The following is a 55,308-nucleotide window of genomic DNA, read 5'->3' as shown; positions in this document are numbered from 1 at the left end:
GCGCTGGCGCGACAGCGTCCAGTCGGGACGGTTCGCGATCATGCTGAACAGGCGCTGCTTGCCCCACGACGGGTAGAACGCGGTCGCGTCGACACCTTCGAGTGCCGTCTCGCGCAGCGTCTTGCCGCCGTCGCGCGGCGTCACGTCCATGCCGGCGAACCACTGCGACGTCGCGCGGTAGATGATCGGCGTCTTGTGGCGCCAGCAATGCATGTAGCTGTGCGTGTACTTCTCGCTGCGCAGCAGCGAGCCGGCCGCGTTCAGCGCGTCGACGATCTTCGGGTTCGCGTCCCAGATCGACAGGCCGCCGAACAGCGGCAGCGATTCGATGTAGCGGCCGTCGCCCATCACCGGGTTGATGAAGTCGGAATCGGTCATCCCGTGCGCCTTGCACGACTGGAAGTCCTCGATACCGTACGCAGGCGACGAGTGCACGACGCCGGTACCGGTGTCGGTCGTCACGTAGTCGCCGAGATAGACGGGCGCGGTGCGCTGGTAGCCGGGGTGGGCCGATGCGAGCGGGTGGTGGAAGCGCAGGTTCGCGAGCTTCACGCCGGGCGCGGTCGCGACGACGCGGCCGGTCAGCTTGAAGTCGGTCATGCAGGCTTCGACGCGCTCTTGCGCGATGATCAGCAGCCCGCGCTCGGTATCGACCAGCGCGTAGATGATTTCCGGATGGAGGTTCAGCGCCTGGTTGGCGGGAATCGTCCACGGCGTGGTGGTCCAGATCACGATGCCGCCGTCGGCGCGCGGCAGCGCCGGCAGGCCGAACGCGTGCGCGGTCTTTTCCGGTTCCGCGAACGCGAACATCACGTCGATCGTCGGGTCGGTGCGGTCCTTGTACTCGACTTCCGCTTCCGCGAGCGCCGAGCCGCAGTCGAAGCACCAGTTGACCGGCTTCAGCCCGCGGTACACATAGCCCTTCTCGATGATCTTGCCGAGCGCGCGGATTTCTTCCGCCTCGTTCACGAAGTTCATCGTCTTGTACGGATTCGCCCAGTCGCCGAGCACGCCCAGGCGCTTGAAGCCGACCTTCTGCTTCTCGATCTGCTCGGTCGCGTACGCACGCGCCTTGCTCATCACTTCGGCCGCCGGCAGCGACTTGCCGAACTGCTTCTCGATCTGGATCTCGATCGGCATCCCGTGGCAATCCCAGCCCGGCACGTACGGCGCGTCGAAGCCGGCCATGTTGCGCGACTTGACGACGATGTCCTTCAGGATCTTGTTGACCGCGTGGCCGAGGTGGATGTCGCCGTTCGCATACGGCGGGCCGTCGTGCAGGATGAACTTCGGCCGGCCCTTGCTGGCCGCGCGGATCTTGTCGTAGATGCCGCGCTCCTCCCACTCCTTGACCCACTGCGGCTCGCGCTTGGGCAGGTCGCCGCGCATCGGGAACGGCGTGTCGAGCAGGTTGACCGGATACTTGGCCTGCGGTTTCGAATCGGCTTTCTTGTTGCTCATGATGGGATCGCTATCTAAATCGGGGACGCTCGGGCGTCGTGAATCGGGTAGGCGCGCGACAGGGCGGCGCGAGGGGTGCGGCGCGCGGCGCCGCCGTCCGGATCAGCTAATTCGGTCGGTGGCCGACGTCGCGAAGCCCGTCGCGCGGCTGCCCGGCGCGCGGTCGCGCTCGATGAAGTACGCGCGCGCGTTCGCGACGTCCAGCGCGATCGCGCGCGACAGCGCCTCGAGATCGTCGAACTTCGCCTCGTCGCGCAGCTTCTTCAGGAATTCGACGCGGATCAGCTTGCCGTATGCATCGCCGTGCCAGTCGAGCAGGTGGACTTCGAGCAGCACGCGGCCCGAATCGTCGACGGTCGGGCGCAGCCCGAGGCTCGCGACGCCCGGCAGCGGCTCGGGGCCGAGGCCGTGCACCTGCACGACGAAGATGCCCGCGAGCGCCGGCCGCTTGTGCGCGATCGGCAGGTTCAGCGTGGGGAAGCCGAGGTCGCGGCCGAGCTTGAGCCCGTGCGCGACGTGGCCGCTGATCGCGTAGCCGTGGCCGAGCGCCTGCGCGGCCGCGTCCAGATCGCCCGCGGCGAGCGCCGCGCGCACGCCGGAGCTGGAAATGCGCGTGCCGTCGCTGCCGGCCACCGTGCCCATCTGCTCGACCTCGAAGCCGTGCTGTTCGCCGGCCGCCTTCAGCGTGTCGAAGGTGCCCGCGCGCTTCGCGCCGTAGCAGAAATCGTCACCGACCATCATCCAGCGCGCGTGCAGCCCGTTCACCAGCGTGCGCTCGACGAACGCCTGCGGCGACTGGCTCGCGAAGGTGTGGTTGAAGTGCTCGACGACGACGCGGTCGACCCCGTGGTCGCGCAACGCTTCCAGCTTGTCGCGCAGCATCGCGATGCGCGGCGGCGCGCCGGCCGGGTTGAAGAATTCGCGCGGGTGCGGCTCGAACGTCATCACGCACACGGGCAGGCCGCGCGCGTCCGCTGCCGCGCGCACGCGCGCGAGCAGGGCCTGGTGGCCGCGATGGACACCGTCGAAGTTGCCGATCGTCAGCGCGCACGGGGCGCGGCTCTCGGCGTTGGGCAGGCCGCGGAAGACTTTCACGATAGCGGATGCAGCGTCGGGGGAATGGGCGGTGGGATGCCGCAAAGCAGAAGATTATAAACGTTCGGGCGGCCCGACGGCCGAGAAGGCGGGAAACGCGAGGGCGAATGGTAAAATTCGCGGATGAAAAAACTCGTGATCCTGATTTCCGGTCGCGGCAGCAACATGGAGGCCATCGTTCGCGCGTGCGCGCAGGAACGCTGGCCGGCCGAGATTGCCGCCGTGATCGCCAACCGGCCGGATGCGGCCGGGCTCGCTTTTGCCGCGTCGCACGGGGTGGCGACGGCGGTGGTCGACCACCGGTCGTTCGACGGCCGCGACAGCTTCGACGCGGCGCTTGCCGCCGAGATCGACCGTTTCGCGCCCGATCTCGTCGTGCTTGCCGGCTTCATGCGCATCCTCACGCCCGCATTCGTCAGACGATACGAAGGCCGGCTGCTGAACATCCATCCGTCGCTGCTGCCGAGCTTCAAGGGCATCCACACGCATCAGCAGGCGCTGGATGCCGGCGTCGCGCTGCATGGCGCGAGCGTGCATTTCGTCATTCCCGAGCTCGACAGCGGCGCGATCGTCGCGCAGGGCGCGGTGCCCGTGCGCGCCGGCGACGACGCGGCCGCGCTCGCGCGGCGCGTGCTGACGGTCGAGCATGTGCTGTATCCGCGCGCGGTGCGCTGGTTCGTCGAGGGGCGGTTGCGCCTCGAGAACGGCCGTGCAGTGGTGGCGCCCGAAGAGGCGCGCTGGATTTTCGCGGATCAACCGCATACCGAAACGAGTGAGGGCGTATGAAGCTGCACGGATTCCTGATCGGCCAGACCGAGACTTTGCTGGCCGAGGTGCTGAAGTTCGCCGGCCCCGCCGACGCGACGACAAGCCGGTTCTTCCGCGCACACCCGAAGCTCGGGCATGCCGAGCGCGGCGTGATCGCCGAGGCCGTGTTCGCGGTGCTGCGCCGGAAGATGGAGTTCTCGCATCTGGCCGAGAGCGGCACCGGCACGCCCGCGCGGCGCCTCACGCTGCTCGGCCTGATGCAGACGATGGGGCGCAATGCGCTGAAGCCGTTCCTGTCCGACACCGAGTCCGCGTGGCTCGAGCACGTGTCTAAGATCGATCCGGCGAGCCTGCCCGTGCGGATTCGCACGAACCTGCCCGACTGGATTCACCAGGCGCTGTCGGCCCGTTTCGACGCCGACGAGCTCGCGCAGCTCGCCGCCGCGCTGAACTACCCGGCGCCGCTCGACCTGCGCGCCAACACGCAGAAGGCGAGCCGCGACCAGGTGATCGAAGCGCTGCGCGTGAGCGGCATCGACGCGGGCGCGACACCGTTCGCGCCGTTCGGCGTGCGCGTGGTCGGCAAGCCGGCGCTGACGCGTCTGAAGCTGTTCGAGGAAGGCGCGATCGAGGTGCAGGACGAAGGCAGCCAGCTGCTGTGCTCGCTGGTCGCGCCGCGGCGCGGCGAGATGGTCGTCGATTTCTGCGCGGGCGCGGGCGGCAAGACGCTCGCGCTCGGCGCGATGATGCGCTCGACCGGGCGCCTCTATGCGTTCGACATCTCGGAGAAGCGCCTTGCGAAGCTGAAGCCGCGCCTCGCGCGCAGCGGGCTGTCGAACGTGAACCCGGTGCTGATCGACAGCGAGCACGACGCGAAGATCAAGCGGCTCGCCGGCAAGATCGACCGCGTGCTGGTCGACGCGCCGTGCAGCGGCCTCGGCACGCTGCGCCGCAATCCGGACCTGAAGTGGCGCCAGACGCGTACGGCGATCGACGAGCTGACGCCGAAGCAGGCGTCGATCCTCGCGAGCGCCGCGCGGCTCGTGAAGAAGGGCGGCCGGCTCGTCTACGCGACCTGCAGCGTGCTCGATGCCGAGAACGAACGCATCGTCGAGCAATTTCTCGCCGATCACCCCGAGTTCGTGCTGGTGCCGGCGCAGCAGGTGCTGGCCGACCAGCGCATCGAGCTCGAGACGGGCGACTACCTGTCGCTGTGGCCGCACCGTCATGCGACCGACGGCTTCTTCGCCGCGGTGCTCGAACGCCGCGCCGCGCCGTAACGACTGCCCGGACGGACGATGGAGAATCTGCAGAGCCGCCTGCTGTCGCACCGGCTGGCATCGGTGATTCGCGATTTCCACCAGCCGGTGATGATCTGGCAGGCGGCGATCCTCGTCGGTGCGCTGTGCTTCGCCTGGGTGGCCGCGCGCTTCGTGCACGGCCGCATCGATGCACGGCGGCGGGCGGCCGGGCGCGCGCCGGGCGCGGGCGCGCAGAGCCTGAAGCGTGCGCTGTTTCCGCTGTTCGGCAGCGTGTTCGTCGGCGGCGCGCAGCTCGCGTTCGAACCGTTCATGTCGACGTCGCTGCTGTCGCTCGCGCTCGTGCCGCTGTTCGGCATCGGACTGATCTACGTGCTGTTCTTCTTCGCGCGGCGCGCGTTCGCACGCGACGGCCATACGCACGCGTGGCTGTCGATCGTCGAGAAGATCGTGTCGACCGTCGTGTGGGCCGCGATGGTGATGACCGTGCTCGGCATCCAGCGCGACGTGCTTGGCTGGCTCGACAGCGTGCAGTTCCGGGTCGCGACCGCGCACCTCACGCTGCTGTCGGTGATCTCCGGCGCGCTGTGGGTTTGCGTGACGCTGATGGTCGCGATGTGGCTCGGCTCGGTGCTCGAGGATCGCCTGTCGCGCGCAAGCACGCTCGACGCGAACCTCAAGGTCGTGCTGTCGCGGGTCGGCCGCGCGCTGCTCGTGTTCGCGGCGATCCTGATCGGGCTGTCGCTCGTCGGCATCGACGTGACGGTGCTCGGTGTGTTCGGCGGCGCGGTGGGCGTCGGCCTGGGTTTCGGGCTGCAGAAGATCGCGAGCAACTACGTATCGGGCTTCATCATCCTGCTCGACCGCTCGTTGCGGCTCGGCGATGCGATCAGCGTCGGCGGGCTGCAGGGCGTCGTCACGCAGATCCGCACGCGCTACACGGTCGTGCGCGGCCTCGACGGCAACGAGACGCTGATTCCGAACGAGAAGCTGATCACCGACGTCGTGCAGAACCAGTCGTCGTACCTGACGCGCGGCTATGCGAAGGTCGCGGTGCAGGTCGCGTACACGAGCGACGTCGAGCGGGCGCTCGCGTTGCTCGCCGACGCCGCGATGGACGTGCCGCGCGTGCTGGCCGACCCCGCGCCGACCCCGTACCTCGTGAGCTTCGGCGCGGACGGGATCGATCTGGAGCTCGGTTTCTGGATCGAGGATTCGGCGAAAGGCACGTCGGGCGTGCGCTCGAGCGTGAACCGCAACATCTGGCGGCTGTTCAGCGAGCACGGGATCTCGATTCCGTTCCCGCAGCGCGAAGTGCGCGTGGTTGGGCTCCCGGACGGCTTTCCCGCGGCGGGCGCGGCGGCTGGGCTCGAGCCGGCGGCGGCCAACGGTGCGCGGGACGGGCACGCGCCGGCGGCGTAGCGGACGCGGGCGGTCAATCGTACCGATTCCGTGGTCGAAACCGGATCGCGGGCCTTTCCCAGTCCGCGCATGGACCGCGCGGATTGCGTCAGGGCAAGAAAATATTCATTTTTTACAAAGACTTGGAACGGTTGAAGTAAAATTCCGGTCTACACGCGGTATGCTTTCATTCTTCTGACGCCAGCGTGGCGTCGCTCTCATCACGGGTAACTGCCTTGTTGAATTCCCTGCTCGATTTTCTTTCCCACGGGCTCCTGCATTTTTCGTGGTGGCAGGTCGCGTTGTTCGCGCTCGCCGTCACGCACGTCACGATCATCGGCGTGACCGTCTACCTGCACCGCTGCCAGGCGCACCGCGCGCTGGAGCTGCATCCGATCGCGAGCCACTTCTTCCGCTTCTGGCTGTGGATGACCACCGGCATGCTGACCGGCCAGTGGGCCGCGATTCACCGCAAGCACCACGCGAAGTGCGAGACCGAGGAAGATCCGCACAGCCCGCAGACGCGCGGCATCTGGAAGGTGTTCCTCGAGGGCGCCGAGCTGTACCGCGCGGAAGCGAAGAACGAAGAGACGATGCGCAAGTTCAGCCACGGCACGCCGAACGACTGGCTCGAGCGCAACGTCTACTCGAAGTACCCGATTCTCGGCATCAGCATGATGATGGTGATCGACGTCGCGCTGTTCGGCGTGCTCGGCCTGACCGTGTGGGCCGTGCAGATGGTCTGGATTCCGTTCTGGGCCGCGGGCGTCGTGAACGGCTTCGGTCACTTCTGGGGCTATCGCAACTTCAACTCGGCCGATGCGAGCACGAACCTGTTCCCGTGGGGCATCGTGATTGGCGGCGAGGAACTGCACAACAACCACCACACGTTCGCGACGTCGGCGAAGCTGTCGAACAAGTGGTACGAGTTCGACATCGGCTGGATGTACATCCGCATCATGTCGGCATTCGGTCTCGCGAAGGTGAAGAAGGTCGCGCCGACGCCGCGCCTGAACAAGCCGAAGACGGTGCTCGATCAGGAAACGCTGCAGGCCGTGCTGTCGAACCGCTACGAAGTGATGGCGCGCTACGGCAAGGCCGTGAAGCGCGCGTACCGTCAGGAGCTCGCGCACCTGAAGGAGCTCGGGTCGAGCGAGAAGTACCAGCTGATGCGCAGCGCGCGCAAGTGGTTCCACAAGGACGCCGACGGCCTCGACGAGCCGCAGAAGAAGCTGCTGCCGGAAATCTTCGCGAACAGCCAGAAGCTGCATACGTACTTCCAGCTGCGCCAGGATCTGGCCGCGATCTGGGATCGTTCGACCGCGTCGCGCGAACAGCTTCTCGCGCAATTGCAGGATTGGTGCCATCGCGCAGAACAAAGCGGCATCAAGGCGCTGCAGGAATTCGCGACACGCCTGCGTCGCTACGCCTGATTCGAAATCGATTAGAATCTCAGGACGTCACAAACCCCGCGTTGGCGGGGTTTTTTCATTTGGGCCGCCGGTTTTCGACGGATCGGCGGCGCCGGGATTGGTATGAGGCTTGGGGCCGGCGTCGGTGCTGAAGCACTCACTCCGGCCGACCGCGTAGCATGGGGCATGAGTAAGCGCTGAAGCGCTAACTCCTGCCGACAGGAGATATGGAGATGCAATCGACGATCAAACCCGTCGAGTACGACCGGCCCGTCGCAGCAGGGACCGTGTGCGGCGTCGGACAGGCGTGGGCCAAGGTGCCCGAGGCGCCGTCCGCCGAGGAGCGCGCTGCGCTGAAGGCACGCATCAAGGCGTTGCTCGCCCGTGAAAAGGCCGTGCTCGTCGCCCACTACTACGTGGATGCCGAGCTGCAGGAACTGGCCGACGAAACGGGCGGCTGTGTGGCCGATTCGCTCGAAATGGCCCGCTTCGGCCGCGACCACGACGCGCAGACGCTCGTCGTCGCCGGCGTGCGCTTCATGGGCGAAACCGCGAAGATCCTGAGCCCGAACAAACGGATCCTGATGCCCGATCTCGACGCGACCTGTTCGCTCGACCTCGGCTGCCCGGTCGACGAATTCTCGGCGTTCTGCGATGCGCATCCGGACCGCACCGTCGTCGTCTACGCGAACACCAGCGCGGCCGTGAAGGCGCGTGCGGACTGGATGGTCACGTCGTCGATCGGCCTCGAGATCGTCGCCGACCTGCATGCGCGCGGCGAAAAGATCATCTGGGCGCCGGACCGCCATCTGGGCAGCTATATCCAGAAGAAGACCGGTGCCGACATGCTGCTGTGGCAGGGCTCGTGCCTCGTCCACGACGAATTCAAGGGCATCGAGCTCGACCTGTTGCGCGCCGAATATCCGGACGCGAAGGTGCTCGTGCATCCCGAATCGCCGGAAAACGTCGTGGCGCAGGCCGATGTCGTCGGTTCGACCACGCAACTGATCGACGCGGCCGTCAAGTTCGACGCGAAGCGCTTCATCGTCGCGACCGATCTCGGCATCCTGCACAAGATGCAGCTTGCCGCGCCCGGCAAGACCTTCATCGCCGCGCCGACGGCCGGCAACAGCGCGACGTGCAAGAGCTGCGCGCACTGCCCGTGGATGGCGATGAACGGCCTCGCGAACCTCGCCGACGTGCTCGAGCGCGGGCACAACGAGATTTTCGTCGATCCGGCGATCGGCGAGCGCGCGCGTTTGCCGATCGACCGGATGCTCGAATTCGCGGCTGCGCACAAGAAGCGCGTGCAGGCGAGCGGCGACCTGCAGCGCGACCAGCAGCTGTTCGCGAACGTGGGGGCGGCATGAGCAACGCCGTATCCCCGCTGTTCGACGCCGTCCGCGCCCAATACGGTGCGGCATTCGACGACGCGATCGCGCGCAACGTGGCCGATGCGATCGCCGAAGACGTCGGCCCCGGCGACCAGACCGGGCGGCTCGTGCCGGCTGGCGAGCGCCGCCGCGCGCGGATCATCGTGCGCGAGGAAGCGGTGCTGTGCGGCGTGCCGTGGTTCGAGGGCGTGATCGCCCGGATCGATCCGTCGATCGTCGTGCAATGGCGCTATCGCGAAGGCGACCGGATGACGCCGGATTCGACCGTATGCGAACTCGAAGGGCCGGCGCGCGCGCTGCTGACGGCCGAGCGCAACGGGCTGAACTTCCTGCAGTTGCTGTCGGGTGTGGCGACCGCGACGCGCCGTTACGTCGATCGCGTCGAAGGCACGCGCGCGAAGATCCTCGACACGCGCAAGACGCTGCCGGGGCTGCGGCTCGCGCAGAAGTACGCGGTGCGCGTGGGCGGCGGCGAGAACCAGCGTCTCGCGCTGTACGACGGCATCCTGATCAAGGAGAATCACATCGCGGCGGCAGGCGGTGTCGGCGAGGCGCTCGATGCGGCGTTCGCGCTGGAGTCGGGCGTGCCGGTGCAGGTCGAAGTCGAGACGCTCGCGCAGCTCGACACGGCACTCGCGCATCGCGCGCAGTCGGTGCTGCTCGACAACTTCACGCTCGACATGATGCGCGAAGCGGTGCGCGTGACCGCGGGCAAGGCCGTGCTCGAAGTCTCGGGCGGCGTCAATTTCGATACGGTGCGCGCGTTCGCGGAGACGGGCGTCGATCGCATCTCGATCGGCGCGCTGACGAAGGACGTGCGGGCGACGGATTATTCGATGCGGATCGTCGACTGACCGAACGGCGTTCGTCAGACAAAAAGCCGTTGGCGCGCAAACGCCAACGGCTTTTTTCTCGGGCTGCGGTCGCCGCCGGGAAGGGCGGCGCGCCGCTCAGCGGCGCGAGCGCGGCGTGAGCACGCTCGGCAGCGCTTTCGGCAGCGTATGTGGCCAGTCGCGGCTGTAGTGCAGTCCGCGGCTTTCGCGGCGCGAGTACGCGCTCTTCACGATCAGCGTGGCCACGTCGACGAGGTTGCGCAGTTCGAGCAGATCGCGCGTCACGCGGAAATTCGCGTAGTACTCGTGGATCTCGTCGCGCAGCAGCGACAGCCGGTGCTTCGCGCGCTCGAGGCGCTTGTCGGTGCGCACGATGCCGACGTAGTTCCACATCAGGCGGCGCAGTTCGTCCCAGTTGTGGGCCACGACGACTTCCTCGTCCGCATCCGACACGCGGCTTTCGTCCCATGCGGGCAGTGCGGTGGGCGTTTGGGCGTCGAAGCCGACCGCTTCGATCGCCTCGGCCGCCGCCCGGCCGATCACGAGGCATTCGAGCAGCGAGTTGCTCGCGAGCCGGTTCGCGCCGTGCAGCCCCGTGTACGACGTTTCGCCGACCGCATACAGGCCGGCGAGATCCGTGCGCCCCGTGAGATCGGTGACGACGCCGCCACACGTATAGTGCGCGGCCGGCACGACGGGGATCGGCTGTTTCGCGATGTCGATGCCGAATTCGAGGCAGCGCGCATGAATCGTCGGGAAATGTTCGCGCAGGAACGCTTCCGGCTGATGGCTGATGTCGAGATACACGCAGTCGATCCCGCGCTTCTTGATCTCGAAATCGATCGCGCGTGCGACGATGTCGCGCGGCGCGAGCTCGGCGCGCGGATCGTGCGCGGGCATGAAGCGCGTGCCGTCGGGCAGCTTCAGCAGGCCGCCTTCGCCGCGCACGGCTTCCGAAATCAGGAACGACTTCGCGTACGGATGGAACAGGCAGGTCGGGTGGAACTGGATGAATTCCATGTTCGACACGCGGCAGCCTGCCCGCCATGCCATCGCGATGCCGTCGCCGGTCGCGGTGTCGGGGTTGGTCGTGTACAGGTAGACCTTGCCGGCGCCGCCGGTGGCGAGCACCGTATGCGGCGCCTCGATCGTGATCGTGCGGTCGTTGTCGACGTCGAGCGCATACAGGCCGTGACAGCGGCGGCCGGGCAGGCCGAGCCGGTCCGACGTGATCAGGTCGATCGCGTGGTGGTTTTCGAAGAACGTGATGTTCGGATGCTGGCGCGCGCGCTCCGACAGCGTCGCGAGCACCGCATGGCCGGTCGCATCGGCCGCATGGATGATCCGGCGGTGACTGTGGCCGCCTTCGCGCGTCAGGTGAAAGCCGAGTTCGGCCGCGTCGTCCTTCGTGAACGGCACGCCTTGCGAGATCAGCCATTCGATTGCTTCGCGGCCGTGCTCGACGATGTAGCGCGTCGCGCCTTCATCGCACAGCCCGCCACCGGCGACCAGCGTGTCGTCGACGTGGTTCTCGATGCTGTCCGCCGAGTCGAGGACCGCCGCGATGCCGCCCTGCGCGTGATCGCTTGCCCCCTCCATCATCGAACGTTTCGCGATCAGCGCGACACGTCGCGTGCTGGCCAGGTTGAGTGCGACCGACAGCCCTGCCAGGCCGCTGCCGACGATCGCCACGTCGAATTTCATGCTGCATCTCCATCGTTACGCTTTTTGATGTTGCGTTCCGCCGGTCGTCGCCGCGGAAAGGGAAGAGCATACCGCGTCGGGCGCGAGCGCGCGCGCCAAAACAAAAAGCCCCGCGGGTGCGGGGCTTTTCGGTCGCCGTCAGGCTGGCAGAAACCGGAGATTACTTGATCTTGGTTTCTTTGTATTCCACATGCTTGCGGACGACGGGATCGAACTTCTTGATCGCCATCTTTTCCGGCATGTTGCGCTTGTTCTTCGTGGTCGTGTAGAAGTGACCCGTACCAGCGGTCGACTCAAGCTTGATCTTGTCGCGGGCGCCTTTTGCCATGATTCTGCTCCTTGGGCTTAGGCTTCGCCGCGTGCGCGCAGGTCAGCGAGCACGGAATCGATGCCGTTCTTGTCGATCAGGCGCAGGCCGGCGTTCGAGACGCGCAGACGCACCCAGCGGTTTTCGCTCTCAACCCAGAACCGGCGGTTTTGCAGGTTCGGGAGGAAGCGACGCTTCGTCTTGTTGTTGGCGTGGGAAACGTTGTTGCCGCTCATCGGCGCTTTCCCAGTTACTTGGCATACGCGTGCCATGAGAGCACTCCTAATACGCTAAATTCGGGGTTCGATCGCCGGTGAAGGTTCCATCGCACCGCCACGTGATCCATGGCTGCACTCAGAACGCCGTAGCCCTTGCAGACAAGGCCCTTCGATGGCTAGAACTGGTTGGAAAAAAGACAGACGGCGATTCTAGCAGAAAAAGTTCAGAAAAATCAAACCTAATTTCGCTTCGCCGTTGCGGCGCCCTGGGATGGGCCGCCGCGCCACAGTCTACAGCCAACCGGCCCGCGCGAACGAGAAAGTATCGCTGACGCCGACGACGACGTGATCGAGCAGCCGCACGTCGACGAGCTCGAGCGCGTCCTTCAGCACGCGGGTCAGGCGGCGGTCTTCCGCGCTCGGCTGCACCGCGCCCGACGGATGGTTGTGCGCGACGATCAGCGCCGCGGCGTTCTGTTTCATCGCCTGGCGCACGATCTCGCGCGGGTAGACGGCCATGCGCGTGAGCGAGCCGCGCGCGATTTCCTCGATGTCGATCATGCGGTTGCGGGCGTCCAGGTAGACCGCGACGAACACTTCGTGCGGGAGCGTGCCGATCTTCATGCGCAGGCAATCCTCGACGGCGCCGGGCGAATCGATCTGCATGCCGTCCCGTGCCTTCTCCTCCAGCATGCGTCGTGCGATCTCGGTGACCGCGACCAGCCGCGCGGAGCGCGCGGGGCCGATGCCGGGGTGCGCCTCGAAATCGTCGGCGCCCGCTTCGAGCAAGCCGCGCAGCGACTTGTATTGACCGATCAGTTCGCGGGCGATGACGAAGACGTCGTGACCGGGCTTGCCGGTGCCGAGCAGCAGCGCGATCAGCTCGTCGTCGGTCAGCGCGGCCGGCCCGCGCTCCAGCAGCCGTTCGCGCGGCCGCTCGGGCCGCCAGTCGGCCGGGCGGCGCTTGCGCCGGTGGATCGGGATGACGCGGGCAGGCGAATCGGCCGGCGCGTCGGCGGTGTCGCGGCATTCGGCCGACGGCAGGATGAGGCAGGGTGACGGCATGGTCTGAACTCCATTGGCGGCGGGCGGCGTGCGCAACGTCGTCGCACTTTCCGCCTTGCACGCTCAGGTGACTTACAATATTGGCTTTGCGCCGGGCCATTCGGCCGTAGCGGGCGCCGACCGAACGAGTAATTCATGAGCCTCATCGATCTATCCGAAGTGAAGCCCGGTTCCCACGTCACGTTGCATTACCGGCTCGCACTGGCCGACGGCGCCGATATCGTCAACACCTTCTCGGACAAGCCGGCCACGCTGTTGCTGGGCGCGGGGCAACTGGCGCCGTCGCTGGAACAGATTCTGCTCGGGCTCCGGGTCGGCGACCACTCGACTTTTCAGCTAGCCCCCGAGCAGGGGTTCGGTCCCCGCAATCCCGACATGCTCCAGCGCGTGACGCTGTCGACGCTGCGCGAGAACGGGATGGTCGGCGACGATTTCACGCCGGGTGAACTCATCGAGTTCAACGCACCGGATGGCGGTCGCTATGCGGGGGTGCTGAAGGAAGTCGGCGAGACGTCGGCGCTGTTCGACTTCAACCATCCGCTCGCGGGCCAGGCGCTCACGTTCGAAGTGAAAATCATCGGAATCCTGTAATCATGAGTACCACCGATACGCTGTCCGGGCAGACCGTCGCCGCCGACGCCGAAATCCTGCTGGCCCAGCCGCGCGGTTTCTGCGCGGGCGTCGATCGCGCAATCGAGATCGTCGAGCGCGCCATCGCGATGCACGGCGCGCCGATCTACGTGCGTCACGAAATCGTCCACAACAAGTACGTGGTCGAGGATCTGAAGAAGAAGGGCGCGATCTTCGTCGAGGAACTCGAGGAAGTGCCGGCCGGCAACACCGTGATCTTCAGTGCGCACGGCGTGTCGAAAGCCGTGCGCGACGAGGCCGACGTGCGCGGCCTGCGCATTTACGACGCAACCTGTCCGCTCGTCACGAAGGTGCACGTCGAAGTGGCGAAGATGCGCCAGGACGGCGTCGACATCGTCATGATCGGGCACAAGGGCCATCCCGAAGTCGAAGGCACGATGGGCCAGGTCGAGCGCGGCATGCACCTCGTCGAAAGCGTCGAGGACGTGCAGAAGCTCGAGCTCGCCGATCCCGAGCGCATCGCGCTCGTCACGCAGACGACGCTGTCCGTCGACGATGCGGCCGAGATCATCGGCGCGCTGAAGGCGAAGTATCCGAAGATCCGCGAGCCGAAGAAGCAGGACATCTGCTACGCGACGCAGAACCGCCAGGACGCGGTCAAGTTCATGGCGCCGCAATGCGATGTCGTGATCGTGGTCGGCAGCCCGAACAGCTCGAATTCGAGCCGGCTGCGCGAAGTGGCCGAAAAGCGCGGCGTGGCCGCGTACATGGTCGATGCGCCGGACCAGATCGATCCGGCATGGGTCGCCGGCAAGCGCCGTATCGGCGTGACGGCCGGCGCGTCGGCCCCCGAGGTGCTCGCCCAGGCCGTGATCGCGCGGCTGCGCGAACTCGGCGTGCGCAACGTCCGCGCCCTCGACGGCATCGAGGAAAACGTGTCGTTTCCGCTGCCGCGCGGGTTGAACCTGCCGCCCGCCGCCTGATTGCCGCATCGCACCCTGCGGAACACCGAAGCGCGCCCTCGCGGCGCGCTTTTTTTGTGCCTCGAAATTCACATCGCAACCATTATTCCCAGTGATGGTGCAACCAGGTTGCTCCCGGCTCGCGCAATCGTGTCTCAAAATTGGTTGCAATGCAGGAAAACCCCATCGAATCAGGAATATTGGCGGCCTATAAATGGAGTTACAATGCGCCCGTTTTCAAGCCGGAATGGCTTTGAAACGGGTTTTGGCAAGGCGCGGGAGACCATTCAATGCATGTGAAGTTGGCTTACGCCGTGTCCGTCGCCGCACCGGTTGCAATGCTTGCCGGCTGCAGCAAAAAGAGCGACGACGGGGCGGGCAGGGCGGCTGCGGGGTTCGCGGCACCATCGGCCAGCGGCGTGCGCGCCGCCGGCACCCGACGGGCGGCGCCATCGGCGCGCCGTATCACGCAACTGGGCAGGGACAAGGAAAACGGGGCACGTTTGACGATCGAGGAAATCAACGCGCTTGGACCGGCGACCGGTCCGGCAGCGGGCATGCCGGCGGCATCGCGGCAAGCCGCCGGTCGACGGGTGCCGCACGATCGCGGTGTTGCCGGCAGCGTGCCGAGGCCACAGTCCCCCCTTCAATTCGATTCGACGAAACAGCGCGCCGCCGCGACCGACCGTGTCGTGGCGCGCAGTCTGGTTCGTACGATGGATTCCGATGCAGTCCTGACGACAGTCGGGCGCGGCCGTCGCAACGCCTTGACGGGCGATGCGGCGCGGAATCCGATCCGTCCTGGCGCGATGCTTGCATGGCACCGGACGGGCCAAGGCACGGATGCCGGGAAACCGGACGACGGCCGTCTCGGCATGCTGCCCCACGACTTCAAGGAGGCCACGAACACCGTCCTCGATGTCGTGACGATTTAGCGACGGGACTCATGACGGCACCGGAACAGTGCGGTGCCGTTTTTGTATCCGCTCCGGCGGCAGGTCCGGCCGTACAGGCCGGGCGGCGCGCGCCGGGACGATCCACCCTTACCGGTATCGACTAGTACCCGCAGTGTCGCCGAGAAGGCGCGATTCCTCGCTTACCCGCGGGGCGCAACGTCCTCCGGCAGCACGGGCCAAGGAGCTTTAAATGGATATTTTCGTCCAGCAGGTTCTCAACGGGCTGGTGCTCGGCAGTGTGTACGCCATCATCGCGTTGGGATACACGATGGTGTACGGCATTCTCGGCATCATCAACTTCGCGCACGGCGACGTGCTGATGATCGGCGCGATGGTCGCGCTGTCGGCCATCACCGTGCTGCAGAACCACTTTCCCGGACTCGGCAACGTCGCGACGCTGACGATCGGCCTGGGCATCGCCGCGGTCGTCTGTGCGTTCGTCGGCTTCACGATCGAGCGCGTCGCGTACCGGCCGCTGCGCCGCGCGCCGCGCCTCGCGCCGCTGATCACAGCGATCGGCGTGTCGATCCTGCTGCAGACGGCTGCGATGATCATCTGGTCGCGCAACCCGCTGCCGTTCCCGCAATTGCTGCCGACCGACCCGATCAACGTGATCAAGGCCACCGACACGACGCCCGGCGCCGTGATCTCGGTCACCGAAATCGTGATCATCGCGGTCGCGTTCCTCGTGATGGGCGGCCTGCTGCTGCTCGTGCACAAGACCAAGCTCGGCCGCGCGATGCGCGCGATCGCCGAAAGCCCGAATACGGCGAGCCTGATGGGCGTGAACCCGAACTTCGTGATCTCCGCGACGTTTATGATCGGCTCGGCGCTCGCCGCGCTGGCCGGCGTGATGATCGCGTCCGAATACGGCAACGTGCACTTCTACATGGGCTTCATCCCCGGCATGAAGGCGTTCACGGCCGCGGTGCTCGGCGGGATCGGCAACCTCGGCGGCGCGATGGTCGGCGGCGTGCTGCTCGGCCTGATCGAGCAGCTCGGGGCCGGCTACATCGGCAACCTCACGGGCGGCGTATTCGGCAGTAACTACCAGGACGTGTTCGCCTTCGTCGTGCTGATCATCGTGCTGGTGTTCCGTCCGTCGGGCTTGCTGGGCGAACGTGTCGCGGACCGCGCGTAACGGAAGGGGAGCAAACAACATGACATCCATTCAACCGATCGAATCGTCGACGTCGCTCGTCGAAGAGCGCAACACCGCCAAGACCGTCGTCATCGGCCTTCTGACCGCGGTCCTCGTGATCGCCGCGCCCATCGTGATCGGCTCGGCCGGCGGCAACTACTGGGTCCGCGTGCTCGACTTCGCGATGCTGTACGTGATGCTCGCGCTGGGCCTGAACGTGGTGGTCGGCTTCGCCGGCCTGCTCGACCTCGGCTACATCGCGTTCTACGCGGTGGGCGCGTACACGGCGGCGCTCCTGAGCTCGCCGCACCTGACCTCGCAGTTCGAGTGGATCGCGGCGCTCGCGCCGAACGGGCTGCACGTGCCGTTCCTGATCATCGTGCCGATCGCGATGGCGCTCGCGGCGACCTTCGGGATCCTGCTCGGCGCGCCGACGCTGCGCCTGCGCGGCGACTACCTGGCGATCGTCACGCTGGGCTTCGGTGAAATCGTCCGAATCTTCATGAACAACCTCGACCGTCCGGTGAACATCACCAACGGCCCGAAGGGGATCACGGGCATCGATCCGGTGCACGTCGGCGGCTTCAACCTGTCGCAGACGCATACGCTGTTCGGCTTCCAGCTGCCGTCGGTGTACATGTACTACTACCTGTTCGTGCTCTGCTCGCTGCTGGTGATCTGGGTGTGTACGCGTCTGCAGCACTCGCGTATCGGCCGCGCGTGGGCCGCGATCCGCGAAGACGAGATCGCCGCGAAGGCAATGGGCATCAACACCCGTAACGTGAAGCTGCTCGCGTTCGCGATGGGTGCGTCGTTCGGCGGCCTGTCGGGCTCGATGTTCGGCGCGTTCCAGGGCTTCGTGTCGCCCGAGTCGTTCACGTTCTGGGAATCGATCGTCGTGCTCGCGTGCGTGGTGCTCGGCGGCATGGGCCACATCCCGGGCGTGATCCTGGGTGCGGTGCTGCTCGCGATCTTCCCGGAATTCCTGCGTTCGACGATGAGCCCGCTGCAGCATGCGCTGTTCGGTCATGACATCGTCGATACGGAAGTGATTCGTCAGGCGCTGTACGGCCTCGCGATGGTGATCATCATGCTGTATCGCTCGGAAGGCCTGTGGCCCGCGCCGAAGCATGAGGACAAGATCGCGAAACTGGCGAAGCGCAACAGCAAGAAGCCGGTGCGCGCCTAACCTACGGACAAGGGGATAAACACATGAGCGACAAGCAAATCCGACTGTCCGTCTCGGGCGTGAACAAGCGCTTCGGCGGGCTGCAGGCATTGTCCGACGTCGGCCTGCAGATCAAGGAAGGCGAGATCTACGGTCTGATCGGCCCGAACGGCGCCGGCAAGACCACGTTCTTCAACGTGATCACGGGCCTCTACACGCCGGACTCCGGCGACTTCAAGCTGGACGGCACGAACTACACGCCGACGGCCGTGCACCAGGTGGCCAAGGCCGGCATCGCGCGTACGTTCCAGAACATCCGCCTGTTCGGCGGGATGACCGCGCTCGAGAACGTGATGGTGGGCCGCCACGTGCGCACCAAGCACGGGCTGCTCGGCGCGGTGTTCCAGACGCCGGCCGAACGCCAGGAAGAGCGCGAGATCAAGGAGCGCGCGATCGAGCTGCTCGACTACGTCGGCGTGCTGCAGTACGCCGACTACACGTCGCGCAACCTGTCGTACGGTCACCAGCGTCGGCTGGAAATCGCCCGCGCATTGGCGACCGACCCGAAACTGCTCGCGCTCGACGAGCCGGCAGCCGGGATGAACGCGACCGAGAAGGTCGAACTCACGCGCCTGCTCGACAAGATCCGTTCGGACGGCCGCACGATCCTGCTGATCGAGCACGACGTGAAGCTCGTGATGGGGCTGTGCAACCGGATGACGGTGCTCGATTACGGCAAGGTGATCGCCGAGGGTCTGCCGCAGGACGTGCAGAAGAATCCGAAGGTGATTGAGGCATATCTCGGCGCAGGGGTGCACTGATGGCAGCGGCAATGTTGAAAATCAAGGGCTTGCAGGTCAACTACGGCGGCATCCAGGCCGTCAAGGGCGTTGACATGGAAGTCCGCCAGGGCGAGCTCGTGACGCTGATCGGCGCGAACGGCGCCGGCAAGACCACGACGATGAAGGCGATCACCGGCCTGAAGCCGTATTCGGCGGGCGACATCGAGTACGACGGCAAGTCGATCAAGGGCGTGCCGTCGCACGAGCTGCTCAAGCGCGGCCTCGCGATGGTGCCGGAAGGCCGCGGGATCTTCGCGCGGATGTCGATCATCGAGAACATGCAGATGGGCGCGTACCTGCGCAACGACAACGACCAGATCAAGAAGGACGTCGACCGGATGTTCGGCTTCTTCCCGCGCCTGAAGGAACGGGCGACGCAGCTCGCGGGCACGCTGTCGGGCGGCGAGCAGCAGATGCTGGCGATGTCGCGCGCGATTCTGTCGAAGCCGAAGCTGCTGCTGCTCGACGAGCCGTCGATGGGGTTGTCGCCGATCATGGTCGAGAAGATCTTCGAAGTGGTGCGCGAGATCTCGAAGGAAGGCATCACGGTGCTGCTGGTCGAGCAGAACGCACGCCTCGCGCTGCAGGCAGCCGACCGCGGCTACGTGATGGATTCGGGCACGGTCACGATGGAAGGCGACGCGAAGCAGATGCTCGACGATCCGAAGGTGCGCGCCGCGTATCTGGGCGAGTAAGCGATCGAACGAACGAGTCCGGTTGCGCACGTCGCACCCGGGCTGTCGAAAAACCGTCACGGGAAACCGTGACGGTTTTTTTTCGTATGGGGCGATTCGCGTCGAACTCCGCGCGCGCAGGCGGCTCCATTCGATTGTTGCGCCGCGCGTGCGGCTGGCGTGCCGGTCGCCCGCAGCCGGTCGCCCGCGGGCGGGGCCCGCAAACCGACACACGGGCCACGTAGCATCGATCCCCCATCGGCACCTGGAGAACACGCATGAGTCTGGACTACGGTTTCGTGAAGGCGAAGGTGAAGTCGGTGGCGAAGCTGAAGGGTTCGCCGCACGGCAGCGAGATCCAGTATCACGTTCACCTGACGCTGGCGCTGCCGGCGGGAGACTGGGACGTCGCGATCAACGTTGGCACCAACGACGCGGACGACTTGCTGAACTACAAGCTCGTCTACGATTTCCATCATCCGGTCACGCAGACGCTGGCCGCCGCGGCCGAAGGCTACACGGACCTGACCGGGCAAACGGCATTGCCCGCGCTCGACTATCTGCGCAGCGACGTCCTGAACGACACGGGGGCATGGCGCGCGAGTGCGGTGATGGACGGCACCGAGCATCCGGAGCCGATCCCGTCGCTGCTGCGGCTCGTGAACGCCGCGCAGTCGCAGGGTCTCGACGTCGTCGTGTTCGGCCGCACCTATGCGCAAGGCAACGGCATCCACGACACGCACATGAATCAGGGCTCGACGGGCCCGAACTACCTGCATCGCGCGGGCGACGACCACAACGATCACAACGACGTGTGGCAGGACGGCGCGCTGCTCGTGCGCGTGAGCGACACGCAGTGGGCCGCGTATTTCGCGGCGTTCGAGCAGCAGGCCGTGCCGACCGACGCGCTCGGCAATCCGCTGCCGGGCGCCGGGCCGATCACGCGCTGAGCCGAATGGCGGCCGGCGGCGCTTTACGCGACCGGCAGCGTCTTGCCGAACGAGATGCGTTCCTCGACGCGATAGCCGAGCGCCGCGTAGAAGCGGCATGCATCGTCGTTGCCGGGCAGCACCTGCAGGTTGATCTTCATGCAGCCGCGCGCGGCGAGCGCGCGTTCCGCATGCGCGATCAGCGCGCGGCCGACGCCGAGCCGGCGCGCGCCGTTCGCGACGCCGAACGAGTAGAGCCAGCCGCGATGTCCGTCGAAACCGGCCATCAGCGTGCCGACGACGCGCGTGCCGCTGGTCGCGACGAAGAACAGTTCCGGTTGCGTCGCGAGCTTCAGCTCGATCGATCGCAGCGGATCGCGGTGCGGCGGCGCACCGGCTTCGTCGTACTGCGGGAACGCGTCGCGCCAAACCGCGAGCACGGCATCGGTGTCGGCGCGTTCGAACGGGCGGATCGCGACAGCATCGGCGGCGGCATCCATCGCGGCGGTCTCCTTACAGCGTGTCGAGGATCGACCGCAGCATCGCCATCATCTGGTCGATTTCCTCGGTCGTGACGTTCAGCGCAGGCATGAAGCGCAGCAGGTTCGGCCGTGCGGCGTTCAGCAGCAGGCCGTCCGGCTGCATGTCGCGCGCCTTCTCGACGATCTGCGGGCCGATGTCCTTGCCGAGCAGCAGCGCGCGCAGCAGGCCTTCGCCGCGTTCGCCCTCGAAACCGCGTTCCTCCGACAGCTCGAGCAGCTTGCGCTTCAGATACTCGCTGCGCGCACGCACGCCTTCGAGGAAGCCGGGTGCGACGAGCTGCGAGATCACCGAATAGCCGACCGCCGTCATCAGCGGGTTGCCGTTGTACGTGCCGCCCTGGTCGCCGGCTTCGAACACCGCGACATCGGCCTTCGACAGCAGCGCGCCGAGCGGTGCGCCGCCGCCGATGCCCTTCGCGAGCGTCATCACGTCCGGCTCGATGCCGGACAGCTCGTACGCGAACAGCGTGCCCGCGCGGCCGCAACCGCTCTGCACTTCGTCGACGATCAGCAGCAGGTCGTGCTGCTTCGTCAGCGCGCGCAGCGCCTGCATGAATTCACGCGTGGCCGGGATCACGCCGCCTTCGCCCTGGATCGGCTCGAGCATCACGGCGACGGTCTTGTCGGTGATCAGCTTCTCGACCGACTCGATGTTGTTCAGCTCGGCCTTCGGGAAGCCCGGCACCTGCGGCGCGTAGATCGTGTCCCAGCCCGGCTTGCCGCTGGCCGACATCGTCGCGAGCGTGCGGCCGTGGAAGCTGTGGTCGAACGTGATGATCTCGTACGCGCCGTTCTTGAACTTGCGGCCCCACTTGCGCGCGAGCTTGATCGCGCCTTCGTTCGCCTCGGCGCCGCTGTTCGTGAAGAACACCTTGTCGAACACGCTGTGCTGCGTGAGCAGGCCCGCGAGCTTCGCCATCGGCTCGTTGTAGAACGCGGGCGACGGGTTCAGCAGCTTGTCGGCCTGCGTCTTCAGCGCTTCGACGATGCCGTCGTTGCAGTGGCCGAGGCTGTTGACGGCCCAGCCCTGGATGAAGTCCAGATAGCGCTTGCCCGTGTGATCGTAGAGCCACGAACCCTTGCCGTGCGTAAACACGATGTCGGGGCGGTTCGTGATGTACATCAGCGAGTCGATCGGATAATCGTTCAGGGGCATGGCAGCAGACTCCAGCGGGCGTTGAAAGGGAAACGGGCAATAAAAAAGCCACGGAAGGCCGTGGCTGGTGGGTCGAACAGCTTGTGCGTAACCGGTGAAGCGGAGGAGGGTTACGCGCGAGTCCGTGACGAGCCGGCGGCATCCGGGCGGAGCGGCGAGCGGCGACGTCGGAGAGCGGACAGGAAGCGGTTCATGTGCGCAAGCATAAGGCATCCCGCGCCCCACTGTAAACCGCCGCGATGCCACGGATGTGACACGGCGGCGCGCAGCGGGGCGCGCGGGCGCGCCCGCCGCTCAGACCGGGTGCGCGAGGTCGGCGGCGCTCGTGAACGAGTCCGCGTAGAACTCGTCGGCCGGCAGCGCGTGGTGCTGCGTGAAGTCGCGCTGCGCGGATTCGACCATCACCGGCGCGCCGCACGCGTAGACCTGATGGCCGGACAGATCGGGCAGGTCCTCGATCACCGCACGGTGGACGAAGCCCGTGCGGCCCGTCCACTGATCGGCGTCGTCCGGCTCGGAGAGCACCGGCACGTACTTGAAGTTCGGGATCTCGCGCGCCCATTGCTCGGCGAGTTCGGCGAGATAGATGTCCTTCTTGCGGCGCGCGCCCCAGTAGAGCGTCATCGGACGCGTGATGCCCGAGTGCTTCACGTGCTCGATGATCGCCTTGATCGGCGCGAAGCCGGTGCCCGACGCGAGCAGCACGATCGGCTTGTCGGAATCCTCGCGCAGGAAGAACGTGCCGAGCGGGCCTTCGAAGCGCAGGATGTCGCGCTCCTTCATCGCGCCGAATACGTGGTCGGTGAACTTGCCGCCCGGCATGTGGCGGATGTGCAGCTCGATCGGGCCTTCCTCGTGCGGCGCGTTCGCCATCGAATAGCTGCGGCGCGAGCCGTCCTTCAGGATGAACTCGACGTACTGGCCCGCGAGGTACTGCAGGCGTTCGTTCGCCGGCAACTGCAGCTTCACGACCATCACGTCGTCCGCCTTGCGTTCGAGCGCCGCGATCCGGCACGGCAGCTTCTTTACCTGTACGCCGTCGACGCCGGCGATTTCGCGCACGTCGATCTCGAGATCGCATTGCGCGGTCGAGCAGCACAGCAGCGCGAGGCCGCGCGTGCGTTCGTCGTTGGACAGCGCCGACGCGGCGTGCGGGCCCTGTTCGATCTGGCCCGACACGATCTGGCCCTTGCAGGAGCCGCACGCGCCGTTCTTGCAGCCGTACGGCAGATGGACGTTCTGGCGCAGCGCGGCCGCCAGCACGGTTTCATCCGACTCGACCTGGAATTGCCGGCCGCTTTGCTTGAGAGTGACGTTGAATGCCATAGAACCAAACTAGAACAAAATGGGGGGACCGTGCATGTCGCGCACGGCAGCTACAATGCAAAACCGTTGCGCGTCGCGCAACGGCGGCTACTGATCTCGCAACCCACATGATCGCGACACGAATCCTGCGCCGGCCGCGCGTACTGATCGTCGGCTGCGGCGACGTCGGCATGCGCTGCGTCGCGCAATGGCGTGACGCGCGCCCCGACCTGCGCATCCTCGCGCTGACGAGCCACCCGGCTCGCCGCGACGAACTGCGCGCCGCGGGCGCGACACCGATCGTCGGCGACCTCGATCGCCGGGCGACGCTCGGCCGTCTCGCCGGCCTTGCCCGCACCATCCTGCATCTCGCGCCGCCGCCATCCGACGGCCGCGACGACCGGCGCACGCGTGCACTGATCGCCGCAACGTCCATGCCCGCGCGTCGGCCGGCGGTACCGCCGGCATCGGCGGTTGGCCGGCTCCGAACGCTGCGCAGCGCGGCGCGACAGGCCGGCGCGTCCGTTCGGGCAGCGCGTATTGTACCCGAGGGTCTTCGCGCGCCGAGGCTGGTCTACGCCAGCACGACGGGCGTCTACGGCGACTGCGGCGGCGCGCGCATCGACGAGACGCACCCGCTGCGCCCCGCGAACCCGCGCGCGTTCCGGCGCGTGTCGGCCGAGCGCCAACTGCGTGCGGCGACGGTGCGCGGCGTGCTGTCCGCGCGCATCGTGCGCATTCCCGGCATCTATGCGGCGAACCGTCTGCCGGTCGCGCGGCTCGAGCGCGGCACGCCGGCGCTCGAACCGGCCGACGACGTCTACACGAACCACATCCACGCGGACGATCTCGCGGCGATCCTGCGCCGTGCGGCCGAGCGCGGCAAGCCGGCGCGCGCCGTGCACGCGTCGGACGATACCGAACTGCGGATGGGAGAGTATTTCGACCGGGTCGCGCAGGCGCTCGGCCTGCCGAAGCCGCCGCGCGTCAGCCGCGCGGACGCGGAGCGCGTGCTCGAACCGACGCTGCTGTCGTTCATGCGCGAGTCGCGGCGCCTGTCCAACGCACGGCTCAAGGCCGAATTGTGCGTGACCTTGCGCTATCCGACCGTAGACGATTTCCTTCAAACGCTCGCGCCGGGCGGCGCGTCAGGTGAGCGCCGGTAACGCCTCGATCAGCAGGAAGCACAGCAGCGCACCGATCAGCGCGCCGATCAGGTTCGGATGATATTTGTGCTTCAGATGCATCGTGGCCAGCAGGCCGCCGATCACGATGACGCCGATGACCGCGAATGCGATCATCACGGACGACAGTTCGAAAGAATGGTTGATGTTCATGATGTCTCCCCCTGCATCGCCGCTCTTGCAGCTTGTGATTTCAGTATAGCGGGGGAACCTGCGGCCGAGAGGCCGCCAGGCACCGAACGGTCGTGCGGATTTTCCCTTACAGGGTTTGGACGGGATTGCGCAACATTGAAAGGTCGGCTTCGTCGAGCCACCGCCAGGCACCCGGCGCGAGGTCGGCCGGCAGCGCGAAGCCGCCGATGCTTTCGCGGTGCAGCAACTCGACGCGGTTGCTCGCCGCCGCGACCATCCGCTTGACCTGGTGGTACTTGCCTTCGAGCACGGTCAGCGCGAGCGTGTGCGTGTCGCGCGCGTCGGCGGCGACGGCCGCGATCGGCTTCGGCTCGCCATGCAGTTGCACGCCGGTGCGCAGCGCGTGCAGTTGCGCATCGTCGAGCGGGTGGCGCACGGTCGCGACGTAGGTCTTCGGCACCTTGCGCTTCGGCGACGTGTACGCGTGCACGAACTGGCCGTCGTCGGACAGCAGCAACAGGCCGGTCGTGTCCTGGTCGAGCCGGCCGACGCACTGCACGCCGCGCGCGACGAGCGGCGCGGGCAACAGGCTGAACACGCTCGCATGGTGCTGCGGATCGCGCGAACACTCGTAGCCGGCCGGCTTGTTGAGCGCGAGATACGCGCGCGCATGGAACGGCCATGCCGTATCGTCGACCGAGAACACGAGGCCGTCGGTGTCGAAGGTGGCGTCCGGGTCCGGCGCGGCGGCGCCCGCGACGGCGACGCGGCCCGCTTCGATCAGGCCGCGGCACTGGCGGCGCGAGCCGAAGCCCTGGGTGTAGAGAATGCTTTCGAGATCCATAGCGCGCGCATTCTATCAAGCGCCGGCGCATGGCCGGCAGGAACGCGCATGCGCTGGTAAGCTGCCGGAACGCCGCGCGGCGCGCGGCGCCCGTTCATTCTTCGTGGGCAGTCCATGCGTTTCGATTCATTCCCGTTCGGCCGCCACGCGGCCGCCGTCATCGTCGCCGCGACCGTTTCGTCGACCGCGTTCGCGCACGCGCATCTCGCAACGAGCGACCCGGCGGCAGGCGCCGCGCTGGCCACCGCACCGGCCGCCGTCACGATCGACTTCACCGAGCCGCTGGAGCCGGCATTCAGCTCGATCGTCGTCGTCGACGGTGACGGCAAGACAGTGTCGAACGACCGCGCGCGCATCGACGCATCGAACCGCAAGCGGATGACGGTGTCGCTCGCGGCGCTCGGCACGGGTGCGTACACGGTGAAGTGGGTAGCCGTCGCGATCGACGGGCATCGCACGCAGGGCGCATACGGCTTCAGCGTGAAGTGACGCAACGGCGGCGGCAGGCCCGTGCCAGGGTTGCCGCGCGCCTTTATCCGACAGGGAGTTTCCCCGCATGAATCCGACGACGCTCGACGCACTCGCCGATTTCCCCCGTCAGCTCGAAGCGCATTTCGCGGCCGTGCCCGACGGCTATGCGCGCTGGACGCCCGACGACTGGGCCGGCATGCCGAGCGAGCACTTCTCGCCGCTCGGGCAGCTCTGCCACGTGCGCGACATCGAGATCGACGGCTATCACGTGCGGCTGCGTCGCATGCTCGACGAAGATCACCCGCTGCTCGTGTCGATCGACGGCGACGCGCTCGCGATCGAACGGCGCTACGACGACGCGTATGCGTCCGACGTGCTCGCGGCGATTCGCGACGCGCGGCGCGAGACGCTGGCGCGGCTGTCGCGCGTCACGCCGGAACAGTTCGAACGTACCGGCGAGTTCGACGGCTATGGTTCGCTGACCGTGCGCGGGCTCGTCCACTACCTGTGCAGTCACGACCAGCAGCATCTGGCCGGCATGCAGTGGCTGCTCGGCAAGATCGACGCGGCGCTGTACGCGCGCTGAGCCGGCCGGCGGCCGCGCCGCAATCGGTCGCGGAATCCGGCGCCGCCGTCGGTGCGGCAGGCCACCTTGCTCGGCTTCGATTGGATCGCTTTTCTGGATAATCCATCCAGCCTCGACCGGCTGATCGGCGGGTCGCGTATGCCTACACTCCTAGCTTCGTTCAACGAAAAAAGGAGTCAACCGTGGCAACTCATACGCTCGCAGACAAGGTCGTCCTGATCGCAGGCGGCGCAAAGAATCTCGGCGGCCTGATCGCCCGGGACCTGGCGGGCCACGGCGCGAAGGCGGTGGCGATTCACTACAACAGCGCGGCGTCGCAGGCGCAGGCCGAGGAGACGGCCGCGGCGGTGCGCGCGGCCGGCGCGGAAGCCGCGACGTTCCAGGCGGACCTGACGACGGCGGCCGCGGTCGAGAAGCTGTTCGACGACGCGAAGCAGCGCTTCGGCAAGATCGACATCGCGATCAACACGGTCGGCAAGGTGTTGAAGAAGCCGTTCACGGAAATCAGCGAGGCCGAGTACGACGAGATGTTCGCGGTCAACAGCAAGTCGGCGTTCTTCTTCATCAAGGAAGCCGGGCGGCACCTCGAGGATCACGGCAAGCTCGTCACGCTCGTCACGTCGCTGCTGGGCGCGTTCACGCCGTTCTACGCGGCGTACGAAGGGTCGAAGGCGCCGGTCGAGCACTTCACGCGCGCGGCGTCGAAGGAATACGGCGCACGCGGCATATCGGTGACGGCCGTCGGGCCGGGCCCGATGGACACGCCGTTCTTCTATCCGGCCGAAGGCGCCGATGCGGTCGCCTATCACAAGACGGCCGCCGCGCTGTCGCCGTTCAGCAAGACGGGGCTGACCGACATCGAGGACGTCGTGCCGTTCATCCGCCATCTCGTGACCGACGGCTGGTGGATCACGGGCCAGACGATCCTGATCAACGGCGGCTACACGACCAAGTAACCGGGCCGGTTGCGGGCCGCGGGGCGCACCGCACTGGCGCGTTTGCGTGGACAATGGACGGGCGCGCAGCCACGAGGCCGCGCGCCCGTTTTTTCTGTGCCGCCGAAGCCGGCCGCGATGCGCGGCGGCCGGTGCCGACCGTCGTTCGAACCCGGGTTTCCCGCCGATGGACAAGCTGGATCAGGTCAGGATCTTCCTGCAGGTTGCCGAGATGGGCAGCTTCATCAAGGCCGCGCATGCGCTCGACGTGCCGCGCGCGACCGTGTCGGCGGCCGTCCAGCAGCTCGAGACGGCGCTCGGCACGCGGCTGCTGCACCGCACGACGCGCCAGGTGCAGCTGACCGCCGACGGCGCGCTCCTGCTCGAACGCGGCCGGCGCCTGCTCGCGGAAGCCGACGAACTCGACCGCCTGTTCCGGCGCCGCGATCGCGACGTGGTCGGGCGGCTGAACGTCGACGTGCCGAGCCGGATCGCACGCCGCGTCGTGGCGCCCGCGCTGCCGTCGCTGTTTCGCCGCCACCCGAAGCTGCAACTGTCGCTCGGGTCCACGGATCGCGCGATCGACCTCGTGCAGGAGGGCGTCGATTGCGCGATCCGCGTCGGGCGGCTCGCGGACAGCAGCCTCGTCGTGCGGCCGCTCGGACAGTTCACGCTGATCAACTGCGCGAGCCCCGACTACTTGCGCGAATGCGGCGTGCCCGAGCATCCGGACGCGCTCGCGCACGGGCACTGGGCGATCGGCTATGCGTCGCCGACCACGGGGCGCGAACTCGGCTGGGAATATTGCGCGGACGGGCAGCGGCACTTGCTGACGCTGCCGAGCCGCGTGATCGTCAACAACGCCGAAACCTACATCGCCAGCTGCGTCGCGGGAATGGGGCTGATCCAGATTCCGCGCTTCGACGTCGAGCATCTGCTGGCAAGCGGCGCACTCGTCGACGTGATGCCCGGCCACCGCGCCGAGCCGATGGACGTGTCGGCCGTGTATCCGCATCGCCGGCATCGCTCGAGGCGGCTCAACGCGTTCGTCGACTGGTTCGGGGAGCTGATGGCGGAGGCATTGAGCGACGCGGGCGCGAGCGGCCGCGGCGACTGAAAGCGGCATCGTGCCGGCATCCGCGGGCCGTCCCGCCGTTCGCCGGCCCGTGACGCGGCCCGATCGGCGCCGGCGCGAGGCCGCGGCGGGTGCGGCGCCGCGTCACGCGTGCTCAGGCGGCGAACTGCCGCGTGCGCCCGGTCGCCCGCACCGCGTCGATCAGCGCGGTGCCGACGCCGGCCGGTTTCGACGCGAATGCGTAAAAGCGGGCGCCCGGCAGCGCCGGCAGGCCGTCGCGCGGCCCGCACGCGCGCAGGCCGTCGCGCAATTGGCTGCGCGCGAGCGCCGTGACCGCGAAGCCGGCGAGCGCGGCCGACATGCAGCCGGCCATGCTCGCGCTTTCGAACAGCACGCGAAACGGCCGCAGCGCCGCCGCGAGTGCGGACACCGCGGCTTCCCGATACACGCACGGTTCCGGAAACAGCGCGAGCGGCACGCCTTCCTCCGCGTCGAGCGCTGTATCGGCCGCGAATGCCCACACGAGCGGCTCCTCCCACAGCAGTTCGCCGGGCGTGTCGACCTGTCGGCACTGCTTGCCGAACACGACGTCGAGCCGGCCGAGCGATTGCTCCCGCAGCAGCGACGCGGTGATGCCGACCTTCAGTTCGATCGTTGTGCGCGGATGGCCGTCGCGAAACGTGCGCAGCACCTGCGGCAGCCACGTGCCCGCGAAATCCTCCGACGCGCCGATCCGCAGCGGCCCGTGCGCCGGCGCGCCGCGCAGCCGCGCGCGCACCTCGCGCTCCATGTCGACGATGTTGCGCGCGTACGCGTACAGCGTGTCGCCGGCCGGTGTCAGCGCGATCCGGCGTGTCGTGCGCGCCAGCAGCACGGTGCCGGCCGCCTGTTCGAGCCGCTTGATGTGGCCGCTGACGGCGGACGGCGTCAGCGCGAGGCGTTCCGCGGCCGGCGCGAACCCGCGGCTGTCGACGACTTCGAGAAAGGTGCGCAGCAGCGCGATGTCGAGCGCGGTCGACGCGGGGTGGGTCGGCGGTTCCATGGATCGATTCGACGAGATATTCGAAGAGTTAATCATGATACTCCGCGAATCGTGATGAAAGGCCGACCTACCATCGTATGTTCATGCTGACCTGACGGAGTACACGATGACGACCTATGCGCACGCGACGACCGCGTCGCTCGACATTGCCTATCTCGAATGGAACCCGCGCGGCGAGCGCACGGCCGTGCTGCTGCACGGCTGGCCGGACAGCCCGGTCGGCTGGGAGGCGGTGGCCGCGGCGCTGGCCGCACGCGGCTACCGCGTGCTTGCGCCCGCGTTGCGCGGCTTCGCGCCGACGCGCTTTCGCGATGCATCCGTGCCGCGCAGCGGCCAGCTCGCGGCGCTCGGGCGCGACCTGCTCGAATTCGTCGACGTGCTCGGCATCGAGCGGCCCGTGCTGGTCGGGCACGACTGGGGCGCCCGCGCGGCCGCGAACGCGTGCGGGCTGCGCGACGGTGCCGCATCGCATCTCGTGATGCTGTCGGTCGGGTACGGCACCAACGATCCCGCTCAGCCGCTGTCGCTGCAGCAGGCGCGCAACTACTGGTATCACTGGTTCATGGCGACGCCGCGCGGCGAGCAGGCGCTGCGCGACGACCGCCGCGCGTTCGCGCGCCTGATGTGGGATACGTGGTCGCCGGCGGGCTGGTATCGCGACAGCGATTTCGACGCGGCGGCCGTCGCGTTCGACGGACCCGACTGGATCGACGTCGTGCTGCATTCGTATCGGCAGCGCTGGGGCTTCGCGCCGGGCGCGCCGGCCTATGCCGACGACGACGCGCGGCTGAACCCGGCGCCCGTGCTGGCGGTGCCGACGCTCGTGCTGCACGGCGGCGCGGACACCTGCAATCATCCGGACAGCTCGGCCGGGCGCGAGCGGTTCTTCGCCGGGCGCTACGAGCGGCAAGTGCTCGACGGAATCGGACATTTCCCGCAGCGCGAATCCGCGGCGGCGGTCGCGGACGCGATTCTCCGGTTCTGCGAGCGGGATTGACGCGCGCCGGCCGACCCGGCGCGCGAAGGATCAGCCGCCGACGCGCGGCGCGAGCAGGTCGCCAAGGCCGATGTTCCTGAACATCTCGCGGCGGACGCGATCGCCGACGCGGAACACTTCCTCGGCGCCGTCCTGCGACGGGTCGACGAACACGCGGTACGGGCGCTTGCCGGCCGGCGCCGCGACGAGCTCGGCAATTGCCGTGGCGACCGCGCCGGCGTCGGCGTCCGCCGGTTCAAGCGCGGCGAGGCCCTGCAACGCCTGATCGGCGACGCCCGCGTACGGCCCGCTGTCGTAGGCGGCCTGCACGGCGGTATCGGCCGGCTTGCCGGCATGGAGGAAGTGATTCGTGCCCCGGGTGAACGCGCCCGGCACGACGATCGACGTTTCGATGCCCCAGCGGGCGAGTTCGGCCGCGTAGGACACCGCGAGCGAGTCCATCGCGGCTTTCGCGGCGAAGTAGGGGGCGAGGAACGGCGGGGTGCCGCCGCGCGCCGACGAGGACGACACCCACACGAGCAGGCCGCGGCCCTGGCTGCGCAGGTGCGGCAGCGCCGCGCGGTTCACGCGCTGGGTCGACACGACGTTGACGTCGTAGAGCCGCGCAAGCTGTTCGGGCGTGAATGCCTCGGCCGGCCCGAACACCATGTGACCGGCGTTGTGGACGACGACGTCCAGACGGCCGTTGTCGGCGATCATGCGGTCGATTGCGGCGTCGACCGATGCATCGTCGCCGACATCGAGTTCGACGCTGCGCAGGTCGACGCCGTGTTGTTGCGCGTAGGCGGCGACGGCGGCGACGCGCGGCGCATTGCGCCCGGTGCTCTCGCGCATCGATGCATAGACCGTGTGACCGGCGCGGGCGAGCGCCTGGGCCGTCAGCAAGCCGAAGCCGTTGGACGCGCCGGTGACGAGGACGACTTCCTTCATGAGCGATCTCCTGGCAGAAAGATGGGATGGCGGCGAACGGTCCGTCAGCACATGCCGCCGTTGGCGCGCAGGACCTGGCCATTGATCCACGCGCCTTCCGGGCCGACGAGGAACGCGACGACGCGCGCGATATCGTCGGGCTGGCCGAGCCGCTCGAGCGGGTTCAGTTTCGCGAGCCGATCGACGAGTTCGGGGCTCTTGCCCTGCAGGAACAGCTCGGTCGCGACCGGCCCGGGCGCGACGGCGTTCACGCGGACGCCGCGCCCACGCATTTCCTGCGCGAGCACCTGCGTGAGGCTTTCGACCGCCGCCTTGCTGGCGACGTACACGCCGTAAGTCGGCATGCGCATGCCGATCACGCTGGTGGACAGGTTGATGATGCGTCCGCCGTCGCGCACCCGCCGGGCCGCTTCGCGGCAGACGTTGAACGTGCCTTTCACGTTGATGGCGAGCGTTTCGTCGAACAGCGCGTCGTCGCAGTCGGCGATGGTCGCCAGCTTCATCACGCCCGCGGAATTGACCACCACATCCGGGCCGCCGAATGCTTGTTGCGCGGCGTCGAACAGCGCGGCCACGGCCGCCGGATCGGCGACGTTCGCCTGCACCGCGACCGCATGGCCGCCGTCGGCGACGATCGCGTCGACCACCTCGCGGGCCGGGCCGGCGCTCCCGGCATAGTTGACGACGACGCGGAAGCCGTCCCGGGCGAGTTGGCGCGCAATTTCCGCGCCGATGCCGCGCGACGAACCCGTGACGAGGGCGACCTGTTCCGATGTGCTCATGTCCTGCTCCTGGTGAATGAATGCCGTTCGATCCGGCGACAGGACCACTGTAGGCTTCCTTGATAAATAAAAATAATGAATAATGATCAGTCAATGAATGACTGAAAGTATGTCTCATGGGATTCGACAGCAGATTGCTCAGCGGTATCGGCGTGCTTTCCGCGGTGATCGAGGCGGGTACCTTCGCGCGGGCGGGCGAGGCAATGGGGCTGACTCAACCGGCGGTGAGCCGCGCCGTTGCCCGGCTGGAAGAGCGGGTCGGCATCCGGATCTTCAACCGGACGGCGCGTGCGATCACGCTGACCGACGAAGGGCGGCGTTTTTACGAGACGGTCGCGCCGCTGCTGGCCGGTATCGAGGAGGCGGCGCTCGACGCCGGCCAGTCGAAGGCGCGCGTGAGGGGGCGGCTGCGGGTCAACGTGGACGGCACGTTCGGCCACTACGTGCTGGCGCCGCGGATGGCGGAATTTCTCGACCGCTTTCCCGACCTGTCGGTCGAAATCAGCGTGCGGGACCGGATGGGCGACCTCGTCGCCGACGGCTTCGACGTGGCCGTGCGTTTCGGCATTCCGGAGCCGTCGTCATATCGCGCGCGCCTGCTGCTCGAGACGCGCGTGCTGACCTGCGCGTCGGCGGCCTACGTCGCGCGTCATGGCGAACCGCGGCACCCGCGGGATCTTGCGGACGGTCACCGGTGCGTGCTGATCCGCGATCCCGTGACGGGGCGGCCATACGAATGGGAGTTTCATCGCGGCAAGGAAGTCGTGCCGGTCGACGCCGCCGGCAGGCTGACGGTCAACGATACGGGCGGGCTGCTCGGCGCGTGTCTGGGCGGCGTCGGCATTGCGCAGCTGCTGGAGCTCTATGCGCGGGACGTCCTGGCCGACGGACGCTTGGTGCAGTTGTTGCCCGAGTGGGCGGACGAGACTTTCCCGCTTTACGCGTATCACCACGCGTCGAATCTCGTTTCGGCGAAGGTGAGGGTGTTTCTGGACTTCGTCCGCGAGTTGATGGTCTGAGCGCACCGGGCGGCAGGCCGCCGCCGGTTACCCGGTGCGGTGCGGAACGCGCGGCACCAACAAAAAACCCGCGAAGCGGCGAGCTTGCGCGGGTTTCGACAGAAGCAGTGCACGACGACGCTGCGAAAGACTGGTGCCAGGGCCGGAATGAAATAATTCTCTGTGATGCCCGTATTGTAAGGGCATTGCTTGTTGGGTGTTGCTGAGTTGCCCCCAGAGTTGCCCCCCGGGCTTCTGGCAGCCGCAGAATTCATATCGCTCTGCTGCGTGTGCCGTTCGGGCGAGGTCGTTCAGAAGATACCGACGGGCGTATCGGCGTAGGCTCGATCAGTCGAAGGCTCGTGCCGTTCGGAACGTTGCTGTGCCGCCGGAAGCAAAAATATTTGGAGATTTGGAGATAGACGGTTGTATCGGCCTGTGAGTCTTGTCTGGTAAGGCTGTGGTTATCTCCAAGTCTATCTCCAAAGTACACATTTTCTTGGAGATAAAGTTGGAGACAGGCTACTTAGCCATGGGGCCCGTACGACGACGTTGAGAGTTGCCCCCCTTCTGGAACGCTGCGCGCAAAGAACGCCCCGCGCGCCCACACCCCCGAGCCGCCGTCACGCTAGAAAGTTACTTTGCAACCGTCGCATCACGTCAGTGATTGGCACGAGCAAGCGCGGCATAATCGCGACAAGATTGGTGATTCGGGGGCTGAGATGTGCAAGTCCAGACCTGATCTCTCAGTCGGAGGCAGATCAGGTCTGAGATTGCGTGGACGTCACCTCATCAAGGCCCGTGATCGACCCATACGGGTCACTCAATCAGCATGGGCGCCGGTCCGCAGTCTCGCCGATACGAGACATTCGCGCGCAGCACCGCAGTCGTTAGCATCAGAACGCTCCGTACTGCCGGACTGCGCGGTCTACCAGCTCGTCGGGCTCATAACTCGAAGGCCGTAGATCTAAATCCTACCCCGCAACCAAAGTCCAGTAACCCGAGGCAAGCGCTGTGGATTTGGTGTCGGCTCAGGTTGCGAAAAGAGACCTCTTTGGCCAATCGCGACTGGCTAGGCTTGCCGATCGGCGTCAGAGGGTAAATCGAAGCCCCAGCGTCTGACGCGAATACGGTTCAAAGGAGACTCGTTAGCAATGACCTCAGCGGCAGTAATCATAGTGCTGCGAACTGCTTCCATTTCCTCGGGAGTACCGTGGGCTCGCAGGATTCCTTCAACAAGGCCATTTAGCCTCGGACCTTGATAATCTTTCAGAAGGGCGATCATCTCGTCGGGACTAGCGGCGGCCAGCGTCGAGGGAATCGCATCGTCCCATTCTTTGTTCTCAATGATCATATCGGCCGCCATTTTCAGCGTAAAATCGCGGCGACTTCTATGCAATTCTTCAAAACATCGCTCGCGGAATCGAGGGTCGTCAACATCGCCTAATCTGCTTTGATGATCGATATCGAAGATTTTTGGGGTTGCCTTACGCTGTTCAATGTACGTTTCAATGGCAGCGTCGGCTTCGCCGTCAAATCCTAGCTCCCTCATTAACCTTACGGTGGAGTTCAAATTGACAGGATTGATCACTACGGCAGCTTCGTCGATCGCTTCGGACCAAGCTTTGACAAGGTCTTCGGCGCTGACGTCGAGCCTATCGTGGAACAAGCGCCAAGCGGCCGAGAACTTGGCTTCCAACTCAGTCCTCCGCGCGACCATATCATAGGCGGTTGCCTGCTCCTCGAAGCCCGATCCAGGCAGATACCCGGATTCCATCGCTTTTAGAATCGCCTCATCAAATTCGTCAACGTTGGTGAATTCGCATCGATCGAGTAGCGTGACCCAGTGCGGGTCGGGCTCGGCTTGTCGTCTATCTTGATTGACTCGTTCTAGGGCCCGGCTGAATGAGTTGTATTTTAGGATATCTTTACTAGATGGAAACCCACGACTTTGTTCGTAAAGCACCGCTGCGAATACGCACACGGAAACGACGAGATTTTTATTCAGTGCAACCGATCGGCCCTCCAGTCCAGGGGCAAGCATTTTCAGATTTCGCTCTATTTTTTTTATAACCCGGATATTGGAGATCTCTAGTCGCTCGATGTAATCGAGCGCTAAGTCGCGCAACGGAGTATCCGCCGAACATCCGAGTTTCGCTGCCTCGGCCGAGGTCAACGAAAACTGTAGCTTCTGGTCAATGACCTTTTCGCTGTATCGGTCGAATTCCTCTTTGCTTCCGCCTAGATTGTCCTCGTTCAAGACGAGGATAACCTTGCAGTTGCTCTGCTCTTTGAGTTCGGATACAAGGCCCATGACGTCCTGCATGGAGACAGTCTTGCTGTGCCGTTCAATGTCGTCCAAGCAAACTAAAGTGTCCTTGAGGAAGGCACCTGCGAATGTCTCTGCGGCTAAAACGATGTTGCTAACCCCGAAAAATTTCAGTTCGCGGAGTTGGTTTGTGAGATCGCGAATCGGAAGTCGTCTTGACCACTTTTCCCGACGGGTTTCACCTGCGTTATCCTCAAACGGCAGACTGCGCGTGTTCGTTAATATAGCGGTCCGAATCGCAGCGATGGACTGGGCTCCGAACACAGAGACATAAGAGTAGTGGCTGAGCGACTGCTTACCTTTATATGCTGCAATTATCTTGCGCAAGGCATAAGTTTTTCCAACGCCCCAAGAGCCTGTAACCGCGAGAACCTCGGGATTTTTTGAATCTATGAAATCGAAAACAACTTTCTCAACATGTTCTCGTGACATGCTATGCCTCGATTAAGGATGTAGGTAGCCGCGGCTCTAACGGCGTAAATCTCGTGATCGTCAGTGCCCTATGTTGTTGATCCCCGCGCAAGGATACAGAAGTTCGGTTGCGCGACAGGGTTGACCGTTTGCCGGCGATGCGATAGCCGACACCACATGGGCCGAATGACCGAAACGTGTCCAGGTTCAGCCATATGTTACCGTCGAACGAGCGTCGCATAGTGGCCGCAAGCAGACGCCGAGAAGATTATGTTTGTATCTGCGTCAGCTGCCGCTCGAATGCGGTGGGGTCGAAATAGTCCCGCCATACGGTAATGATGCCGTCCTCGATGGTGAGCGTACCCATCACCGGAAGCGTGATTCTTCCGCCGCGTTCGTGAAGGAATACGTCGATACGCTCATTCAATACAACGTTTCCGTTCGCGGCAATTTGCGTAACCTTCCAGTCGACGGTGAAGGTGCTTCCAATGCCAAAATCCTTGTGGAATTTACGTACATTGTCACGCCCGACGATGTCGGGGAACGGCACGTTATCGTAAAGCACGTCCTCCGCTAGCATGGAGAGTGCCTCGTCGATTCGATTGGCACTCCAGTGATTAAAGAATTCGATTGCGACTTCGATAGGGCTGGCTATCATGGTTTCTCCGAGGCACGAAGCGCTCGAATCGCATCAACAGTCGATTCGATAGGTGGGCCGCTACGCAGTGGCCCGCGCAAGTTGTGAAGTTAGGCCTTGATGAAGGCCGGCAGTTCGACGTTAAGCACGTCCGCATTTACAGTCGGCATGCCGTGCGAGAATCCTGGAAAGGTCTTCAATGTGCCGGGCCGAGACCGGTGCTCGGCATCGGCGTGAAGATTGGCTGCCGGTAAATCCGAAACGTGGGTTGCGGGTCAGTCGAACTTCACGAGATTGAGAGAGGGCAACGGACCGCCGGGGAATTGAACGAGGCGCGCACCAATCGCGAGAGAGCCCAGGTCAATGCCGAAGAAACCAAGCCGCTCGATCAATGTACCGACGACGTACTTGGCTGCCAAATCGTCGCCGGAATAAAACAACACCCGCTTGCCCCCTTCACTTGATGGGTCGCCAGACAACAGGTGGGGCTGGAGATGGTTGAATCCCTTAACGACCCGGGCACCGGGAACCAGATCGGCGACAACTTCGCTTGATGCGCGTGTTCCAAGGTCTATAGGCTTGAACAGAGGTGCTTCAATCGGATTGTTGGTGTCAACAACGACCCGTCCTTCGAAGTTGGGCAGTCCATCAAGTGCAGCCGGCAATTTAGACCAGGGCACGGCGACGAACACGATTTCCTTCGATGCGGCCTCTTCGCGGGTGCCCGGCTTAACGAGTGGACCGATAGCCGCGGTCAATTCGCGCAGACTTTCTGCACCGCGGCTATTCGACATGGTGACCTCGATTCCCTTTCGAGAAAGCGCTGTTGCTATGGCTGCACCGATTTTCCCTGCACCAATGATACCGATGGTAGTCATCAGAACGCTCCTTAAAGTCTTTGAAGAGTTGAGCGTTAGGCGGTGAATCCACCGTCCGCGACAATGTCCGCACCAGTAACGAACCCGGATTCCGGACTTGCGAGATAGGCCACGACGCTCGCGATTTCATCCGGGCGCCCGTAGCGACCAATTGCCATGCCGGGACCGACGATTGCCGCAACAGGGCCATCGGCCGGGTTCATGTCGGTATCGGTCGGCCCGGGATGAACGGTATTCACCGTGATGCCTTTCGGGCCAAGATCACGGACGAGGCTACGGTTGAAGCCGGTAATTGCACCCTTGGTGAGTGTGTACACAGCCGCCGTCGGAAACGCCGCATATCGGGTCATTGAAGAGCCGATATGGATGATGCGTCCCCCTTGTTTCATATGACGGACTGCCTCTTGTGTCGCCACAAATACACCCGTCACATTGACCGCGAGCATTCGCTCGAAGTCCTCGAGCTTATAGTCCTCGATGGGCGCATTGACTGCCATGCCGGCGTTGTTCACGAGGATGTCGATGCCACCGAACGATTCGACCGTTGCGGAAACTGCGGCGCGTACGGCTTCCGGACTACCTGCATCCGCCTGGATGGCCATAGCCTTGCCGCCCGCGTGGGTAATTTCGCTCACGACCTGTGCAGCGCGTTCCGGCGACGCACTGTATGTCAACGCGACGGCCGCACCGTCAGCGGCGAGGCGCTTCGCGATTGCAGCGCCGATGGAGCGAGAGCCGCCTGTGACCAGAGCGGTTTTTCCGGCAAGGGTTTGTGTGGTGTTGCTCATGGCTTGACTCCAAGAAATTTAGAAAGTGACGTAACTATGGCTTTTTTATTAATCAACGATTAGTATCAAAACGCTTTATTTAATTTCAACGATAACTTGAAGGCTGATGCATGGAGACCTTGGCTAATCTGGAGTCGTTTGTTCGAAGCGCTGAGTTTGGAAGTTTTTCCGAGGCGGCTCGTTGGCTGTCAATTACGCCAGCCGCGGTGAGCCGGAATGTGGCGATGTTGGAGCGAAACCTCGGTGTGCGACTGTTCCACCGGTCAACGCGCCACTTGACCCTGACCGAGGCGGGGGAATCTTTTCGGCTTGCCATCGCGGATAACCTCTCCGGAATTCAGGCGGCAATCGCAGGCGTCGCCAACGAAGGAGGGGAACCCAGCGGGGCGCTTAAAGTCAGCTTGTCGCCAACGTTCGGGCTGGCGCGCATCCTGCCGTTGTTGCCACGTTTTCTTGAGAGGTATCCGCGCGTCCGACCGGAGTGGCACTTTGAGAACCGCCAGGTTGACTTGGTTGCGGAGGGTTACGATGCGGCCATCGGCGGCGGCTTTGAACTCCTGCCGTCCGTTGTCGCTCGGCCGCTTGCCCCCGCGCATGTGATTGCAGTCGCGTCACCGGCTTATATGGATGGCAAGACGCCGGCGCACAGCCCGGCAGGCTTGCAGGCGTTTAAAGGAATCGTGATGCGGTCGCTTCAGTCGGGCCGTATCCGGCATTGGACGATGCGGGACGTTGCGGGAAAGGAAGAAGTTGCCCAACTTCAGCATTCATTTATCGTGAACGACCCGGCGGCAATGCTGGAAGCTGCCTTGCTTGGCATGGGGGTGGCCATGCTGGCGACTGCCGACGCGCTGGATGGACTGGAAAGTGGTGCGTTGGTTCGGTTAGTGCCACGCTGGTACGCGGATGCCGGCGCAATATCCATCTACTATTCGTCGCGAACCCTCCTGCCTTCAAAGACTCGAGTTTTCGTGGACTGGGTGGCCAAGGCCTTCGAAGAACAAAGGCTTGCAGAGCGCTTCGCGGGCAGCCTTGCATGAGACCTCAAAAGCCTGACGCTGTCGTCTACTGATCCTTTGGGCCAACGAAATCGCAGGCTTCCTATGATGGGAGCAGAACACGATCGTCATACGCTCCAGACGCATATCCGAGGTTGCTCTACCAGAACGTCTGCTCTTGGCCGAACTGAGCCAGACAACCTGTCTGCTTGGTCTGCTGAGCCGGGCTCTGGCAGGGCGTGAGTTGAACGGCGCGCGCCGCTTAGACTGCGTCTCGTACCCGCATGATCGTCTGGCGGCTCGTGCCAAATCGCCGAGCAAGCGCGGCCACGCTTGCCCCCGCGTCCAACTCGCGCAGCACGTCCGCCCGCTGCTCGTCCGACAGGGCGGACGGCCGCCCCATCGCCTTGCCTTCCGCCTTCGCGCGAGCGATACCAGCGTGCGTGCGCTCAATCAACAGATCACGCTCGAATTCGGCCACCGCGTTCAACACCTGCATCGTCATCCGGCCGGCCGCGCTCGTCAGATCTACGCCGCCCAGGGCGAGACAATGAACCCGGATACCGCGTTCGGCCAATCCCTCGACCGTGGCCCGCACGTCCATCGCATTGCGGCCGAGTCGGTCGAGCTTCGTCACGATCAACACGTCGCCTTCTTCCATCTTGACGAGCAACTGCGCAAACCCCGGCCGCTGATCGGCGCTTACGCTCCCCGAAATGCTTTCCGACACAACGCGGCGCTTGTCGACCGAGAAGCCGGCCGCCTCGATCTCTCGTAACTGGTTCGCGGTGGTCTGGTCGGACGTACTGACGCGGGCATAGGCGAAGGTTCGGGACATATCGGGCACTCAATCTGTACGAAATGGATGTCCGAATGTAAGGCAATGTCCAAAACATTTCAACCCTTATTTACGGACAGGGCAAAATGCCCCTGTCCGCAAGGGATCGGTTTCGGACGCCAGCCACGGAGCGACGTTGGGCCCGCTATCCGCCGTTTTTGCTACAGTTAGCAACACGGGGAATTTCAGGCGAAACCTTTGCCGATAGCATTCGTGCAACTGAGGGCGGCGTTGAACAAGAACATTCCAGCAGACCTGCGAGAAATTGCGGCTCGACCTCCTGTTTACCGCCTCCTAGGTGTACCGGAAAAGGTGGTCGGGAAGCATCTTAACCACGTATGGAAAGGGCTTGCCGGCATTCCGGGCGCTGATGAGCCAGGAATTCCTGTCGTTGTTAAATACCTTCCGAATACAGCCCAGTTGGACATCGAACTTGCATGTGGCCTCGCCTCGCAAGTTCTCAAACTTCCCGTGCCCAATCCAGGCCTAGTGATCGCCGAACCGGAGGATTTACCGGGGCGTCCGACGGGCATGAAAGGTGGGCCCGTAGTGCTGTTCGGGAGCCTGTTTCAGCCCCAGTTTATGGCGCGCCATGCTGGCGGCGGGGAAATCGGCGAGGAGTACATCTGGGAAAGTGTCTGCTCTAACGATACCGGGCGCATAGGCGCGGCATGGGACGAACTTGTGGCAAATCCAGATCGCCACGCTCAAAACTTGCTCTTCGATGGTGTCAAATGGTGGCTGTTCGACCACAATCTGGCACTCGAACCAGTCACGAAGCTGTACAAGGCGATCGCCAGCACCAGCTCGCAACAAGATGTCGTCATGTACAAGGCACGCGTCAACCAATTGCTGACTCAACTGGTGACGCGGCGCCCCGAGAATCATGGCATTGAAGACGAAGCAGCAAAGTTTGCTCGCCACGCGCAGCGCCTTAAAATGCTTGCGATTGAAATGGGCCGCTGGAAGCTCCCGGCCGAAGGAAGAGTGACAACCATCATAAGGATGGCGGCAGTGATTGTGGATCTCATTGCTTTGCGCTTGGAGCCGCTCCATCTGTACCTTGCGCAGCGCCTTCAAAAGCCCTCTGCAGAAAACTTATGGAACGAATAGACGATTTGAGCATGTGGGACACGCCACCGTATTCGGCCAGTGTGGTTCCCGTATTGTGGGAGCCGAATCACTCGACCGGCGAACGACTGGTCGCCATCGTTGCGATCAAGTACGACGCGCCGTCGGCAGGTAACACGTCGACGCATGTGGCCTTCGATCCAAATCAGTTGCGCGCAATGATAGGCGCGAAGCGAGCGGCCTCAGCCCTCGGTATTCTCGAACACGTTTCGGGTTTCCTCGGCCGGCAACTTCGGGGCGGAGTAAGTTTCGACAATCTTCAAGCACCGTTTGAGGGATTCCGCATTGGGAAACCAACACGTGTGAGAGGATATTCCGAGCGCCAAGTGGTCGACTCGTCGATCCGGATGCTCTCCGCCTTTGGGACGCGTGAAACGTACAATGACGCGGAGGAAGGAAGTCAGCGGAATTCGGTCCCTACAAGTCAATTTATCAGATCGCTTCGCACCGCATTTGTACGTGACGACGAACAGCGGCGGCACCGCTTCAACCAGCGCGTCCGATGGCCCGGATCGCCAGAGATCACGATCGACTATGCTCACGGACCGAATCTAGTCCAGGTCACCAGCCTTCCGCAGACGCCATCTCACTTGATCGCGTTACAAAAGGAAGCCGAAAGCAAAATGCTGGAACTCGACGTCGCAACGTCCCTATTGCGGCAAGACGAGGCGACCGCCTCACCTTACTTGCTCGTCAACACGGGACCGATGCGGCAGCCGGTCAGCATGGACGCTCAGCGCATCGCGACCGAGCTACTGGAACGACTCAAATTCATGAGTTCGCAGAAAAATATGTCGGTGATCGAAGCCCAAAACCCCGAAGAAGGCGCCGGGCTGTTGGAAGACCTTCGTGTGCAGTTGGGCAACGTTCCGGTGACCGTTCGACGTGTCTCTCTGTCGGCCTGACTGCTCACAGTTCGCGCCTAGGTGGCTCTACCTTCCCTGACGACTGTGGCTATTGCCCAACAACCAGTTCGCGAGGCGCTGGGGGTTGTTTTGCTTACGCGAATTGACTCAGCCTTTGTTCACATGGTTTGGCAAGTGGAATGAGGTTGCCGCCGCCTCAGCGGCACACTGAGAAGGCATCGGGATTCGCAGGTCGCGTCGCATGTGAGGCGTCGTGCTGTTCGTGTCGCATGCCGCAGATAGTGATCGCCAGCCGCGCGTTGGCTGCGGGTCGGGATCGGATGGCGCTCTCGAAGCTGCAAAGAGAACCGAGGATGAGGTGGGAGTCGACAACCTTGGCCCGTGATCGGATTTCGAATGGGGGATGCTCAACGGGAAGCTCTCGGCACTCCGCTGGATTCTCGGAGACGAGTGGGACATGCTCGACACCTGACGGAGTTGACGCAGTTGGTAATTTCCGAAGCACGTAAAAGGCGTTGATACAGTAGCGCAAAAGAAAAGCCGTCGAAAATTAGAATAGTCATGACCTTGCTCTTGCGGCTACCAGACGGCCAATGCTGCAATAGATTTGAGGGTTCTTAAAAACGATGTCAATTCCGACCGTTGTATTCCTCGATACGAGCGTCCTCGCCGGACAGCAATTCAATTTCGCATCGACCGCCTTTATGACCTTTGTTCCTGCGGCGAAGAAGGCCGGTTTGAAACTCGTGCTTCCGGATCCGACTGAGCGCGAGGTTAAGCGTCAAATTAAGGAGCGTTCGCAAGAAGCGCTGGATGCACTCGAACTCGCTCGAAAGCGTGCGCCCTTTCTTGAGAAGTGGACCAGTTTTCCTAGGAAGGCGTTCCCAAGTGTGGATACTTGGGAAGTGACGCGGATAGCGACCGACGAGTGGAACGCGTTTCTGTCTCAGTTCAGTGTCGTCCGGCTCGGATATGAACTCTTGGATGTCAAAGCGGTAATGAATTGGTACGACTACATCGTCCCCCCCTTTCGCGAGGGAAAGAAACGTAAAGAGTTTCCTGACGCGTTCGCAATTTCTATGGTTGATACGTATGCCGACAAAAACCGCTGTTTCGTGGCCGTTGTATCAGATGACCAAGATTTTAAGCTTGCTTGCGAGAGATTCCCGAAGCTGCTCTATTTCAAAAGTCTCCCGCGGTTAACCGAACGTCTACTTTCAGCGGAAGACGACGTCGAAAAGCTTCACGCCGCAATTGATGCAGATATCGACGAATTGCTAAACGCCGTCAGCTTGGAGGTCGAAGGGCTGAATTTTCACCATTACGACAGGCGATTTGAACTTGACGAAAGCAATATATCGGTGCCGTCCATACACGATTTGAGCATCGTCGCGATTGGTGAAAGCGAATGTACTGTCACCTTCGAGGTCGAGATTGAAGCGCAGCATAAGTTACAGTGGGACGAGTACAACGGACCTGATGAGAGGCCTGACAGAGTCGACGGATGGATCTTGGAAACCGTGAATGTCGAAGGAACGGCGAAGCTTTCGTTTGACCCCAAAACCAACGCCTTGACGGGCGTACCGTACGTCTGTCTGGACGCGGAAGACATCGAAGTATCAGCAACACCGCGTCGATGGTAGTCGCACACGCGCAGAGCTGGTGTTGCCGTCTCGATTTATCACCGGGCGAATAGAAAGCCCCGGATAGGGACTCGAATGACCACCAACTGTCAGCTACCGGCTCTTGAGCGGACGCACGTGAGCCGAATGCGAGAGACCGGTTGTGGCCGAACAGTGAAGCCATTTATTGCGGTCTTAGATAATCCGAGACAAATCTTTTGTGGGGGCAGACCTTTCGATATAATTGTGGTACTTGTTAGCACCTAATCGAACACGGTTCTAGGAATCTGTGGGCGATGCAAGGAAAAAGGCGGGGAATGCTCAATCGTTGAGCATATTTCGTCGCGCTGACGAGAGGGTGCCGGGGGTGTGCTACCAACACAACCCACCGGCGTTTTTTGGCTTGGCTGCCTGTTCCACGGAGGGAACTACAAGAGCTACGCGCCTAGGAAACGTATAGCTCCTGCTACGACGAATAATAGCGAACTCGGCGCGCCGTGCAAAGTAACTTGGCGCGCGCACGCCAAAAAAGTTTAGCAAACGCGCCTGTATGGGCGCGATGGTGTTCTATTGTCGTCTCGTACTCTCCGTACGGAACAGGCCATTTCTTATCAGAAAATGGCTCTTAAGATTCTTCGACTTATTGGTGTACTGGATTGCGTCGGCGTCAAGAAAACGACGCTGTATCGCTGGATTCGTGAAGGCAAGTTTCCAGCGCCGGTCCAGTTAGGGACCAGGAGCGTCGGCTGGCGCGCGCAAGACGTCCAGAACTGGGTCGAATCCCGCCAATCGACGCGGGAGCAAGCATGAGCGCGCCCTCCCTTATGATCGATCGCGGCGGCCCGTATGGTCGCGCGATGGGCGCGGCCGTCACGGCGCGCGACGCCGCGTTTGTGCGTTGCCGCGACGCCCGCCTCCGCAAGCTCGCAGGAATCCTCGATGACATCGAGGGTTGCTTCTGGAATCGTGGCGACGACACCGGGAAGCTCGTAGCGATCGCCGTCACGCTCGCCTCGACGCTCGCGCTCGAAGCCCCGCATCTGACGACAAAGCAACTTGGCACTGCCTGCGAGAAGTTCGTCCAGGCGATCGCCGCTGCTGAACAGGATTCGGCGAACTATCGTCGTCGGCAGTATCGACAGCTGCGGACAGCCTATCGCGCGCTTTACAACGACATCGATGCGCAGTGCACGGACAGGACGCGCCGCTTGCAAGTTAGCGCCTTGCTGCGGGGCGTTGCGCTCGGCCAATCACTGGCGCAGGGCAGCTCGCGACTGGATATCGAACAGCTCAAGCTGGCGACCGCCGTGCTCAAGGGGGAGGCCGCCTGATGCTCCCCCAAAGTCGCTTTGCACTAGGCAATATACGGCGAGGGACGTCGCGATTTGCGTCGTCCAGCATCGCGCGGTATTCTGTGCGCGTCGCTGAGACAACAGTGACCCGGTTTGGCGACCGGAGATGCTCCAAGGCGGACAACCGCCTTCGCGCGGTTTTTTTACGTCCGTACACCTTGCGCCTTCTATGGTCGGGCCTTGGTGGGGGTGCGTTCGCGCACGCCGGTTCCCTTGGACGCCGGTTCGCCAACCCTGCCTTGTGCCCGGCCACCCCATTTGGCGATGGGGCCGGGTTCGTTAACCCGTCCAAGGAGGTCGCATTCAATGCGCCAGTCCACGCACGCCCGTACCGGGCAGCAATCCCACCTCATTCGATCCATCGTCCGCGCAGCACTGCGCGACGCGGCAACGGCCAGCACGTATCAAGACGCGCTCGACGCAACCGGCGCGGCATTGGCCGCGATTGCCGCGCTCGTCCGTGCGGAGGTGCGCCATGGCTGAGCTGCGCTGCCAGATCGGAGATCTGGCGATCGTCACGCAATGCGATGCTCGCTCGCGTATCGGCATGCTGGTCGAGGTGGCATCGGCTCGTCCGACGCCCGATCACGATTGGCGCGTGCGGATCTTGGGCGGCCCTCTCACGGGGCGCAGCGTCTACGATCGGCGGTTCGGCGAATTCACGCATGCGGCCGTTCACGACTGGAACCTCACGCCGATTCGCGGCGAAGCGGAGCTGGATTGCACGATCGACGTCGGGCAGCTCCTCGCGTCGATTCTGGAGGTGCGCCATGTCTAAATACCGCCTGCCGAACGAAGTCACGATGATCGCCATGTGTGCGGCCCATCAGTTCGCCCAGCTCGAAGCGCTGTTCGATGCTGTTCGTTCGCATCTTGCGGAGGGCACCTACGAGCGCGCGCTCGTCGACATGGGTCAAAGCGTTGCGAGCCGGTATTCGGCCGACATGCGCCGCACCGCGCAGCCGGAGGTGTGCCATGACTGATCAACGCATCCGAACCGCGGTTATCAATGGGTTCGACAACGCACCGCCGCTGGATACCGGCGCTCCGATCGAGCTGCAATTCGCCGTCGACCTTGGCGCGATCTGCGCCGACGCATGGCTCGACCTGAAAGGTGACGTGCGGCTGCACGACTATGCGGCGCATCAAGCTGCTGCGTTCGCGCGCGGCATGGAATCCGCCATGCAGGACTCAGGCGACGTCGACGTCCATCGCGTGACGATCAGCCGCCAAGCGTTCGCGGCCGGCCTGATGGGGCGCGTGCAGCAGCATCTGTTTGCGGCGCTCGGGCTTGTCACGCGCGAACCGCGCACGACGCACTGAGGAGTGGTCATGGCAAAGACAAACAAGAACGCCGTGCAACCGCTCGCCTCTCACTTCGTGGCCGAGGTGAACCGCCCCGACCGCAATCGCATCGGCACGCGGATCAGTGACGCCATGGAGCTGCTGGACAGTCTGCATTGGGCGGCCGACAAGGCCATGTCCGATGACGACTACTGGCTTGTCCTGAGCCTGTTCCGCGCGTCCCTGCCGTCGATCGGCGCGGCGCTGGAGGCAGCCAACGACGCCCTTGGCGAGTCGCGGCTCGGCCGCTACGTCTACAGCAACGACGTCACGGCCGGTGGAGCAGTTCTGTCGGTGCCTCGCGCAGCCGGCTAACGCTCCGCCGCTAGGCATCGTCGCATCATTCAATTCTTCGCGCGTCGGGTAGCTGCTTGCCCGATATGGACTACTAATCGGAAGCCGGCCGACGCGCGTCCAGTGGGAACCTATGAGTAACGCACCCATGTCCGAATTCGAGCGGGCGAGAGTCGCGCTCGGCTATGTCCCGCCCGACGACCGCGACACGTGGCGTCAGGTGGGGATGGCGCTCAAGGCCGAGTTTGACGAGGAGGGCTTCGCCCTCTGGAACGAATGGAGCCAAGGCGCGCAGAGCTACAACGGGAAGGACGCGCGCGATGTGTGGAAGTCGTTCAAGGGCGGCAAGATCACCATCAACACGCTGTTTCACCTCGCCAAGCAAGGCGGCTTCGATCCGCGTGCACATCGAGCCAAGCCGGTCGATCCTGCGGAGCGCGAGCGGCAGAAAGCCGAGCGCGCGGCCCGCGAAGCGGCCGAGCTGGCCGAACTGACCGAGAAACAGCAAGGCGCATCGGCGCTCGCTGAATCGATCTGGTCGGCGTCCGAGCCTGCGCCAGCCGATCACCCGTACCTCGTTCGCAAGCGTATCCCGGTCGACGCGCTGCGCGTCTATCGCGGCGGCTTGTGCATTGGCACGGCCGCATGCGACGGCGCACTCGTCATCCCGGCCCGTGACGCGGACGGCAAGCTCTGGACGCTCGAATTCATCCTGACGGACGGCCAGAAACGCTATCTGCCGAACGGCCGCAAGGCGGGCTGCTTCTCGCTGATCGGTGGTCCGCTATCTTCCGCGCCGTCCACGCTGCTGATTGGCGAGGGTTACGCCACGTGCGCGACGCTCGCGGCCGCGACGAGCTATCCGGCCGCCGTCGCGTTCGACGCCGGCAACCTGCACGCGGTCGCGACGGCGCTGCGCGGCCAGTATCCGGACGCCAGCATTGTCGTGTGCGCCGACGACGACCACACGACGAAGGGCAATCCGGGCGTGACGAAGGCCCGCGCGGCGGCCGAGGCCGTCGCCGGCATCTTGGCCGTGCCCGACTTCGGTCCGAACCGCCCGGCAGCCGGCACCGACTTCAACGACCTGGCTGCGCACCTCGGCCCGGATGCGGTGGCCGCCGCCGTGCGCGCTGCGCTCGCGCCGGCCGCCTCGTCAGATGCGGGCAAGCCCAAGGTCGCTCCAGCCGCCGCGAAGCCCGCCAAGCGTCCGAAAACGGCCCGCGCGCAGGACGGCAAGTCGCGGTTCGTCGTCGACGACAAGGGCGTGTGGTTTCACGGCTTCAACAATCAGGGCGATCCGCTGCCGCCGCATTGGGTCAGCACGCGTATCGACGTGATCGCGGAGACGCGCAACGAGATGAACAGCGAGTGGGGCTACCTGCTCGAATTCACCGATCGCGACGGCATCCTGAAACGATGGGCGGTGCCGGCCGGCCTCTTTGCCGGCGACGGCACGGAGCTGCGCCGGATGCTGCTCGATATGGGCGTGAAGCTCGGCGTCACGCAGATCGCCCGCACGCAGATCGCGAACTATGTGCAGATGGCGCAGCCGGACGAGCGCGTGCGCTGCGTGCCGCGCGTCGGCTGGCATCACGGCGCGTTCGTGCTGCCCGATCGCGTGATCGGGACCGGCAAAGAGGCGTTGATCTATCAGGTCGATACGCCGATCCAGAGCCAGTTCAAGGAGCGCGGCACGCTGGAGGACTGGCAACGCGAGGTCGCGGCCTACTGCGTCGGCAATAGCCGACTGCTGTTCTGCGTCGCTACCGCCTTCGCTGGTCCGCTGCTGCACTTCTCCGGGCTTCAGTCGGGCGGCTTTCACCTGCTCGGCACGACGTCCAAGGGCAAGTCGACGGGCGGTGTCATCGCCGCATCCGTGTTCGGCTCGCCGGACTATGTGCGGAGCTGGAAGGCGACCGACAACGCGCTCGAAGCTGTCGCCACGCAGCATAGCGACGCGCTGCTGATCCTCGATGAAATCGGGCAAGTCGAGCCGCGTCTGGTCGGCGATGTGATTTACATGCTCGCGAACGAGTCGGGTAAGGCCCGCGCGTCGCGTAGCGGGTCGGCCAAGCCCGTGCTTACGTGGCGGCTGCTGTTCCTGTCGAACGGCGAAAAGAGCGTGTCCGCGTTGATGGCCGAGGGCAACAAGCCGATGAAAGGCGGTATCGAGGTGCGCTTGCCCGCGATCCCGGCCGAAGTGGGCGAAATGGGCGTCGTGGAGAAGCTGCACGGCTTCCCGACGCCGGCCGCGCTAATCGAGCATCTAGAGCGGCACGCGGGTATGCACTACGGCACGGCCGGCCCCGCGTTCATCGAGTGGGCGTCGTCGCAGGCCGGCGAGCTGGCCGAGCATCTGCGCATACGCGTCGACGAGCTGGTCGGGCAATGGGTGCCGGACGGTTCGCATTCGCAGGTCGCGCGCGTCGCCAAGCGGTTCTGCCTCGTCGCGGTGGCCGGCGAGCTGGCGACGGCACACGGGCTGACCGGCTGGCCGCAGGGCGAAGCGGTCGAGGCTGCGCGTCGTTGCTTCGAAGGCTGGCTCGAACTGCGCGGCGGCACCGGCAACTCGGACGAGGCGGAAGCCGTGCGGCAGGTACAGCATTTCCTCGCCGCACACGGCGACAACCGTTTCGTGTGGATGAACCGGGCGCAGGACGACCATCGGCCGAACGTGCCGCATCGAGCGGGCTTCAAGCAGCACGTGAAGCGGGACGAGCGGCGCACGCCCATCGCCTCCGATCGCGAGTATTACGCCGAGTTCGGCGGCAAGATGAGCGCCGACGATGCGGAAAGCGTCGAGACGGAATACCTGATCGAAGCGGCCGTGTTCCGCAAGGACGTATGCGCCGGCTTCGATCACAAGATCGTCGCCAAGGCACTGATGAAGCGGGGCGTACTGATGCCGCGTAGCGACGGCTATCCGTACCGGCAGGAGTACATCCCCGGCCATGGGAAATTCATGGTCTATCGCGTGCTGCCGTCCATCTTCACACTCGAACTGTGAAAGATGCCGCCGCCGTCCGGGAGGGCGGTGGCGGGCATTCCTTTGCGCGGCATTTTTGGGCCGCGCGTCAAAGTTACTTTGAGCGATCCGCTCCAGATGGAACCGGGCCGGCGGCTGCCGCGAATCTTGCCGCCTCCGTAACAATCCAGCCCGGTTTATCTCCAGTATCTCCAGCGTTCTCCAAATCGTTTGGAGACACGCGAAGCCTTACCCCACAAGGCTTTGCGGCCGATTCAGGCGTTTATCTCCAAATCTCCAACTCGTTTTGCGCTGAGCGGACAGGCGTCGACCGTCTGCGTCGACCGCAAAGCTAGACGGGGCGCAGCACTCCGGGATTTGAGGTGCGTCGACAACGCGTTTTCGAGGGGGGGTGTCCGCGATGCGCCCCGATCGGGCATTGTTGCGCCGGCCGCAAGTGTCGGGGTGGCCGGAAAGCGGGGGACCCTGCGTCTAGGGCATAGACGCGGGGGCTCACACCCGCGTGTTTTTCCTACTCCCGGCGCGCCTAAGGGGGGTCATATTCATACCGATGTGCAGGGGACCGACAGTGCGGTGCCAACTCTGAAAAATCGGTGGGAGGTGCGCGGCAAGGGGGTCATACGCGTGGGGGCACGGTTCTATCTTGCCGCCGTGATCGGAATGATTTCCGCCCCGGCTTTGAGCTTGTCGAGGTAGTCCGCCCACTGTTGCATCATCGAGCGTCGTGCCTTGATGAACTTTGTTCGGTTGTACGCCCGCCCAAGGCTGTCAGGGACCGTATGCGCTAGTTGGTGCTCGATCACTTCCGGCTTTTCCTCCAACTCTTCATGCAGGATCGTCCGTGCCATTGCCCGGAAGCCGTGACCGGTAATCTCGGTGCGAGTGTCGTAGCCGAGCCGACGAAGGGCTGCATTGATAGCGGCCTCGCTCATCGGCCGATTTCGGTCGCGAGCACCAGGGAACACGTAGACGCCTTCGCCAGTCAGGGCGTGAAGCTCGCGCAAAATCGTGACAGCCTGCGCGGCCAGCGGAACAAGGTGATCCGTTTTCGTTTTGTTGACGAAATAGCGCCATTCGCCTTTGTCGAGGTCGAATTGCGCCCATTCTGCCTTCCGCAACTCGCCCGGCCTAACGAACAGCATGGGGGCTAGCTTGAGCGCGCAGAGAACCGGGAACGTGCCCGTGAAGCCGTCGAACGCGCGAAGCATCTCGCCCACTTTCTCCGGCTCAGTGATTGAGGCAAAGTGTGTTGTCTGCGCGGGCGGGATTGCATCTACCAGATCGCGGGCCGGATCGGCCTTGCAGTGCCCCTCTTTGATGCCGTAGCGGAATACCCGGCTAATCTCGCTGCGGATGCGATGGGCGGTAAATCTGGCTCCACGCCCGTCTACGCGCTTCAGCACGGCCAGTATCTCCGGGGCGTCGATTTCAGCGATAGGGCGCTTGCCGAGCCATGGGAATACATCGTTCTCCATGCGGGCGAGCGTCTTGGCATGCTGCGCTGGCTCCACGGTCGTCTTGCGCTCGGCCATCCAGCCACCGGCGACAACCTCAAACGAATGGGCGGCCGCGAGCAGGCTGGCCCTTTTTTCCGCCTTCTTCGCTTCACCCGGATCGATGCCGGCAGCGAGCTTTTCACGGGCTTCGTCGCGCTTCTTCCGTGCGGTCGCCAATGTAACTTCCGGGTAGACGCCGAGCGAGTAGCGCTTTTCCTTGCCCCCAAATCGGTATTTGAGGCGCCACCACTTGCCCCCGCTCGGGGCGACTTCCAGATAGAGGCCGCCTCCGTCGAACAGGCGCACGGGCTTGTCGGCTGGCTTGGCGTTCCGGATGGCTGTATCGGTTAATGGCACGGGGGCAACTCCTGACGGGTAAGGCAACTTCGGATCGGTTGCCCCCAATGTTGCCCCCGCTTGCCCCCGGCTGTCTACGCACTACACGGCACTTTGCCGGAATGAAAAAACCCGCGAAGCCTTGTGCTGTCGCGGGTTTTGGGACTTCCGGGAATTTCCCGGAACTATGTCATGGTGCCCAGGGCCGGAATCGAACCGGCACGCCTTGCGGCGGGGGATTTTGAGTCCCCTGCGTCTACCAATTTCACCACCTGGGCTTGATCCTGGCCGCGCATACGGTGGTGCGCGGCGAAACGCGGATTATGGCGGAAAACGGGGCACCGGGCAAGCAGCTCGATGCCCGGCATGCAAGTCACTGGCTCAGATAGACGAACCGGCCCTGCTTCACGACCCCCATCACGCTCGCGCGCTGGTCGAGCCCCACGTGATCCTTGTCACTCGTATTGACGACGCCGTTCGGCACGACGAGCTCGTGCGCGCGTTCGAGTTCGCGCCGCAGCGCCGCGCGGAAGGCCGGCGTGCCGGGCTGCGCGGCCTTCAGCGCGCGGCCGACCGCATCGGCCAGGCGCGGATACACGCCCGCCGCGTCGCCCGCGAACTGCGTGACCGTGCCGGCGCCGTACTTCGCGTCGTACGCATCGACGAACGCGAGCGCGGCCTGGCGGGCCGGGTGGTCGGCCGGCAGCGTGCGCGCGACGACCACCGGCTGGGTCGGGAACAGCGTCCCGTCGACGTCCTTGCCGCCGAGCTTGATGAATTCCGGCGTCGCGATCCCGTGCGTCTGGTAGATCGCGCCCTTGTAGCCGCGCTCGATCAGCGTGCGCTGCGGCAGCACGGCCGGCGTGCCGGCGCCCGCAACCAGGATCGCGTCGGGTTTCGCCGCGATCAGTTTCAGCGCCTGGCCGGTGACGCTCGCGTCGGTGCGGTTGAAGCGCTCGGTCGCGATCACGCGGATCTTGCGCAGGTCCGCGAAGCGCGTGAATTCATTGAGCCAGCTGTCGCCGTAGCTGTCCGCGAAGCCGATGAAGCCGACCGTCTTCACGCCGTGGTTGGCCATGTAGCGCGTCATCACGTCGGCCATCGCGCGGTCGCTCTGCGCCATCTTGAACGCCCAGGTCCGCGCGCCTTCCTGCGGCTCGACGATCGAGCCCGAGCCGACCAGCGTGATCATCGGCGTCTGTGCGGCGGCCACCGCGTCGAGCGCCGCGAGCGCGGCCGGCGTGATGTTCGGGCCGACCACGACGTCGACGTGATCCTCGTCGACCAGCTTGCGGATGTTGCGCACCGCGGCGCCCGGGTCGGACGCGTCGTCGAGCACCGTGACCTGCACGGGCTGCCCGGCGATCGTCTTCGGCCACATCAGGATCGCGTTCTTGCTCGTGATGCCGATCGCGGCGGCCGGGCCGGTCGACGACAGGTCGACGCCGACCTTCAGGTCGGCCTGCGCGGCCGCGCAGGTCAGCACGAGGGCGACGCCGGCGGCGCGGCGCAACGAGGCGGGCAGCCGTGGCAGGGCGGGAAGCGTCATGCGGGAATCTCCGTCGGGCAACAAAACGGGGCGCGACAGGCGCCCCTGTGTTCATTTATACCTGTCCGTCAAAGCTCATACGATTCGGCTTCGCCCTTGAGCGCCTGCTCGATCAGCTTGCGGTTCAGCGTCGGCGACAGCAGTTCGACGAGCGTATACACATAGCTGCGCAGGTAGGCGCCCTGCTTGAGCGCGACACGCGTCACGTTGCTGCCGAACAGGTGGCCGACCGGGATCAGCCGCAGGCCGCGATCGCGCTCGGGATTGAACGCGATGTCGGCCATGATGCCGACGCCGAGGCCGAGTTCGACATAGGTCTTGATCACGTCGGCGTCGATCGCCTCGAGCACGATGTCCGGCGACAGCCCGCGCAGCGCGAATGCATGATTGATCTTCTTGCGGCCGGCGAACGCGTCGTCGTACGTGATCAGCGGGTATTGGGCGAGATCGTCCAGCGTGACCGGCTTGCGTTCGAGCAGCGGATGGTCGGCCGGCACGACGGCCGCGTGATGCCACTGGAAGCAGGGCAGCGACACGAGCTCCTTGTAGTCGGAGATCGCTTCGGTCGCGATCGCGAGATCGGCCTGGTCGTGGATCACCATCTCGGCCACCTGCGTCGGGCTGCCTTGCAGGATCGACAGGTGCACCTTCGGGAAGCGCTTCTTGAACTCGGCGATCGCGGCCGGCAACGAGTAGCGGGCCTGCGTGTGGGTTGCCGCGATGGTCAGGTTGCCCTGGTCCTGCGCCGCGTAATCTTTTCCGACCCTTTTCAGGCTTTCCACTTCCTGAAGAATCCGCTCGACCGACGCGAGGATGATCCGGCCCGGCTCGGTGAGCGAGCGCACCCGCTTGCCGTGTCGCGTGAAGATCTCGACGCCCAGCTCGTCCTCGAGCTCGATGATCGCCTTCGACACCCCCGGTTGCGACGTGTAGAGCGCCTTGGCGGCCTCGGTGAGGTTGAAATTCTGCCGGACGGCCTCGCGCACGAAGCGAAATTGGTGCAGGTTCATTTATAACCCTTCCGCATATCAACAGAATTTTTTAGTCGTTTGAAATATAAGGGGAGTTTATTACGATTCACCGGAGTTTTTCAAATATGGATATCTGTTTTCGTCATTAGCAATCCAGCTGGCCTCGGTTGGCGGCGATGACGACGGAACGGAGATTCGGGCGCGACGTGGCTAGGACGTCGCGCGGTCACCACGAAAACCCTGGGGTCCCCGAATGTATCAGTACGACCAATACGACCAGACGATCGTCGACGAGCGTGTCGCGCAGTACCGCGATCAGGTGCGCCGCCGGCTGTCGGGCGAGTTGAGCGAAGACGAATTCCGTCCGCTGCGTCTGCAGAACGGCCTGTACATGCAGCGCCACGCGTACATGCACCGCATCGCGATTCCGTACGGCAACCTGCGCAGCGACCAGCTCCGGATGCTGGCCCGCATCGCCCGCGAACACGACCGCGGCTACGGCCACTTCTCGACGCGCTCGAACATCCAGTTCAACTGGATCGAGCTCGAAGACACGCCCGAGATCCTCGCGAAGCTCGCGTCGGTGCAGATGCACGGGATCCAGACGTCGGGCAACTGCATCCGCAACATCACGGCCGATCAGTTCGCCGGCGTCGCGCAGGACGAAGAGATCGATCCGCGCCCGTGGGCCGAGGTCCTGCGCCAGTGGTCGACGTTCCATCCCGAATTCGCGTGGCTGCCGCGCAAGTTCAAGATCGCGGTGTCGGGTTCGAAGCATGATCGCGCGGCCGTGCAGATCCACGACCTCGGCGTGTACCTGAAGAAGAACGCGCAGGGCGAGGTGGTCGCGAGCATCCTCGCGGGCGGCGGCCTCGGCCGTACGCCGATCATCGGTGCGGTGATCAAGGAAGACCTGCCGTGGCAGCACCTGCTCACGTACTGCGAAGCCGTGCTGCGCGTGTACAACCGCTACGGCCGCCGCGACAACCTGTACAAGGCGCGGATCAAGATCCTCGTGAAGGCGCTGTCGCCGGCGAAGTTCGCGCAGCAGGTCGAGGAAGAGTGGCAGCACCTGAAGGACGGTCCGTCGACGCTCACGCAGGCCGAAATCGACCGCGTGTCGCAGTATTTCCAGCCGCCCGTCTACGAGAAGCTGGCCGACACCGATGCGTCGTTCGAACAGCACCTGCTGGAGAACAAGGCGTTCGCGCGCTGGGTCGAGCGTAACGTCGCGCCGCACAAGGTGCCGGGTTATGCGGCCGTCACGCTGTCGCTGAAGGACCACCGCGTGGCCCCGGGCGACGCGACCGACGCGCAGAT

The 55,308-nt window shown here is 64.6% G+C and carries 56 protein-coding genes, 1 tRNA gene and 1 pseudogene (2 of these 58 cut by a window edge); 34 read left to right on the top strand and 24 right to left on the bottom strand.

Annotated elements, in window-relative coordinates; all coding sequences use genetic code 11:
* Together ileS and A9Z05_RS24830 are read right to left on the bottom strand one after the other, a co-directional pair.
* Positions 1-1,461 carry the 5' portion of an isoleucine--tRNA ligase gene (ileS, locus tag A9Z05_RS24835; protein ID WP_069620433.1) on the bottom strand. 1,377 nt of this gene lie to the left of the window's left edge, so 1,461 of the gene's 2,838 nt are visible here — the first part of the coding sequence; the start codon lies at positions 1,459-1,461; the stop codon falls past the left edge of the window.
* Between the two features lie 102 nt (positions 1,462-1,563).
* The gene (locus A9Z05_RS24830) at positions 1,564-2,556 is read right to left on the bottom strand and encodes a bifunctional riboflavin kinase/FAD synthetase (RefSeq protein WP_069620432.1); all 993 of its coding nucleotides are present in this window, start codon (positions 2,554-2,556) and stop codon (positions 1,564-1,566) included.
* A gap of 123 nt (positions 2,557-2,679) precedes the next feature.
* Between A9Z05_RS24830 and purN the strand changes: the two genes are divergently transcribed.
* The 6 genes from purN to nadC all read left to right on the top strand — a co-directional run bounded on the left by purN (position 2,680) and on the right by nadC (position 9,644).
* Positions 2,680-3,342, top strand: a complete 663-nt coding sequence (gene purN, locus A9Z05_RS24825) for a phosphoribosylglycinamide formyltransferase (RefSeq protein WP_069620431.1) — start codon at positions 2,680-2,682, stop codon at positions 3,340-3,342.
* Positions 3,339-4,604 (top strand): RsmB/NOP family class I SAM-dependent RNA methyltransferase, encoded by a 1,266-nt coding sequence (locus A9Z05_RS24820; protein WP_069620430.1) that lies wholly within the window; start codon positions 3,339-3,341, stop codon positions 4,602-4,604. Before purN ends, A9Z05_RS24820 begins: the two co-directional genes overlap by 4 nt.
* An 18-nt stretch (positions 4,605-4,622) precedes the next feature.
* Entirely contained in the window at positions 4,623-6,005 is a 1,383-nt protein-coding gene (locus A9Z05_RS24815; RefSeq protein ID WP_069620429.1) for a mechanosensitive ion channel family protein, read from the top strand.
* A gap of 215 nt (positions 6,006-6,220) precedes the next feature.
* Complete coding sequence (locus tag A9Z05_RS24810) at positions 6,221-7,417, top strand: acyl-CoA desaturase (protein WP_069620428.1); 1,197 nt, start codon at positions 6,221-6,223, stop codon at positions 7,415-7,417.
* A 212-nt stretch (positions 7,418-7,629) separates the two neighbouring features.
* A complete protein-coding gene (gene nadA, locus A9Z05_RS24805) occupies positions 7,630-8,766 on the top strand; it encodes a quinolinate synthase NadA (protein WP_034208752.1) in 1,137 nt (378 codons plus the stop codon).
* Positions 8,763-9,644: a carboxylating nicotinate-nucleotide diphosphorylase gene (gene nadC / locus A9Z05_RS24800; protein ID WP_069620427.1), complete on the top strand. Its 882-nt coding sequence runs from the start codon at positions 8,763-8,765 to the stop codon at positions 9,642-9,644. Before nadA ends, nadC begins: the two co-directional genes overlap by 4 nt.
* 96 nt (positions 9,645-9,740) lie before the next feature.
* Here the strand turns inward: nadC and nadB are convergent, their stop codons facing one another.
* From nadB to radC, 4 genes are all read right to left on the bottom strand, one after another.
* Positions 9,741-11,327: an L-aspartate oxidase gene (gene nadB, locus A9Z05_RS24795; RefSeq protein WP_069620426.1), complete on the bottom strand. Its 1,587-nt coding sequence runs from the start codon at positions 11,325-11,327 to the stop codon at positions 9,741-9,743.
* A 160-nt stretch (positions 11,328-11,487) separates the two neighbouring features.
* Positions 11,488-11,655, bottom strand: coding sequence for a 50S ribosomal protein L33 (gene rpmG / locus A9Z05_RS24790; protein ID WP_006478046.1), 168 nt, complete (start codon positions 11,653-11,655; stop codon positions 11,488-11,490).
* A gap of 17 nt (positions 11,656-11,672) precedes the next feature.
* Positions 11,673-11,906 carry a 50S ribosomal protein L28 gene (gene rpmB / locus A9Z05_RS24785; RefSeq protein WP_004186391.1) on the bottom strand — a complete coding sequence of 78 codons (234 nt, stop codon included), beginning with the start codon at positions 11,904-11,906 and terminating at the stop codon, positions 11,673-11,675.
* 237 nt (positions 11,907-12,143) lie between these two features.
* Positions 12,144-12,917, bottom strand: a complete 774-nt coding sequence (radC, locus tag A9Z05_RS24780; protein WP_069620425.1) for a DNA repair protein RadC — start codon at positions 12,915-12,917, stop codon at positions 12,144-12,146.
* A gap of 135 nt (positions 12,918-13,052) precedes the next feature.
* On the opposite strand from radC, the gene A9Z05_RS24775 reads away from it, so the two are divergent.
* The 8 genes from A9Z05_RS24775 (at position 13,053) to A9Z05_RS24740 (ending at position 20,201) form a co-directional block, all read left to right on the top strand.
* Complete coding sequence (locus tag A9Z05_RS24775; RefSeq protein WP_034186308.1) at positions 13,053-13,508, top strand: peptidylprolyl isomerase; 456 nt, start codon at positions 13,053-13,055, stop codon at positions 13,506-13,508.
* Between the two features lie 2 nt (positions 13,509-13,510).
* Positions 13,511-14,491, top strand: coding sequence for a 4-hydroxy-3-methylbut-2-enyl diphosphate reductase (gene ispH / locus A9Z05_RS24770; protein ID WP_006488968.1), 981 nt, complete (start codon positions 13,511-13,513; stop codon positions 14,489-14,491).
* Positions 14,492-14,760: 269 nt separating this feature from the next.
* Positions 14,761-15,405 (top strand): amino acid-binding protein, encoded by a 645-nt coding sequence (locus tag A9Z05_RS24765; protein ID WP_069620424.1) that lies wholly within the window; start codon positions 14,761-14,763, stop codon positions 15,403-15,405.
* Positions 15,406-15,616: 211 nt separating this feature from the next.
* Positions 15,617-16,567: a branched-chain amino acid ABC transporter permease gene (locus A9Z05_RS24760; protein WP_021160758.1), complete on the top strand. Its 951-nt coding sequence runs from the start codon at positions 15,617-15,619 to the stop codon at positions 16,565-16,567.
* Positions 16,568-16,586: 19 nt separating this feature from the next.
* Positions 16,587-17,756 (top strand): ABC transporter ATP-binding protein, encoded by a 1,170-nt coding sequence (locus A9Z05_RS24755; RefSeq protein WP_069620423.1) that lies wholly within the window; start codon positions 16,587-16,589, stop codon positions 17,754-17,756.
* Between the two features lie 23 nt (positions 17,757-17,779).
* The gene (locus A9Z05_RS24750; protein ID WP_050017531.1) at positions 17,780-18,556 is read left to right on the top strand and encodes an ABC transporter ATP-binding protein; all 777 of its coding nucleotides are present in this window, start codon (positions 17,780-17,782) and stop codon (positions 18,554-18,556) included.
* Positions 18,556-19,272 (top strand): ABC transporter ATP-binding protein, encoded by a 717-nt coding sequence (locus A9Z05_RS24745; RefSeq protein WP_050017530.1) that lies wholly within the window; start codon positions 18,556-18,558, stop codon positions 19,270-19,272. The genes A9Z05_RS24750 and A9Z05_RS24745 overlap by 1 nt, the downstream gene beginning before the upstream one ends.
* 257 nt (positions 19,273-19,529) lie before the next feature.
* The gene (locus tag A9Z05_RS24740; RefSeq protein WP_069620422.1) at positions 19,530-20,201 is read left to right on the top strand and encodes a DUF2278 family protein; all 672 of its coding nucleotides are present in this window, start codon (positions 19,530-19,532) and stop codon (positions 20,199-20,201) included.
* Between the two features lie 23 nt (positions 20,202-20,224).
* On the opposite strand, the gene A9Z05_RS24735 is transcribed toward A9Z05_RS24740, so the two are convergent.
* The 3 genes from A9Z05_RS24735 to A9Z05_RS24725 all read right to left on the bottom strand — a co-directional run bounded on the left by A9Z05_RS24735 (position 20,225) and on the right by A9Z05_RS24725 (position 23,204).
* The gene (locus A9Z05_RS24735) at positions 20,225-20,680 is read right to left on the bottom strand and encodes a GNAT family acetyltransferase (protein WP_069620421.1); all 456 of its coding nucleotides are present in this window, start codon (positions 20,678-20,680) and stop codon (positions 20,225-20,227) included.
* Positions 20,681-20,693: 13 nt separating this feature from the next.
* Positions 20,694-21,878 carry an acetylornithine transaminase gene (locus tag A9Z05_RS24730; RefSeq protein ID WP_069620420.1) on the bottom strand — a complete coding sequence of 395 codons (1,185 nt, stop codon included), beginning with the start codon at positions 21,876-21,878 and terminating at the stop codon, positions 20,694-20,696.
* A gap of 294 nt (positions 21,879-22,172) precedes the next feature.
* Entirely contained in the window at positions 22,173-23,204 is a 1,032-nt protein-coding gene (locus A9Z05_RS24725) for a CDP-6-deoxy-delta-3,4-glucoseen reductase (protein ID WP_069620419.1), read from the bottom strand.
* 107 nt (positions 23,205-23,311) lie between these two features.
* Here A9Z05_RS24725 and A9Z05_RS24720 point away from each other — a divergent pair, with 107 nt between their 5' ends.
* The gene (locus tag A9Z05_RS24720) at positions 23,312-24,349 is read left to right on the top strand and encodes an NAD-dependent epimerase/dehydratase family protein (RefSeq protein WP_069620418.1); all 1,038 of its coding nucleotides are present in this window, start codon (positions 23,312-23,314) and stop codon (positions 24,347-24,349) included.
* Here the strand turns inward: A9Z05_RS24720 and A9Z05_RS24715 are convergent.
* Positions 24,332-24,520, bottom strand: a complete 189-nt coding sequence (locus tag A9Z05_RS24715) for a hypothetical protein (protein WP_011546000.1) — start codon at positions 24,518-24,520, stop codon at positions 24,332-24,334. The genes A9Z05_RS24720 and A9Z05_RS24715 overlap by 18 nt on opposite strands.
* A gap of 106 nt (positions 24,521-24,626) precedes the next feature.
* A complete protein-coding gene (locus A9Z05_RS24710; protein ID WP_069620417.1) occupies positions 24,627-25,343 on the bottom strand; it encodes a 16S rRNA pseudouridine(516) synthase in 717 nt (238 codons plus the stop codon).
* Between the two features lie 114 nt (positions 25,344-25,457).
* On the opposite strand from A9Z05_RS24710, the gene copC reads away from it, so the two are divergent.
* The 4 genes from copC to A9Z05_RS24690 all read left to right on the top strand — a co-directional run bounded on the left by copC (position 25,458) and on the right by A9Z05_RS24690 (position 28,452).
* Positions 25,458-25,832, top strand: coding sequence for a copper homeostasis periplasmic binding protein CopC (gene copC / locus A9Z05_RS24705; RefSeq protein WP_069620416.1), 375 nt, complete (start codon positions 25,458-25,460; stop codon positions 25,830-25,832).
* Between the two features lie 67 nt (positions 25,833-25,899).
* The gene (locus A9Z05_RS24700) at positions 25,900-26,400 is read left to right on the top strand and encodes a DinB family protein (protein WP_069620415.1); all 501 of its coding nucleotides are present in this window, start codon (positions 25,900-25,902) and stop codon (positions 26,398-26,400) included.
* Positions 26,401-26,582: 182 nt separating this feature from the next.
* The gene (locus A9Z05_RS24695) at positions 26,583-27,356 is read left to right on the top strand and encodes an SDR family oxidoreductase (protein WP_006478064.1); all 774 of its coding nucleotides are present in this window, start codon (positions 26,583-26,585) and stop codon (positions 27,354-27,356) included.
* Between the two features lie 166 nt (positions 27,357-27,522).
* The gene (locus A9Z05_RS24690; protein ID WP_069620414.1) at positions 27,523-28,452 is read left to right on the top strand and encodes a LysR family transcriptional regulator; all 930 of its coding nucleotides are present in this window, start codon (positions 27,523-27,525) and stop codon (positions 28,450-28,452) included.
* Between the two features lie 112 nt (positions 28,453-28,564).
* Here the strand turns inward: A9Z05_RS24690 and A9Z05_RS24685 are convergent, their stop codons facing one another.
* Complete coding sequence (locus tag A9Z05_RS24685; RefSeq protein WP_069620413.1) at positions 28,565-29,452, bottom strand: LysR substrate-binding domain-containing protein; 888 nt, start codon at positions 29,450-29,452, stop codon at positions 28,565-28,567.
* Positions 29,453-29,558: 106 nt separating this feature from the next.
* Here A9Z05_RS24685 and A9Z05_RS24680 point away from each other — a divergent pair, with 106 nt between their 5' ends.
* Positions 29,559-30,449, top strand: coding sequence for an alpha/beta fold hydrolase (locus A9Z05_RS24680; RefSeq protein ID WP_069620412.1), 891 nt, complete (start codon positions 29,559-29,561; stop codon positions 30,447-30,449).
* A 30-nt stretch (positions 30,450-30,479) separates the two neighbouring features.
* Here the strand turns inward: A9Z05_RS24680 and A9Z05_RS24675 are convergent, their stop codons facing one another.
* Both A9Z05_RS24675 and A9Z05_RS24670 read right to left on the bottom strand, forming a co-directional pair.
* Positions 30,480-31,379 (bottom strand): SDR family oxidoreductase, encoded by a 900-nt coding sequence (locus A9Z05_RS24675; protein ID WP_069620411.1) that lies wholly within the window; start codon positions 31,377-31,379, stop codon positions 30,480-30,482.
* 44 nt (positions 31,380-31,423) lie between these two features.
* Complete coding sequence (locus A9Z05_RS24670; protein WP_069620447.1) at positions 31,424-32,161, bottom strand: SDR family oxidoreductase; 738 nt, start codon at positions 32,159-32,161, stop codon at positions 31,424-31,426.
* 116 nt (positions 32,162-32,277) lie between these two features.
* Between A9Z05_RS24670 and A9Z05_RS24665 the strand changes: the two genes are divergently transcribed.
* Positions 32,278-33,180 carry a LysR family transcriptional regulator gene (locus A9Z05_RS24665; RefSeq protein ID WP_069620410.1) on the top strand — a complete coding sequence of 301 codons (903 nt, stop codon included), beginning with the start codon at positions 32,278-32,280 and terminating at the stop codon, positions 33,178-33,180.
* Between the two features lie 1,051 nt (positions 33,181-34,231).
* Here A9Z05_RS24665 and A9Z05_RS24660 read toward each other — a convergent pair.
* From A9Z05_RS24660 to A9Z05_RS24645, 5 genes and pseudogenes are all read right to left on the bottom strand, one after another.
* Positions 34,232-35,920, bottom strand: coding sequence for a P-loop NTPase fold protein (locus A9Z05_RS24660; protein ID WP_141723473.1), 1,689 nt, complete (start codon positions 35,918-35,920; stop codon positions 34,232-34,234).
* Between the two features lie 247 nt (positions 35,921-36,167).
* A complete protein-coding gene (locus A9Z05_RS24655) occupies positions 36,168-36,557 on the bottom strand; it encodes a limonene-1,2-epoxide hydrolase family protein (protein ID WP_069620408.1) in 390 nt (129 codons plus the stop codon).
* Positions 36,558-36,646: 89 nt separating this feature from the next.
* Positions 36,647-36,769: pseudogene (locus tag A9Z05_RS37970) on the bottom strand (alpha/beta hydrolase); the annotation flags it as partial.
* Positions 36,770-36,811: 42 nt separating this feature from the next.
* Entirely contained in the window at positions 36,812-37,414 is a 603-nt protein-coding gene (locus A9Z05_RS24650) for an NADPH-dependent F420 reductase (protein ID WP_069620407.1), read from the bottom strand.
* A 35-nt stretch (positions 37,415-37,449) separates the two neighbouring features.
* Positions 37,450-38,202: a 3-oxoacyl-ACP reductase family protein gene (locus A9Z05_RS24645; protein ID WP_027810547.1), complete on the bottom strand. Its 753-nt coding sequence runs from the start codon at positions 38,200-38,202 to the stop codon at positions 37,450-37,452.
* 110 nt (positions 38,203-38,312) lie between these two features.
* On the opposite strand from A9Z05_RS24645, the gene A9Z05_RS24640 reads away from it, so the two are divergent.
* Complete coding sequence (locus A9Z05_RS24640) at positions 38,313-39,242, top strand: LysR family transcriptional regulator (RefSeq protein ID WP_069620406.1); 930 nt, start codon at positions 38,313-38,315, stop codon at positions 39,240-39,242.
* A 220-nt stretch (positions 39,243-39,462) separates the two neighbouring features.
* Here A9Z05_RS24640 and A9Z05_RS24635 read toward each other — a convergent pair whose 3' ends face one another.
* Complete coding sequence (locus tag A9Z05_RS24635; RefSeq protein ID WP_035973144.1) at positions 39,463-40,038, bottom strand: recombinase family protein; 576 nt, start codon at positions 40,036-40,038, stop codon at positions 39,463-39,465.
* Positions 40,039-40,269: 231 nt separating this feature from the next.
* Between A9Z05_RS24635 and A9Z05_RS24630 the strand changes: the two genes are divergently transcribed.
* From A9Z05_RS24630 to A9Z05_RS24590, 11 genes are all read left to right on the top strand, one after another.
* Entirely contained in the window at positions 40,270-41,151 is an 882-nt protein-coding gene (locus A9Z05_RS24630; protein ID WP_230943372.1) for a hypothetical protein, read from the top strand.
* Complete coding sequence (locus A9Z05_RS24625) at positions 41,139-42,074, top strand: hypothetical protein (protein ID WP_239468911.1); 936 nt, start codon at positions 41,139-41,141, stop codon at positions 42,072-42,074. Before A9Z05_RS24630 ends, A9Z05_RS24625 begins: the two co-directional genes overlap by 13 nt.
* A gap of 587 nt (positions 42,075-42,661) precedes the next feature.
* The gene (locus tag A9Z05_RS24620) at positions 42,662-43,678 is read left to right on the top strand and encodes a PIN domain-containing protein (RefSeq protein ID WP_069620405.1); all 1,017 of its coding nucleotides are present in this window, start codon (positions 42,662-42,664) and stop codon (positions 43,676-43,678) included.
* A gap of 597 nt (positions 43,679-44,275) precedes the next feature.
* Positions 44,276-44,467 (top strand): AlpA family transcriptional regulator, encoded by a 192-nt coding sequence (locus A9Z05_RS35240; RefSeq protein ID WP_076823582.1) that lies wholly within the window; start codon positions 44,276-44,278, stop codon positions 44,465-44,467.
* On the top strand, positions 44,464-44,988 hold the full coding sequence (locus tag A9Z05_RS24615; RefSeq protein WP_069620404.1) for a hypothetical protein: 525 nt from the start codon (positions 44,464-44,466) through the stop codon (positions 44,986-44,988). Before A9Z05_RS35240 ends, A9Z05_RS24615 begins: the two co-directional genes overlap by 4 nt.
* Positions 44,989-45,315: 327 nt before the next feature.
* Positions 45,316-45,492, top strand: a complete 177-nt coding sequence (locus A9Z05_RS36405) for a hypothetical protein (protein WP_038707849.1) — start codon at positions 45,316-45,318, stop codon at positions 45,490-45,492.
* Complete coding sequence (locus A9Z05_RS24610; RefSeq protein ID WP_069620403.1) at positions 45,485-45,787, top strand: hypothetical protein; 303 nt, start codon at positions 45,485-45,487, stop codon at positions 45,785-45,787. The genes A9Z05_RS36405 and A9Z05_RS24610 overlap by 8 nt, the downstream gene beginning before the upstream one ends.
* Complete coding sequence (locus A9Z05_RS24605) at positions 45,780-45,992, top strand: hypothetical protein (protein ID WP_045578862.1); 213 nt, start codon at positions 45,780-45,782, stop codon at positions 45,990-45,992. The genes A9Z05_RS24610 and A9Z05_RS24605 overlap by 8 nt, the downstream gene beginning before the upstream one ends.
* Positions 45,985-46,332: a hypothetical protein gene (locus A9Z05_RS24600; RefSeq protein ID WP_069620402.1), complete on the top strand. Its 348-nt coding sequence runs from the start codon at positions 45,985-45,987 to the stop codon at positions 46,330-46,332. Before A9Z05_RS24605 ends, A9Z05_RS24600 begins: the two co-directional genes overlap by 8 nt.
* Before the next feature lie 9 nt (positions 46,333-46,341).
* Positions 46,342-46,668 (top strand): hypothetical protein, encoded by a 327-nt coding sequence (locus A9Z05_RS24595; RefSeq protein ID WP_004556769.1) that lies wholly within the window; start codon positions 46,342-46,344, stop codon positions 46,666-46,668.
* A 127-nt stretch (positions 46,669-46,795) separates the two neighbouring features.
* On the top strand, positions 46,796-49,657 hold the full coding sequence (locus A9Z05_RS24590; RefSeq protein ID WP_069620401.1) for a DUF927 domain-containing protein: 2,862 nt from the start codon (positions 46,796-46,798) through the stop codon (positions 49,655-49,657).
* Between the two features lie 617 nt (positions 49,658-50,274).
* On the opposite strand, the gene A9Z05_RS24585 is transcribed toward A9Z05_RS24590, so the two are convergent.
* The 4 genes from A9Z05_RS24585 to A9Z05_RS24570 all read right to left on the bottom strand — a co-directional run bounded on the left by A9Z05_RS24585 (position 50,275) and on the right by A9Z05_RS24570 (position 54,027).
* Entirely contained in the window at positions 50,275-51,489 is a 1,215-nt protein-coding gene (locus A9Z05_RS24585) for an integrase arm-type DNA-binding domain-containing protein (RefSeq protein ID WP_069620400.1), read from the bottom strand.
* A gap of 172 nt (positions 51,490-51,661) precedes the next feature.
* Positions 51,662-51,746, bottom strand: a tRNA-Leu gene (locus A9Z05_RS24580).
* Between the two features lie 95 nt (positions 51,747-51,841).
* The gene (locus A9Z05_RS24575) at positions 51,842-53,017 is read right to left on the bottom strand and encodes an ABC transporter substrate-binding protein (RefSeq protein ID WP_069620399.1); all 1,176 of its coding nucleotides are present in this window, start codon (positions 53,015-53,017) and stop codon (positions 51,842-51,844) included.
* Positions 53,018-53,085: 68 nt separating this feature from the next.
* On the bottom strand, positions 53,086-54,027 hold the full coding sequence (locus A9Z05_RS24570) for a CysB family HTH-type transcriptional regulator (RefSeq protein WP_006478072.1): 942 nt from the start codon (positions 54,025-54,027) through the stop codon (positions 53,086-53,088).
* A 214-nt stretch (positions 54,028-54,241) separates the two neighbouring features.
* Between A9Z05_RS24570 and A9Z05_RS24565 the strand changes: the two genes are divergently transcribed.
* Positions 54,242-55,308 carry the 5' portion of a nitrite/sulfite reductase gene (locus A9Z05_RS24565; RefSeq protein ID WP_069620398.1) on the top strand. Its footprint extends 613 nt past the window's final position, so only the first 1,067 of its 1,680 coding nucleotides appear in the window; the start codon lies at positions 54,242-54,244; its stop codon lies off the right edge, out of view.

It is taken from the genome of Burkholderia sp. A2 (assembly GCF_001729305.1).
GTDB classification, from domain to species: domain Bacteria; phylum Pseudomonadota; class Gammaproteobacteria; order Burkholderiales; family Burkholderiaceae; genus Burkholderia; species Burkholderia sola.
The sequence above is the reverse complement of the archived record's forward strand: the minus strand, read 5'-3'. Positions and strand labels throughout refer to the sequence as shown.

Bases quoted from the DNA above. Each gene is read 5' to 3' on its own strand.
- purN (WP_069620431.1), top strand. From the start codon at position 2,680: ATGAAAAAACTCGTGATCCTGATTTCCGGTCGCGGCAGCAACATGGAG.
- A9Z05_RS24820 (WP_069620430.1), top strand. From the start codon at position 3,339: ATGAAGCTGCACGGATTCCTGATCGGCCAGACCGAGACTTTGCTGGCC.
- A9Z05_RS24815 (WP_069620429.1), top strand. From the start codon at position 4,623: ATGGAGAATCTGCAGAGCCGCCTGCTGTCGCACCGGCTGGCATCGGTG.
- nadA (WP_034208752.1), top strand. From the start codon at position 7,630: ATGCAATCGACGATCAAACCCGTCGAGTACGACCGGCCCGTCGCAGCA.
- nadC (WP_069620427.1), top strand. From the start codon at position 8,763: ATGAGCAACGCCGTATCCCCGCTGTTCGACGCCGTCCGCGCCCAATAC.
- nadB (WP_069620426.1), bottom strand. From the start codon at position 11,327: ATGAAATTCGACGTGGCGATCGTCGGCAGCGGCCTGGCAGGGCTGTCG.
- rpmG (WP_006478046.1), bottom strand. From the start codon at position 11,655: ATGGCAAAAGGCGCCCGCGACAAGATCAAGCTTGAGTCGACCGCTGGT.
- rpmB (WP_004186391.1), bottom strand. From the start codon at position 11,906: ATGGCACGCGTATGCCAAGTAACTGGGAAAGCGCCGATGAGCGGCAAC.
- radC (WP_069620425.1), bottom strand. From the start codon at position 12,917: ATGCCGTCACCCTGCCTCATCCTGCCGTCGGCCGAATGCCGCGACACC.
- A9Z05_RS24775 (WP_034186308.1), top strand. From the start codon at position 13,053: ATGAGCCTCATCGATCTATCCGAAGTGAAGCCCGGTTCCCACGTCACG.
- ispH (WP_006488968.1), top strand. From the start codon at position 13,511: ATGAGTACCACCGATACGCTGTCCGGGCAGACCGTCGCCGCCGACGCC.
- A9Z05_RS24765 (WP_069620424.1), top strand. From the start codon at position 14,761: ATGCATGTGAAGTTGGCTTACGCCGTGTCCGTCGCCGCACCGGTTGCA.
- A9Z05_RS24760 (WP_021160758.1), top strand. From the start codon at position 15,617: ATGGATATTTTCGTCCAGCAGGTTCTCAACGGGCTGGTGCTCGGCAGT.
- A9Z05_RS24755 (WP_069620423.1), top strand. From the start codon at position 16,587: ATGACATCCATTCAACCGATCGAATCGTCGACGTCGCTCGTCGAAGAG.
- A9Z05_RS24750 (WP_050017531.1), top strand. From the start codon at position 17,780: ATGAGCGACAAGCAAATCCGACTGTCCGTCTCGGGCGTGAACAAGCGC.
- A9Z05_RS24745 (WP_050017530.1), top strand. From the start codon at position 18,556: ATGGCAGCGGCAATGTTGAAAATCAAGGGCTTGCAGGTCAACTACGGC.
- A9Z05_RS24740 (WP_069620422.1), top strand. From the start codon at position 19,530: ATGAGTCTGGACTACGGTTTCGTGAAGGCGAAGGTGAAGTCGGTGGCG.
- A9Z05_RS24735 (WP_069620421.1), bottom strand. From the start codon at position 20,680: ATGGATGCCGCCGCCGATGCTGTCGCGATCCGCCCGTTCGAACGCGCC.
- A9Z05_RS24730 (WP_069620420.1), bottom strand. From the start codon at position 21,878: ATGCCCCTGAACGATTATCCGATCGACTCGCTGATGTACATCACGAAC.
- A9Z05_RS24725 (WP_069620419.1), bottom strand. From the start codon at position 23,204: ATGGCATTCAACGTCACTCTCAAGCAAAGCGGCCGGCAATTCCAGGTC.
- A9Z05_RS24720 (WP_069620418.1), top strand. From the start codon at position 23,312: ATGATCGCGACACGAATCCTGCGCCGGCCGCGCGTACTGATCGTCGGC.
- A9Z05_RS24715 (WP_011546000.1), bottom strand. From the start codon at position 24,520: ATGAACATCAACCATTCTTTCGAACTGTCGTCCGTGATGATCGCATTC.
- A9Z05_RS24710 (WP_069620417.1), bottom strand. From the start codon at position 25,343: ATGGATCTCGAAAGCATTCTCTACACCCAGGGCTTCGGCTCGCGCCGC.
- copC (WP_069620416.1), top strand. From the start codon at position 25,458: ATGCGTTTCGATTCATTCCCGTTCGGCCGCCACGCGGCCGCCGTCATC.
- A9Z05_RS24700 (WP_069620415.1), top strand. From the start codon at position 25,900: ATGAATCCGACGACGCTCGACGCACTCGCCGATTTCCCCCGTCAGCTC.
- A9Z05_RS24690 (WP_069620414.1), top strand. From the start codon at position 27,523: ATGGACAAGCTGGATCAGGTCAGGATCTTCCTGCAGGTTGCCGAGATG.
- A9Z05_RS24685 (WP_069620413.1), bottom strand. From the start codon at position 29,452: ATGGAACCGCCGACCCACCCCGCGTCGACCGCGCTCGACATCGCGCTG.
- A9Z05_RS24680 (WP_069620412.1), top strand. From the start codon at position 29,559: ATGACGACCTATGCGCACGCGACGACCGCGTCGCTCGACATTGCCTAT.
- A9Z05_RS24675 (WP_069620411.1), bottom strand. From the start codon at position 31,379: ATGAAGGAAGTCGTCCTCGTCACCGGCGCGTCCAACGGCTTCGGCTTG.
- A9Z05_RS24670 (WP_069620447.1), bottom strand. From the start codon at position 32,161: ATGAGCACATCGGAACAGGTCGCCCTCGTCACGGGTTCGTCGCGCGGC.
- A9Z05_RS24665 (WP_069620410.1), top strand. From the start codon at position 32,278: ATGGGATTCGACAGCAGATTGCTCAGCGGTATCGGCGTGCTTTCCGCG.
- A9Z05_RS24660 (WP_141723473.1), bottom strand. From the start codon at position 35,920: ATGTCACGAGAACATGTTGAGAAAGTTGTTTTCGATTTCATAGATTCA.
- A9Z05_RS24655 (WP_069620408.1), bottom strand. From the start codon at position 36,557: ATGATAGCCAGCCCTATCGAAGTCGCAATCGAATTCTTTAATCACTGG.
- A9Z05_RS24650 (WP_069620407.1), bottom strand. From the start codon at position 37,414: ATGACTACCATCGGTATCATTGGTGCAGGGAAAATCGGTGCAGCCATA.
- A9Z05_RS24645 (WP_027810547.1), bottom strand. From the start codon at position 38,202: ATGAGCAACACCACACAAACCCTTGCCGGAAAAACCGCTCTGGTCACA.
- A9Z05_RS24640 (WP_069620406.1), top strand. From the start codon at position 38,313: ATGGAGACCTTGGCTAATCTGGAGTCGTTTGTTCGAAGCGCTGAGTTT.
- A9Z05_RS24635 (WP_035973144.1), bottom strand. From the start codon at position 40,038: ATGTCCCGAACCTTCGCCTATGCCCGCGTCAGTACGTCCGACCAGACC.
- A9Z05_RS24625 (WP_239468911.1), top strand. From the start codon at position 41,139: ATGGAACGAATAGACGATTTGAGCATGTGGGACACGCCACCGTATTCG.
- A9Z05_RS24620 (WP_069620405.1), top strand. From the start codon at position 42,662: ATGTCAATTCCGACCGTTGTATTCCTCGATACGAGCGTCCTCGCCGGA.
- A9Z05_RS35240 (WP_076823582.1), top strand. From the start codon at position 44,276: ATGGCTCTTAAGATTCTTCGACTTATTGGTGTACTGGATTGCGTCGGC.
- A9Z05_RS24615 (WP_069620404.1), top strand. From the start codon at position 44,464: ATGAGCGCGCCCTCCCTTATGATCGATCGCGGCGGCCCGTATGGTCGC.
- A9Z05_RS36405 (WP_038707849.1), top strand. From the start codon at position 45,316: ATGCGCCAGTCCACGCACGCCCGTACCGGGCAGCAATCCCACCTCATT.
- A9Z05_RS24610 (WP_069620403.1), top strand. From the start codon at position 45,485: ATGGCTGAGCTGCGCTGCCAGATCGGAGATCTGGCGATCGTCACGCAA.
- A9Z05_RS24605 (WP_045578862.1), top strand. From the start codon at position 45,780: ATGTCTAAATACCGCCTGCCGAACGAAGTCACGATGATCGCCATGTGT.
- A9Z05_RS24600 (WP_069620402.1), top strand. From the start codon at position 45,985: ATGACTGATCAACGCATCCGAACCGCGGTTATCAATGGGTTCGACAAC.
- A9Z05_RS24595 (WP_004556769.1), top strand. From the start codon at position 46,342: ATGGCAAAGACAAACAAGAACGCCGTGCAACCGCTCGCCTCTCACTTC.
- A9Z05_RS24590 (WP_069620401.1), top strand. From the start codon at position 46,796: ATGTCCGAATTCGAGCGGGCGAGAGTCGCGCTCGGCTATGTCCCGCCC.
- A9Z05_RS24575 (WP_069620399.1), bottom strand. From the start codon at position 53,017: ATGACGCTTCCCGCCCTGCCACGGCTGCCCGCCTCGTTGCGCCGCGCC.
- A9Z05_RS24570 (WP_006478072.1), bottom strand. From the start codon at position 54,027: ATGAACCTGCACCAATTTCGCTTCGTGCGCGAGGCCGTCCGGCAGAAT.